The organism is Bacteroidales bacterium (assembly GCA_035299085.1).
In the GTDB taxonomy this organism is placed as follows: Bacteria; Bacteroidota; Bacteroidia; order Bacteroidales; family UBA10428; genus UBA5072.
In genome coordinates this window covers 1-57,671 of the sequence record DATGXG010000057.1, presented here as the reverse complement: position 1 = coordinate 57,671, position 57,671 = coordinate 1, and the positions used below count along the sequence as shown (strand labels likewise).

Annotated in this window: 50 protein-coding genes, 1 tRNA gene and 1 pseudogene (1 of these 52 running past the window's edge); 26 read left to right on the top strand and 26 right to left on the bottom strand. The window is 44.1% G+C overall.

Going from position 1 to position 57,671, the window contains the following annotated elements:
- The 3 genes from VK179_19145 to VK179_19135 form a co-directional block, all read right to left on the bottom strand.
- Positions 1 to 1,065, bottom strand: the 5' portion of a protein-coding gene (locus tag VK179_19145; GenBank protein ID HLO60875.1) for a substrate-binding domain-containing protein. The gene continues 12 nt to the left of window position 1, outside the view; 1,065 of the gene's 1,077 nt are visible here — the first part of the coding sequence; the start codon lies at positions 1,063 to 1,065; its stop codon lies beyond the left edge, outside the window.
- Complete coding sequence (locus tag VK179_19140) at positions 1,022 to 1,291, bottom strand: hypothetical protein (GenBank protein HLO60874.1); 270 nt, start codon at positions 1,289 to 1,291, stop codon at positions 1,022 to 1,024. The genes VK179_19145 and VK179_19140 overlap by 44 nt, the downstream gene beginning before the upstream one ends.
- 81 nt (positions 1,292 to 1,372) lie before the next feature.
- A complete protein-coding gene (locus VK179_19135; GenBank protein HLO60873.1) occupies positions 1,373 to 1,846 on the bottom strand; it encodes a glyoxalase/bleomycin resistance/extradiol dioxygenase family protein in 474 nt (157 codons plus the stop codon).
- A 125-nt stretch (positions 1,847 to 1,971) separates the two neighbouring features.
- Here VK179_19135 and VK179_19130 point away from each other — a divergent pair, with 125 nt between their 5' ends.
- The 11 genes from VK179_19130 (at position 1,972) to VK179_19080 (ending at position 19,937) form a co-directional block, all read left to right on the top strand.
- Entirely contained in the window at positions 1,972 to 3,204 is a 1,233-nt protein-coding gene (locus VK179_19130) for an MFS transporter (GenBank protein HLO60872.1), read from the top strand.
- 1 nt (position 3,205) lies between these two features.
- Positions 3,206 to 4,147 carry a nitrilase family protein gene (locus tag VK179_19125; GenBank protein HLO60871.1) on the top strand — a complete coding sequence of 314 codons (942 nt, stop codon included), beginning with the start codon at positions 3,206 to 3,208 and terminating at the stop codon, positions 4,145 to 4,147.
- A 27-nt stretch (positions 4,148 to 4,174) separates the two neighbouring features.
- A complete protein-coding gene (locus VK179_19120) occupies positions 4,175 to 5,032 on the top strand; it encodes a cation diffusion facilitator family transporter (GenBank protein ID HLO60870.1) in 858 nt (285 codons plus the stop codon).
- Positions 5,022 to 6,239, top strand: a complete 1,218-nt coding sequence (locus VK179_19115) for an MFS transporter (protein HLO60869.1) — start codon at positions 5,022 to 5,024, stop codon at positions 6,237 to 6,239. The genes VK179_19120 and VK179_19115 overlap by 11 nt, the downstream gene beginning before the upstream one ends.
- Before the next feature lie 146 nt (positions 6,240 to 6,385).
- Entirely contained in the window at positions 6,386 to 9,373 is a 2,988-nt protein-coding gene (locus VK179_19110; protein ID HLO60868.1) for a TonB-dependent receptor, read from the top strand.
- A 15-nt stretch (positions 9,374 to 9,388) separates the two neighbouring features.
- Positions 9,389 to 10,873 (top strand): RagB/SusD family nutrient uptake outer membrane protein, encoded by a 1,485-nt coding sequence (locus VK179_19105; protein HLO60867.1) that lies wholly within the window; start codon positions 9,389 to 9,391, stop codon positions 10,871 to 10,873.
- Between the two features lie 37 nt (positions 10,874 to 10,910).
- Positions 10,911 to 11,798 (top strand): LamG-like jellyroll fold domain-containing protein, encoded by an 888-nt coding sequence (locus VK179_19100; protein HLO60866.1) that lies wholly within the window; start codon positions 10,911 to 10,913, stop codon positions 11,796 to 11,798.
- A gap of 84 nt (positions 11,799 to 11,882) precedes the next feature.
- Entirely contained in the window at positions 11,883 to 13,523 is a 1,641-nt protein-coding gene (locus VK179_19095; protein ID HLO60865.1) for a glucoamylase family protein, read from the top strand.
- A gap of 1 nt (position 13,524) precedes the next feature.
- A complete protein-coding gene (locus VK179_19090; protein ID HLO60864.1) occupies positions 13,525 to 14,886 on the top strand; it encodes a glucoamylase family protein in 1,362 nt (453 codons plus the stop codon).
- A gap of 42 nt (positions 14,887 to 14,928) precedes the next feature.
- The gene (locus VK179_19085; GenBank protein HLO60863.1) at positions 14,929 to 17,727 is read left to right on the top strand and encodes a two-component regulator propeller domain-containing protein; all 2,799 of its coding nucleotides are present in this window, start codon (positions 14,929 to 14,931) and stop codon (positions 17,725 to 17,727) included.
- Positions 17,728 to 17,867: 140 nt separating this feature from the next.
- Entirely contained in the window at positions 17,868 to 19,937 is a 2,070-nt protein-coding gene (locus tag VK179_19080) for a response regulator (protein ID HLO60862.1), read from the top strand.
- 76 nt (positions 19,938 to 20,013) lie between these two features.
- Here VK179_19080 and VK179_19075 read toward each other — a convergent pair whose 3' ends face one another.
- Positions 20,014 to 20,553 carry a DUF1697 domain-containing protein gene (locus tag VK179_19075; protein HLO60861.1) on the bottom strand — a complete coding sequence of 180 codons (540 nt, stop codon included), beginning with the start codon at positions 20,551 to 20,553 and terminating at the stop codon, positions 20,014 to 20,016.
- A 10-nt stretch (positions 20,554 to 20,563) separates the two neighbouring features.
- Complete coding sequence (locus tag VK179_19070) at positions 20,564 to 21,823, bottom strand: MFS transporter (protein ID HLO60860.1); 1,260 nt, start codon at positions 21,821 to 21,823, stop codon at positions 20,564 to 20,566.
- A 140-nt stretch (positions 21,824 to 21,963) separates the two neighbouring features.
- On the opposite strand from VK179_19070, the gene VK179_19065 reads away from it, so the two are divergent.
- Complete coding sequence (locus VK179_19065) at positions 21,964 to 22,560, top strand: hypothetical protein (GenBank protein ID HLO60859.1); 597 nt, start codon at positions 21,964 to 21,966, stop codon at positions 22,558 to 22,560.
- A 52-nt stretch (positions 22,561 to 22,612) separates the two neighbouring features.
- On the opposite strand, the gene VK179_19060 is transcribed toward VK179_19065, so the two are convergent.
- From VK179_19060 to VK179_19030, 7 genes are all read right to left on the bottom strand, one after another.
- A complete protein-coding gene (locus VK179_19060) occupies positions 22,613 to 23,680 on the bottom strand; it encodes a mechanosensitive ion channel domain-containing protein (protein HLO60858.1) in 1,068 nt (355 codons plus the stop codon).
- Positions 23,681 to 23,914: 234 nt separating this feature from the next.
- Complete coding sequence (locus VK179_19055; GenBank protein HLO60857.1) at positions 23,915 to 24,442, bottom strand: pyridoxamine 5'-phosphate oxidase family protein; 528 nt, start codon at positions 24,440 to 24,442, stop codon at positions 23,915 to 23,917.
- Between the two features lie 44 nt (positions 24,443 to 24,486).
- Positions 24,487 to 24,981, bottom strand: a complete 495-nt coding sequence (locus tag VK179_19050; protein HLO60856.1) for a hypothetical protein — start codon at positions 24,979 to 24,981, stop codon at positions 24,487 to 24,489.
- Complete coding sequence (locus VK179_19045) at positions 24,978 to 26,549, bottom strand: FAD-dependent monooxygenase (GenBank protein HLO60855.1); 1,572 nt, start codon at positions 26,547 to 26,549, stop codon at positions 24,978 to 24,980. The genes VK179_19050 and VK179_19045 overlap by 4 nt, the downstream gene beginning before the upstream one ends.
- The gene (locus VK179_19040; GenBank protein HLO60854.1) at positions 26,536 to 27,237 is read right to left on the bottom strand and encodes a methyltransferase domain-containing protein; all 702 of its coding nucleotides are present in this window, start codon (positions 27,235 to 27,237) and stop codon (positions 26,536 to 26,538) included. Before VK179_19040 ends, VK179_19045 begins: the two co-directional genes overlap by 14 nt.
- A complete protein-coding gene (locus VK179_19035; GenBank protein ID HLO60853.1) occupies positions 27,230 to 28,318 on the bottom strand; it encodes a type III polyketide synthase in 1,089 nt (362 codons plus the stop codon). The genes VK179_19040 and VK179_19035 overlap by 8 nt, the downstream gene beginning before the upstream one ends.
- Positions 28,315 to 29,226 carry a UbiA family prenyltransferase gene (locus tag VK179_19030; GenBank protein ID HLO60852.1) on the bottom strand — a complete coding sequence of 304 codons (912 nt, stop codon included), beginning with the start codon at positions 29,224 to 29,226 and terminating at the stop codon, positions 28,315 to 28,317. The genes VK179_19035 and VK179_19030 overlap by 4 nt, the downstream gene beginning before the upstream one ends.
- A 118-nt stretch (positions 29,227 to 29,344) precedes the next feature.
- Between VK179_19030 and VK179_19025 the strand changes: the two genes are divergently transcribed.
- The 3 genes from VK179_19025 to VK179_19015 are packed head-to-tail and all read left to right on the top strand — an operon-like array spanning position 29,345 to position 34,317.
- Complete coding sequence (locus VK179_19025; protein ID HLO60851.1) at positions 29,345 to 31,936, top strand: PAS domain S-box protein; 2,592 nt, start codon at positions 29,345 to 29,347, stop codon at positions 31,934 to 31,936.
- A gap of 3 nt (positions 31,937 to 31,939) precedes the next feature.
- Positions 31,940 to 32,386: a response regulator gene (locus VK179_19020; GenBank protein HLO60850.1), complete on the top strand. Its 447-nt coding sequence runs from the start codon at positions 31,940 to 31,942 to the stop codon at positions 32,384 to 32,386.
- Positions 32,383 to 34,317, top strand: a complete 1,935-nt coding sequence (locus tag VK179_19015; GenBank protein HLO60849.1) for a response regulator — start codon at positions 32,383 to 32,385, stop codon at positions 34,315 to 34,317. Before VK179_19020 ends, VK179_19015 begins: the two co-directional genes overlap by 4 nt.
- A 211-nt stretch (positions 34,318 to 34,528) precedes the next feature.
- Here the strand turns inward: VK179_19015 and VK179_19010 are convergent, their stop codons facing one another.
- The 3 genes from VK179_19010 to VK179_19000 are packed head-to-tail and all read right to left on the bottom strand — an operon-like array spanning position 34,529 to position 37,466.
- Entirely contained in the window at positions 34,529 to 35,356 is an 828-nt protein-coding gene (locus tag VK179_19010; protein ID HLO60848.1) for an amidohydrolase family protein, read from the bottom strand.
- Positions 35,353 to 36,402: an alcohol dehydrogenase catalytic domain-containing protein gene (locus VK179_19005; GenBank protein HLO60847.1), complete on the bottom strand. Its 1,050-nt coding sequence runs from the start codon at positions 36,400 to 36,402 to the stop codon at positions 35,353 to 35,355. The genes VK179_19010 and VK179_19005 overlap by 4 nt, the downstream gene beginning before the upstream one ends.
- Positions 36,403 to 36,419: 17 nt before the next feature.
- Positions 36,420 to 37,466, bottom strand: a complete 1,047-nt coding sequence (locus VK179_19000) for an aldo/keto reductase (GenBank protein ID HLO60846.1) — start codon at positions 37,464 to 37,466, stop codon at positions 36,420 to 36,422.
- 79 nt (positions 37,467 to 37,545) lie between these two features.
- Between VK179_19000 and VK179_18995 the strand changes: the two genes are divergently transcribed.
- Together VK179_18995 and nth are read left to right on the top strand one after the other, a co-directional pair.
- Positions 37,546 to 38,028 (top strand): isoprenylcysteine carboxylmethyltransferase family protein, encoded by a 483-nt coding sequence (locus VK179_18995; protein HLO60845.1) that lies wholly within the window; start codon positions 37,546 to 37,548, stop codon positions 38,026 to 38,028.
- Between the two features lie 164 nt (positions 38,029 to 38,192).
- The gene (nth, locus tag VK179_18990; GenBank protein HLO60844.1) at positions 38,193 to 38,846 is read left to right on the top strand and encodes an endonuclease III; all 654 of its coding nucleotides are present in this window, start codon (positions 38,193 to 38,195) and stop codon (positions 38,844 to 38,846) included.
- A 16-nt stretch (positions 38,847 to 38,862) separates the two neighbouring features.
- On the opposite strand, the gene VK179_18985 is transcribed toward nth, so the two are convergent.
- From VK179_18985 to VK179_18975, 3 genes are all read right to left on the bottom strand, one after another.
- The gene (locus VK179_18985) at positions 38,863 to 39,477 is read right to left on the bottom strand and encodes a DUF1295 domain-containing protein (protein ID HLO60843.1); all 615 of its coding nucleotides are present in this window, start codon (positions 39,475 to 39,477) and stop codon (positions 38,863 to 38,865) included.
- 141 nt (positions 39,478 to 39,618) lie between these two features.
- The gene (locus VK179_18980) at positions 39,619 to 39,999 is read right to left on the bottom strand and encodes a DUF1634 domain-containing protein (protein HLO60842.1); all 381 of its coding nucleotides are present in this window, start codon (positions 39,997 to 39,999) and stop codon (positions 39,619 to 39,621) included.
- 3 nt (positions 40,000 to 40,002) lie between these two features.
- Entirely contained in the window at positions 40,003 to 40,848 is an 846-nt protein-coding gene (locus VK179_18975; protein HLO60841.1) for a sulfite exporter TauE/SafE family protein, read from the bottom strand.
- A gap of 79 nt (positions 40,849 to 40,927) precedes the next feature.
- Here VK179_18975 and VK179_18970 point away from each other — a divergent pair.
- The 4 genes and pseudogenes from VK179_18970 to VK179_18955 all read left to right on the top strand — a co-directional run bounded on the left by VK179_18970 (position 40,928) and on the right by VK179_18955 (position 42,915).
- Positions 40,928 to 41,290 (top strand): annotated as a pseudogene (locus VK179_18970) (hypothetical protein).
- Positions 41,291 to 41,304: 14 nt separating this feature from the next.
- Complete coding sequence (locus VK179_18965; protein ID HLO60840.1) at positions 41,305 to 41,937, top strand: hypothetical protein; 633 nt, start codon at positions 41,305 to 41,307, stop codon at positions 41,935 to 41,937.
- 176 nt (positions 41,938 to 42,113) lie between these two features.
- Complete coding sequence (locus VK179_18960) at positions 42,114 to 42,686, top strand: four helix bundle suffix domain-containing protein (protein ID HLO60839.1); 573 nt, start codon at positions 42,114 to 42,116, stop codon at positions 42,684 to 42,686.
- A 155-nt stretch (positions 42,687 to 42,841) separates the two neighbouring features.
- Positions 42,842 to 42,915 (top strand) — tRNA-Pro (locus tag VK179_18955).
- Between the two features lie 21 nt (positions 42,916 to 42,936).
- On the opposite strand, the gene VK179_18950 is transcribed toward VK179_18955, so the two are convergent.
- Together VK179_18950 and VK179_18945 are read right to left on the bottom strand one after the other, a co-directional pair.
- Positions 42,937 to 43,491, bottom strand: a complete 555-nt coding sequence (locus VK179_18950; protein ID HLO60838.1) for a dihydrofolate reductase family protein — start codon at positions 43,489 to 43,491, stop codon at positions 42,937 to 42,939.
- A gap of 63 nt (positions 43,492 to 43,554) precedes the next feature.
- Positions 43,555 to 44,340, bottom strand: a complete 786-nt coding sequence (locus tag VK179_18945; protein ID HLO60837.1) for a glycoside hydrolase family 16 protein — start codon at positions 44,338 to 44,340, stop codon at positions 43,555 to 43,557.
- A gap of 115 nt (positions 44,341 to 44,455) precedes the next feature.
- Between VK179_18945 and ligD the strand changes: the two genes are divergently transcribed.
- The gene (ligD, locus tag VK179_18940; protein ID HLO60836.1) at positions 44,456 to 47,155 is read left to right on the top strand and encodes a DNA ligase D; all 2,700 of its coding nucleotides are present in this window, start codon (positions 44,456 to 44,458) and stop codon (positions 47,153 to 47,155) included.
- A 57-nt stretch (positions 47,156 to 47,212) separates the two neighbouring features.
- Positions 47,213 to 47,770 carry a hypothetical protein gene (locus VK179_18935; GenBank protein ID HLO60835.1) on the top strand — a complete coding sequence of 186 codons (558 nt, stop codon included), beginning with the start codon at positions 47,213 to 47,215 and terminating at the stop codon, positions 47,768 to 47,770.
- Positions 47,771 to 48,195: 425 nt separating this feature from the next.
- Here the strand turns inward: VK179_18935 and VK179_18930 are convergent, their stop codons facing one another.
- From VK179_18930 to VK179_18915, 4 genes are read right to left on the bottom strand one after another with little or no spacing between them, the layout of a single operon-like run.
- Positions 48,196 to 49,113: a hypothetical protein gene (locus VK179_18930; protein ID HLO60834.1), complete on the bottom strand. Its 918-nt coding sequence runs from the start codon at positions 49,111 to 49,113 to the stop codon at positions 48,196 to 48,198.
- A gap of 9 nt (positions 49,114 to 49,122) precedes the next feature.
- On the bottom strand, positions 49,123 to 50,319 hold the full coding sequence (locus VK179_18925; protein ID HLO60833.1) for a bile acid:sodium symporter family protein: 1,197 nt from the start codon (positions 50,317 to 50,319) through the stop codon (positions 49,123 to 49,125).
- Between the two features lie 11 nt (positions 50,320 to 50,330).
- Entirely contained in the window at positions 50,331 to 51,725 is a 1,395-nt protein-coding gene (locus VK179_18920) for a mandelate racemase/muconate lactonizing enzyme family protein (GenBank protein HLO60832.1), read from the bottom strand.
- A 38-nt stretch (positions 51,726 to 51,763) separates the two neighbouring features.
- Positions 51,764 to 52,753, bottom strand: a complete 990-nt coding sequence (locus tag VK179_18915; GenBank protein ID HLO60831.1) for a bifunctional ADP-heptose synthase — start codon at positions 52,751 to 52,753, stop codon at positions 51,764 to 51,766.
- Positions 52,754 to 52,821: 68 nt separating this feature from the next.
- On the opposite strand from VK179_18915, the gene VK179_18910 reads away from it, so the two are divergent.
- From VK179_18910 to VK179_18900, 3 genes are read left to right on the top strand one after another with little or no spacing between them, the layout of a single operon-like run.
- Positions 52,822 to 53,640 (top strand): rhomboid family intramembrane serine protease, encoded by an 819-nt coding sequence (locus tag VK179_18910; protein HLO60830.1) that lies wholly within the window; start codon positions 52,822 to 52,824, stop codon positions 53,638 to 53,640.
- 33 nt (positions 53,641 to 53,673) lie between these two features.
- The gene (locus tag VK179_18905) at positions 53,674 to 54,585 is read left to right on the top strand and encodes a rhomboid family intramembrane serine protease (GenBank protein HLO60829.1); all 912 of its coding nucleotides are present in this window, start codon (positions 53,674 to 53,676) and stop codon (positions 54,583 to 54,585) included.
- A complete protein-coding gene (locus VK179_18900) occupies positions 54,582 to 55,715 on the top strand; it encodes an endonuclease/exonuclease/phosphatase family protein (GenBank protein ID HLO60828.1) in 1,134 nt (377 codons plus the stop codon). Before VK179_18905 ends, VK179_18900 begins: the two co-directional genes overlap by 4 nt.
- On the opposite strand, the gene VK179_18895 is transcribed toward VK179_18900, so the two are convergent.
- Positions 55,666 to 56,616 carry a pyridoxal-phosphate dependent enzyme gene (locus tag VK179_18895; protein HLO60827.1) on the bottom strand — a complete coding sequence of 317 codons (951 nt, stop codon included), beginning with the start codon at positions 56,614 to 56,616 and terminating at the stop codon, positions 55,666 to 55,668. The two genes, VK179_18900 and VK179_18895, sit on opposite strands and share 50 nt — an antisense overlap.
- Before the next feature lie 5 nt (positions 56,617 to 56,621).
- Positions 56,622 to 57,461, bottom strand: a complete 840-nt coding sequence (locus tag VK179_18890) for a carboxypeptidase-like regulatory domain-containing protein (GenBank protein HLO60826.1) — start codon at positions 57,459 to 57,461, stop codon at positions 56,622 to 56,624.
- Positions 57,462 to 57,671: the final 210 nt, after the last annotated feature.

Sequence of the window (57,671 nt, the reverse complement as noted above, 5' to 3'; positions counted from 1 at the left end):
TTTGTAATACTGTACATTCTCTTTCACAATGATGTCAATGGCGCTGTAATTGATCTCTTCAGCCGGCTTTTTTGAGAGAAGATAACTGAACATGGCCATGGCCGATTTGTATGCCTGTTCCTGCGGTTTCTGGCATATCAGGAAGCTTATGCTGCCTTTTTCAAGATAGCGAATGTTGTCATCCACCAGGTCATAGCCGATCAGAACAACAGGCTGATGCTTCTCCGAAACAGGGGCAACCCTGTATACCCTTGAATTGGTAACAAAAATTCCCGAAATAGACGGGTATTCCTCAAATAAGCGGTTAAGGGAATGTGCGGGTTCCTTTTTAAGTGATAGATCAATGGCAACAGACAGAATATCAATTTTCCCTGTTGATTGAAGCGTGGTGAAATAATGCCTGAAACCATCCTCACGCTTCTGCATATGCCGGGTGATGATCTTGTTGCTGGCCATATTCAGGACAATCACCATTGCATTCCCACGAAGAGCTTGATGCATGAGCTTTGCGGCCACAATACCGCTTTGAAATGCGTCCTGTCCGAAATAGGCAAGTGCCTGCCCATCCAGGTTATTGTCAATGAACATCAGGGGAATTCCCTTTTCTTTACATACCGAAATCGGTTTTAAAGCCGCATCATGAAAATGGGGTGCCATTATAAGGCCGTCAGGCGATGACGATAATATGGATGCAAATTTATCGATAAATGACTGTTCATTCCCCGGATCATAATGTGAAACAGAAATAGTGGTATTGAAGTCCTTTAGTTCGTGGGATGCCCTTGAAAATCCTTCCATCGGATTTTTCCAGTAAGGGTTGTTTTTGCCTGAATCGGGAATGAGAACGGCAATATTGAATTTCTTTTTAAGAGCAAGCGATTTTGCCAACAGGTTGGGAGTATAACCCAATTTCTGAATGAATGACATCACCCGATCATGGGTTTCCTGGTTTACTTCACCGCGATGATGCAGAACACGGTCAACGGTTCCAATTGAAACACCTGCCATTGAAGCAATATCCTTAATGGTAACCCGTTGATTTGATGTTTTCTTTATCCGGTCCATACCTGTCGTGTACGTTAACGGCAAGATAGGGAATATTTTTAAGAAACAGATGATTTTTAAGAAAAAGATGCTGGATACTGGATGGTGGATACTGGATGGTGGATAAGCGCACGTCATTGCGAACCTCCGATTCCTGCGGAGGTGAAGCAATCTGCCCGAACAGGCAGAACCTCGCCAAATCGGCAATGGTATTTTTGTATTCGGTATTCGGTTTCAGTCTTTGCAATGCCCTTCATGTGCAGGCAGATTGCTTCGTCGCATTACATTCTGCAATAAATATTGATTTTTCAGGCTCCTCGCAATGACGTTAGGATTGCATCGACCTCACCCACTCCTCCTGACCCTTTGCCACTTCTTCAGGGGTGAGCTGCCATTTGTAGGAGGCAATGGTCCAGAAGTGACTGAACGGATCGCGAATACTCCCGAGCCGGTCGCCCCAGAAGGCATCCGTCATTTCATGAACTACAGTGCAACCCGCCTTCACAGCCTGGTTGTAAACGGCATCACAGTTTTCTACATACATAAAAAGCGATGCGGTTAACTGCCCGCCATTTTCTGTATAGTCTGAAAATGTATCGGACATCATCAGGTTTGTATCCCCGATTTTGATCATGGCGTGCATAATTTTGCCGTCAGGTGCATGGGCAATATTTCCGACAACTGAAGCATTAAATGCTTTTTTATAAAATTCAATGGCTTCTTTGCAATTACCTTTATAAAAAAGTTGGACAGTAACTGTGTTCATCCCTTCGGGAACCGGTTTTGGAGCTTTAACTGGCATATGTTGTTAAGGATTTTCAATTCGTGTGTAAACAAACAACGTACCCGCATTAATTGTTTTTGGTTATCAAATGAAATTTTATGACTCATCCTTAATTATTACCTTAGCCCCATTATTTCAAAAAAATGAATTCCGCTTCTTCCCGCAAGGTGCTGAATATTGTTGTAATTGTCGCTGCACTTGGCTATTTCGTCGATATTTATGATTTAATCATTTTCGGAATAGTTAAGAATCCAAGCCTTACCGATTTAGGCCTGACAAGCAGCACAGATCTGTTCAACACCGGAAATTTCATCCTGAATATGCAGATGGCTGGTATGCTTCTCGGCGGAATAGTCTGGGGTGTACTGGGCGATAAACGGGGCCGGCTGTCGATTCTTTTCCTCACCATCCTGCTCTATTCAATGGCAAATATCGCCAACGGCTTTGTATACCACGTAAATCAATATGCATGGCTGAGATTTTTTGCGGGGTTCGGACTTTCAGGAGAATTCGGACTTGGCGTCACCCTTGTATCTGAGGTGATGTCAAAGGAAAAAAGAGGACTGGGAGCCAGTATAGTTTCAGGAATCGGAATCCTGGGGGCTGTGCTTGCTTTTGTGGTTGCCGAGCGATTCAACTGGAGGGCAGCCTATTTTACAGGAGGCGGACTCGGCCTTCTTCTGCTCGTGATGCGGATCGCCGTGTACGAGTCAGGTATGTATGAAAAGGCAAAATCACAATCAGTAAGTAAAGGTAATTTCCTTGCACTGTTCACCAATATTAAGCGTTTCCGGAAGTTTATTTTTTGCGCGCTATTAGCTCTTCCTACATGGTACACCGTGAGCATTCTTACGATAAACGCTCCTTCATTTGCAGCAGCGCTGCATATACAGGGAACAGTAAAGGGATCAACCTCTGTTATGCTTCACTACACAGGCGCAGCCATAGGCAGCTTCCTTTTCGGATATATTTCTCTTGTTTTCCGATCCCGAAAAAAAGCCATCATCGTGGCTACCTGTTGCATAGCGGTGCTGACAGCAGTCTATTTTTCACTTTTCAATGCAAGGCCGTTAGCTGTGTATATTGTCCTTCTTATATTGGGAATTCCCATGGGTGGCTTATGGGCGATATTTGTCACCGCAGCTGCCGAACAATTCGGAACGAACATACGGGCAACCGTAACCACCACGGCGCCAAACTTTGTAAGAGGCGCTACTATCCTGATGACCCTGATGCTGGGTTCACTTTCACCGGTGACCGGGTTATGGACTGCCGGTGTCGTCACCGGTATTCTTTTCATTGGTATTGCCCTGGTGTCGGTATTTTTCACCGAAGAAACCTATGGCAAGGAACTAGACTATCTTGAGCCAATCTGATATGGAAAATCTTAAAATTGCGACCGCTCAGTTTGAAAACAAAAGCGGTGATAAGAAATACAATCTTTCGGTAATTGACAGCCTTTCTAAAAAGGCCGCTTCACAAGGTGCCAGGGCTGTTGCATTTCATGAGTGTTCGGTAACCGGGTATACTTTTGCCCGCAAACTTTCACGTGAACAAATGCTGGGCCTTGCCGAACTTATCCCTGACGGGGAAAGCACAAAGGCCCTGCAGGAAATTGCATCGAAAAACAATATTGCCATTCTTGCGGGATTATTTGAGAAGGACAGCGATCATCAGTTATACAAAACCTATATCTGCGTGAATAAAACCGGACTGGTTGCTAAGTTCCGCAAGCTTCATCCTTTTATTAATCCCTTTCTTACGCCGGGTAATGAATATTGCGTTTTTGATCTTGAAGGCTGGAAATGCGGTATTCTCATATGCTACGACAACAATATCATTGAAAATGTAAGGGCTACCGCACTGCTGGGGGCCGATATCATTTTCATGCCCCACGTTACCATGTGCACCCCTTCAACACGTCCCGGTGCCGGTTTTGTGGATCCTGCCCTCTGGCAAAACAGGGAAAATGATCCTGCATCACTGCGAATCGAGTTTGACGGAATGAAAGGTCGCGACTGGCTGATGAAATGGCTTCCGGCAAGAGCTTATGATAATGGGATTTATGTTGTGTTTTCCAATCCCATTGGCATGGACGATGACCAGCTTAAAAATGGCTGTTCGATGATTATCGATCCGTTCGGAGATATCCTGGCAGAATGCAGAACCCTGGGAGACGATGTGATCTCTCATGTGATCACTCCCGAAAAATTGACGCTTTCAGGAGGTCATCGCTACCTTATGGCAAGGAGGCCTGAATTGTACCGCGACATAATAGGCATGGACCATAAGGCTGTTCAAAAAGTAATCTGGATGTAAAACCCTTATATCATTACCATTTCAACAATGTCTTCAGAAAAAGTTAAAACTGCCAGGCTTTCCATAATCTCAAACTCGCTTTTAATCACAATGAAAGTGGTGGCCGGGCTCATCAGCGGATCTGTGAGTATCCTTTCAGAGGCCATTCATTCAGGGATGGACCTTCTGGCAGCCATTATTGCCTTTTTTTCGGTCAAGTTTTCTAACACCCCTCCGGATAAGGAACATCCTTACGGACACGGTAAATTTGAAAATGTTTCAGGGGTTATTGAAGCCATGCTCATCTTTGTGGCTGCAGGCTGGATCATTTACGAAGCCATTCATAAAATATCAAATCCCACAAAAGTCGAAAATATTCAGATCGGCAGTGTTGTTATGGGCATTTCAGCTATTGTCAATTTTCTCGTTTCAAAAAAACTCTACAAAGTGGCCCGCAAAACCGATTCGATTGCCCTTGAAGCCGACGCCCTGCACCTGAAAACTGATGTTCTTACATCACTCGGAGTGGCAGTCGGACTGATCCTGATCTGGATTACCCGTTGGACAATACTCGACCCGGTCGTTGCAATTATTGTGGCCCTCATGATAATCCGTGAATCCTACCGCCTTTTGAAAAATGCCTTTTCACCCTTGCTTGATGCATCACTTTCAGATGAAGAGAACAAAATCATCCGTGAAGAGATTACAAAAAGAAATATCGGTTTCCATGATCTCAGGACCAGAAAGTCGGGCCATTACCGTTTTGCCGAACTGCACCTTGAGATGCCTGAAAACATGAGCCTGAAAGAAGTCCATTCGATCTGCGATCAGATAGAATCGGAAATTGAGAACAAAATTGCCCATATAAACATCAATATTCATGTTGAACCAGTAAATGAACCGTAAATTCAGCCACCCGAACAACAAAAGATCACGTTATTTCGGATTCGACCGCAATATCTTCTTCACCGGTATTACAAGCTTCCTTACCGACACTTCCATCAAAATGGTGTACAGTGTGATGCCACTATTCCTGTTGTCGATAGGCGCATCAAAAACAACCTTGTCGCTGATTGAAGGTATTGCTGAAAGTACGGCTTCTCTTCTAAAAGCCGTTTCGGGGTTCTGGAGTGACCGGGTGGGACGGAACAAACCATTTATGATAATCGGATACGGATTGACAGCATTGGTAACTCCTTTATATGCCGGTGTTATAAGTCCATTGCAGGTACTGTTCCTCCGTTTTGCCGAACGCATAGGTAAAGGGTTACGTACAGCTCCGAGGGACAGCCTCATCAGTGCCTCTATTCAAAAAAATGAAGCAGGGAAAAGTTTCGGATTTCACAAAGCTATGGATAACAGCGGAGCCATCATCGGACCACTGATTGCCTTCTTGTTTCTGGCTCTGTTTCCGCTGAAGTATGAGTATATTTTTATAGCCGCAGGCTTGCCGGCTTTGCTTGGTGTCATTTCAGTCATTGTTTTTATCCGTGAAGCCCGCACCGATTCAGGCAGCACCAAAGTCCGCCTGTCCTCATGGAAGCAGCTGCCACGAAACTATTTTATTGTCCTCGGAATTCTGTTTATCTTTTCTCTTGGAAATTCAACTGACGCACTTCTCCTGGTGAAGACAAGTGAAAGTGGGGTCAAATCGACGTATATTCCCTTTATCTACATGATTTTTAATTCGGTTTCCGTTCTTCTGGCCATACCTGCAGGGAAGCTATCCGACCGAATCGGTCGCGAAAAACTGATTACATGGGGATTCCTTGTATACGCGCTTGTCTATTTTCTTTTCGGTACTTTCAGTTCAATTCCCTTGCTCATCCTGGCCTTTGTTTTTTATGGCGTCTATAGTGCTTTCAGTGATGGAAGCCAGAAAGCCCTCATTTCTGATCTGACTGGAACTGCTATAAAAGGAACAGGTTTCGGAATATACCATGCCATGCTCGGCATCACGCTGTTGCCTGCAAGTCTGATTGCCGGACTTCTCTACGATCGTGTAACTCCTGCTGCAGCTTTCTATTTCGGCGGAGCAATGGCCATTCTGGCGGCTTCACTTATGGCATTATTTCAAAAAGCGCAAAAAAGAAAATTATCGGTTTCTAATTAATTGTGAGTCTTATCTTTATTCCCGGCTGTTGAGGTAAAGTGAAATACATTTCAGGTTTCCTGTTGTCCTTGTGAAAGGCAAAGAGCACACACAATTGTTAGTTCGAGGTTGACTCTTCCTAACTTGGTGTAATTAATCCTTGCCCCATGAAACCTATTTTTATTCTGATCATAGCATTTTTGTCGTTTCATCAACTTTCCGGCCAGGTAACGGTTAAGGGCCGCGTGGTTGACGACCAGCAGGTAGCCCAGCCGGGTGTGACCGTGCAGATCAAAAACACATTTAAAGGTACAATTACGGGCGCCGACGGTTCCTATTCATTAGTTGTACAACCCTCAGATACCCTCGTTTTCTCAATGGTTGGTATGGCAACACAGGTTTTCGCGGTGGGTGACAAAACCGAAATTAATGTTACCCTGGCTGTCGAAACCACAATGATGGAAGAAGTAGTAGTAGTCGGATACGGCACACAGCGTGTAAAAGATCTCACAGCACCCGTAGTTACTGTTAAAGGAGCCGAACTCTCAAAACAGGCAACTTCCAATGCCATGCAGGCCCTTCAGGGCAGAGTGCCGGGTGTGCAAATCATTAACAGCGGTGTTCCCGGCAGCGGTGCTTCTGTAAAAATCAGGGGTGTGGGTTCCATCGGTGATTATGCTAACCCTCTTTATGTTGTGGATGGGGTATTTGTGGATAATATCGATTTCCTGGGAGCCGGAGACATTGAAGATGTCACCGTGCTTAAAGATGCTTCCGCTGCAGCAATCTACGGAGTAAGGGCAGCTAACGGCGTTGTACTTATAACAACCAGGAAAGGCATCTCCATTAAGCCCACAGTAAAATATGATGGTTATTATGGTATTCAGCTACCGGTGAATATAATGAAAATGGCTACCAAAAACCAGTATGTCGAGTTAATGAACGAGGCTAATGCAGATGCAACAGGTTATATTCCCAAAGATCCGAATAACTATCCTGCCAGCACCGACTGGTATCAGAAGCTGGTAAGAACTGCCCCTATGAGCGGGCATAGTCTTGACATATCAGGCGGTGAAAATAAAACTTCCTATTCATTCGGTGGAAGTTACATATACCAGGAAGGGATCATGAATACAAGGAACGATTACAGCCGCTACAATATCCGTGGCCGCCTTGATCAGGATGTGAACCAGTATATTAAAATCGGCCTGAACGCCATTATTACCAATTACCAGCAACACAACCCCAACCAGGGTGCCTTCTTCGGAGCCTATGTGAATCCGCCGGTTTATCCTATATATAATGATCAGAATACAGAAGCATACCCTGTAAAGTTTGATTCACCACAGCGGTATGGCTTCGGTAACCAGTACGGAAACCCGGTTGCATCAGCCTATTATACCGATAATTTTGAAAAGGGGAATAAACTGGTTTTTAACGGTTATGTTGAACTTCGCCCGATCAAAGACAAACTCAGCCTTAAGATATCTTATAACCAGGATCAGGGCAATTACACGCTCAGGTCCTTCGTACCTGAATTTAATGTCGGCGGTTCACAGGGTGTGAGAAAGAGTATGCTGAACCGGACATTCGGTAACAGCCTGAAACAGATTCTTGATAATACAATAACATACAAAAACCAGGCAGGACAGCTCAGTTATTCCATTCTGCTCGGCCAGTCATCGCGACTTGAAGTATGGGATAACATGACAGGCACAGCCAAGGATGTTCCGGGGCTTGATGATCAGTCGAAATACCTTCACCTTGGTTCTACATTGGACCGATATGCCGATGATGCAGCTGAAAGACATTTCAGTATATCGTATTTTACGCGGGGCACATTGAACTATGCGGATAAATACCTGGCCACACTCACATTCAGGGCAGACGGCAGTCAGAAATTCCAGAAAAAATGGGGTTATTTTCCTTCAATCGGATTGGGATGGACGCTTACCCGTGAGAACTTTATGGAGAACCAGCAAATCTTCAGTTACCTGAAAATGCGTGCAAGCTGGGGAATGATGGGTAATGCAAACGTACCGGCAAATTCTAACCTTGTGCTGGGACAGACCGGTGCCGGAAGTTCGGGCATTTTCGGCGATAACCTGGTGCCGGGAATGGGAGCTCTCACCGTTATACCCTATTCAATGCGCTGGGAGGTTGTGGATGAATTCGACGGCGGATTCGACTTTACATTAAAAGGAGAAAAGCTGTCCGGTGCACTCGATTTTTACAGGCGTGTAACCCACGATGTAATTTTTTACACGCCGATCCCAACAGGCGGCGGCACTGTTGAGCAATTACGGAACAACGGCAAAGTGCTGAATGAAGGGATCGAACTCAGCCTGAATTATACTCAGCAGTATGCCGGGGGACTTAAAATGAACATCGGTTTCAACGTAACCGCAAACAAGAATAAAGTTCTTGAATTGCAGGGACGAGATTACATCCCGGGAGCCATGATCCGTGGTAACTACACAACCCGCACAGCAGTTGGCCATCCTATAGGTTCTTTCTATGGATACGAAATAGCAGGCGTTTACAAAACGGAAGGAGAAGCCCTGCTCGACCCGGTTAGCCAGACAATTAAAAACGCAGGTTTTTTTAAATACAAAGATCAGAATGGCGATAATGTTATAAACGAAAAGGATAAGTTATACCTTGGGAGCCCGGTACCGTGGCTGACTTCCGGACTTGACATAGGCTTTAACTACCATTTGTTCGATCTGAGCATTTCATTTATGGGGCAGCTTGGAAATAAAATTCTGAATGCCAAACGGATGAATCGTGATGTATTTACCGATGGCAATTATGACCAGGATTTCTATGAGAACCGTTGGACCCCGGATCAAAAATCGGATAAATACCCCTCCGCTGCCGCCTACAACTATTCGTTCATACAGCAGGCCAATGATTTTTTTGTGGAGAACGGATCTTTTGTCAGAATTCAGAATATACAGGCCGGATATACAACAAGTAAGATAAAGTTTATTCCATCCCTGAGAATTTACATATCGGCTCAAAGACCTTTCACGTTCTTTACCTACAAAGGTTTTACTCCCGAAATCGGAGGGAACCCGATCTCCAGTGGCATCGACAATTCGGTTTACCCGCTTCAGGCAGTTTACACAGTAGGTTTAACAGCCAGTTTCTAATTAAAAAGCAGTACTATGAAAACAACATATATTTCCGCAATTCTGGCAGCAGCATTGGTTTTCATCAGTTGTGAAGATTACCTCGATACCCGGCCTGAAGTAACCATTCCGACTACAGGAATTGATTATTCAAAATCCGAGAATATATTCCTTCCGGTAAGTGCCGCCTATGCCAGTCTGAGATCTTATGGAGCCCACGTATTCCCCTATATCGGTGCATTTGAAATAGCTTCTGACAATGCCGATAAGGGTAGTACGCCGGAAGATAACCCCCCGATGCTCGAACTGGATAACCATTCGTACGCTTCGGATAACGGTTTGATAAACGATTTATGGGTAGCTTATTACGATATTGTGAGCAGTGCCAATTATGCAATCCATCAAATGCCGCTTTTTTCCCAGGCACTGCAAAACAATGATGACAAAGCTTACGCCATGCAATGCCAGGGTGAGGCAAAAACAATCAGGGCCTATGCCTATTTTAACCTCACCCGGCTTTTTGGAAGAGTTCCCATCATTGACACCCTGCTTACCGCTGAACAATTAGCCGCTGTGAGCCAGGCCAATACGTCACAGCTGTATGATTTTATCGAAAATGACCTTGAAGAGGCCATTGCGGTTCTGCCTGCCGGTTATACCAAAGAATGGGCCGGAAGGATTACAAAGTATACGGCCATGGCCCTGAAAGCCAAGGTACACCTGTATCAGTCGGAATGGGATTCTGTAGCCTCACTTACCGACCGGATTATCGCTTCCGGCAACTATGCCCTGCTGGATAACTTCAGGGATGTGTTCAGCGTGGATGGAGAAAACAGCGAAGAATCACTGTTTGAAATACAAAGTTCCACCCTGGGAAAGACGATCGGAGATCAGACTTTTGTTGAATATGCCTACGTTCAGGGCCCGCGTGGTAATTACCCGGGTAACATGCAGGGTTGGGGGTTTTGCACACCAAGCCAGGACCTTATTGATTTTTTCAACGCGCGCGACGAAACCATCAGGCCTGCAACCACCCTTCTTTACAGGGGCACTAAAACACCGGAAGGCGACAGCATTAAAAAGGCGTGTGTAAACCCGGTATACAACGGGAAAGTATATACCCCTTCAATTTATAATATATGGAATTATAACGGCTACGGGTTTGAACATAACGTGCGCATTCTCCGTTATGCCGATGTGCTGTTAATGTATGCTGAAGCACTTGCCAGGGGTTCTTCATGGCCGGTTACGAGCGGTCTCACAGCTGATGATGCCGTAAACCAGGTAAGAACAAGGGCAGGACTCACGCCCCTGGGCGGTGCCACAGTGCAGCAGATACTGGATGAACGCAGGGCTGAACTTGCGCTCGAAGAAGACCGGTATTTTGACCTTATCCGAACCGGACAGGCTGCTGCGGTTCTTGCTTCAAAGGGCTTTGTTGCCGGTAAACATGAGGTTTACCCGATACCAGCCGTTCAAATGCAGCTTAACACCAATCTCACACAAAACAATGGTTACTAATCAGAATATAATTCATGTTTAATCAAACTAAATAATTATGAAAAACAAATTCGGTCTTTTTGAAGTAATGCTTGCTGTTCTTATGGTAAGCTTTGTATTTACATCATGTAAGAAAGATGATAATGGCAATGGTGGTGATGGGAAAACCGATCCCAGCACAATTGCCGCATCAAACCTGGTTGCCTATTTCCCGTTTGACGGAGACGGGGTAGATGAAGTTAACGGATTAACTCCCAGTGAAACTGCCGATAACGTTACCTATGCTCCCGGAAGAAGAGGAGACGCTTACCAGGGCGCAGATAATGCATATCTGCTTTATAACCTGCCTTCAGGAAATAAATTGCGTGACCTTAAGGCATTCAGTATTGCCATGTGGTTTTATGGAACACCTGCACTTGAAGGTGTAGATCCTGTTCCCGGAATTATTCAGATCGGAGGTACTTCTGATCCAGTATGGGGAAATCTTTGCCTTACACAAGACAGAATGCCTGATGCAGCAGATACCCTCAATATTAAAATTGTGTTTCACAAAGAAGGTGCTGTTTGGGCTAACCAGTTTGTGGGATTTTCAAACAGCGCTTTTGTTGAGAATATGTGGATGCATATTGTATTTGCCTATGATAACACAACATCCAAGTACATGGTTTATGTTAACGGCGAACCTCTTGCACTTGGGGCAGGTATTACCGACCGTTGGGCAGCCGGTGAAGAAGTTGACCCCAGGCCACCTTTCGGCGACTTAGCCTTCAATAACGCTACTCAAATGTCGATTGGCGGATGGATGCAAAAGGTACTCGGACTTTCATCGGATGCTTGGATGGGCTATTTCACCGGTAAAATGGACGAATTACGTATTTATGACAAGGGGCTGAATGCTACAGAAGCATCCGACCTCTTCAAAGCCGAAGTTTCTCAATTGGAATAGTCAGCCTTACTAAAAGGCCTCATTGTTAGGGTTGTCAAGGCCCGGTAAAATATTCCGGGCCTTACATTAAATTTTATTAATCCAATGTACAGGTATTGCTTGATCCCGTTACTCTGCTTCGTGCTTTCATGCAATAAGGAGCACCCGGATAATCTGAATGGTGAGATCGTTATTGACTCCGTTTTCGTCAATAACGTATATGTTGCCAATAAATCCAGTTTAAGTAATGTGGATTACAAGCGTGTCGAGATAAAAATCCATTTTCAGTCGGCCGTTGATACGCTTGATTTCATCCGGAAGAAACTGTTCATAACAGGAGGTATAGATACTAATTACCTGTACAGCTTTGATGATAACAGGCGGAATCTTAGGGCTGTTATAACAAACGGGCTTGAAGGGCTCACCACATACAGGATGCAGTTTGACCAGGGAAGTAACCTGGGAGGAAGAATCAATGAAAGCTATTCGGTTGTTTTCATTACAAACCTGGATGATACTCCGAAATTTCCTGAAATCTCTGAGGATTCCCTGCTCACCCTTACCGAGCAGCGAACTTTTGCCTATTTCTGGGATTATGGCCACCCCGTATCGGGACTTGCCCGTGACCGGCTGGGCGGAGGGGATGTGGTTACTTCAGGAGGCAGCGGCTTTGGAATATTGGCCATACTCACGGGAATCAACCGTGGCTTTATAACCCGCCAGGAAGGGTTTGAACGGATATCTAATATGGTGAATTTCCTTGCTGACCCGGAAACCGACAAATTTCACGGAGCCTTCCCTCACTGGCTCAACGGCTCAAGCGGCACCTCCATTCCTTTCAGTCAGAAAGACAACGGCGGCGACCTCGTGGAAACGGCTTTCCTGATGCAGGGATTGTTGACTGCAAAGGAATATTTTATTAACGGAAGCCAGGAAGAACAGTCGCTTTGCGATACCATACAAAAAATGTGGGAGAACGTGGAATGGGACTGGTACCGGAACAACGGGCAGGAAAAGCTATTCTGGCACTGGTCGCCCAACTACAACTGGGATATGAACATGCCTGTCACCGGATGGAATGAAGCTATGCTTGTATACATACTGGCTGCCTCATCACCCACTCATTCGATTGAGAAATCCGTGTACGTTAATGGGTGGGCCCGAAACGGCGCTATCAAAAACGGCAATTCGTATTATGGAATTGAGCTCCCTCTTGGGGAATCGTACGGCGGTCCTTTGTTTTTCGCCCATTATTCATTTCTCGGTCTTGATCCCCGTAACCTGTCGGATGAATACGCCGATTACTGGCAGCAAAATACAGCACATGCGAAAATCAACTATCAGTACTGTGTAACCAATCCCCGCAAATACCCGGGTTACAGCTCCAAATGCTGGGGACTCACGGCCAGTGATATACCTGACGGATACACAGCAAGTTCTCCGAATAACGATGTTGGCGTTATTGCTCCTACAGCGGCCCTCTCGTCATTCCCCTACACTCCTGCTGAAAGCATGGAAGCTCTTAAGTTCTTTTACTATGTGCTGGGCGATAAAATATGGGGCACCTATGGTTTCACCGATGCCTTCAGCCTTAAGGAAAAATGGTTCGCCACATCATACCTTGCCATTGACCAGGGCCCGATTATTTGCATGATAGAAAATTACCGAACCGGATTTCTCTGGGATTTATTTATGTCGAACAATGAAATAAAAGCCGGTTTGACAAAACTGGGCTTCTCTTACTGATATGAAGAAAACTGTACTGTTATTCGTTGGAATTTCTGTCCTTTTCACTGCCTGCAGCAGCAAGCAGCTTTCACAGAAAGCAAAAGATGAAAAAGGAAATCACCGCCTTTCAGATGATTCGCTGCTGAACCTGGTTGAATACAATACTTTTCAGTATTTCTGGGACGGCGCTGAACCCGTGTCGGGTATGGCAAGGGAACGGTATCACGTTGACGGCGTTTACGAAGAGAATGACATGAACGTGGTGACCTCCGGAGGCAGTGGTTTCGGAATAATGGCCATCCTGGTCGGGATTGAACGAAATTTTATCACACGAACAGAAGGCTATAACCGGTTGCTTCACATTGTGAATTTTCTTAAAAAAGCCGACCGGTTTCATGGTGCATGGCCACACTGGCTTTATGGAGAAACAGGGAAAGTTAAGCCGTTCAGTACGAAAGACAACGGCGCCGATATTGTTGAAACCGCCTATCTCATGCAGGGTCTGCTGACTGCACGGGAGTACTTCCGCACCGGGTCAGATGAAGAGCAGCAACTGGCCGCTGAGATTGATAACTTATGGAAACAGGTTGAATGGAACTGGTTTACCAAAAACGGCAAAGAGGATTTCCTTTACTGGCACTGGTCGCCAAATTACAACTGGGAAATGAATAACCCGGTCCGGGGTTATAACGAGTGCCTTATTACGTATGTGCTTGCAGCCTCCTCTCCCACTTACCCAATAAGCCCGGATGCCTATCATAAGGGCTGGGCGCGGAACGGCACTATTACATCAGGAAATGAAAAATACGGGTACAAGCTCATCATGAAATTCAATGGCGCGGAGGAATTCGGAGGCCCGCTTTTCTGGGCTCACTATTCTTACCTTGGGCTTGATCCTTCAAAAATAAAGGACCGTTACGCGGATTACTGGACACTCAACCGCAACCAGTCGCTGATAAACTGGGAATGGTGCAAGCGAAATCCATTACATTATAAGGCTTACAGTGACTCCTGCTGGGGCCTTACGGCAGGTTACTCTACGGAAGGTTATGCCGCTCATGCACCCGGGGAAAGAACTGACCTGGGTGTAATAACCCCTTCAGCTGCCCTGAGTTCCTTTCCATACACGCCTGAACAAAGTATGAAGGCACTCAAATATTTCTACTTTACAATGGGGGATAAAATATTCGGCAAATATGGTTTTTATGATGGGTTCAGCGTGAACAAGAACTGGTATCCCAAAAGGTACCTGGCCATCGACCAGGGTCCTGAAATCGTTATGATTGAAAATTACAGGAGCGGTTTGTGCTGGAAATACTTCATGCAAGCCCCTGAGGTAATAAAAGGACTTGAAAGACTGGGCTTCACTATCTCTAAATAATTTTTGTATTTTTACTCTGACCAGAGAAATACAAAAAACTACATGTTTTACCCCAGGGGAAAATTCAAACGGTTCCCTTTTCTATTGTTTTGCTTTGCGTTAACAAACGCTGCCGCGCAGTGGCAGTCGAGTCCTGATATTATTCCCGCTCTCCTGTCAAGCCGCCTGCCGGTTGACAACCAGAACTGGGAAATAAGCCAGGATCCGCTGAGCGGGTATATGTATTTTGCCAATTCAACCGGACTGGTCGCGTATAACGGTTTAAGCTCAAGAGTTTACAAATTACCTTCGCAACAGGGAATCCGCTCGGTTTATGCTTCACCTTCGGGAATCATTTATACCGGATCATTTGAAGATTTCGGCATGTGGAAACCCGATGGCAATGGCGGTTTGGTTTACAGTTCACTCACCAAAGGAATCCGGGTTCCTAAAAACGATGAAATCTGGAATATTCTTGAACTAAACGGGACCATCTATTTTCAATCGTTTACAACCATTTATGCGTTAAAGGGCCAATCAGTAAAAACCATTTCTGCTCCCGCCATCATGCTGTTCATGTTCAGGGTTGGCGACCGGTTTATCGTGCAGGCGCTCGGAAAGGGATTGTACTATTTTGACGGGAATCATTTTGTATTTATCGAAGGAAGCAATCTGTTTGCTGTACGTGAAGTGCTTGCCCTGATCCAAAGGCCATCCGGTTTTTGGGTGTGCACAGCAAAGGACGGAATCTATACGTACGACGGCAGCTCATTTGACTTTCTGCCCGGAGAATTATCGAGATTTCTCAGTGTGTATACCTGCAATGCAGGAATCAGCTCCGGCGATTCCCTTTTTGTATTCGGAACCATACTGAATGGCATTGTTCTCAGCAATGCAAATGGCGACATTCTTAAAGTATACAATTATTCAAACGGACTGAATAACAACACCGTATTATCCCTTTATAAAGACAACCGAAACAACATATGGGCAGGGCTCGATGAAGGGATTAACTGCATAAACCCCGATTCACGGTATAAACAGTTTGCAGATAAAAACGGAAGGCTTGGAACCATTTACAGCCTGCTCCGGAAAAATAACCTAATCTATTTCGGCACCAATCATGGCCTTTTTGCAGCCGACCTTTCAGAACAGGATGGCGATTTTTCATTTACAAACCTCTCTCTCGTTTCAGGAACCCAGGGACAGGTCTGGAATATCTTCGAATATGATAACCGTTTATTCTGCGGGCATAATGAAGGAACGTTTATCATCAATGACAGGTCAGTCACCAAAATGTCGAATGTAACAGGAGGATGGTGCTTTGCCGGTTACCATGATGACCTTCTTCAGGGAACATATACCGGGATTGTTGTATTCAGAAAAAATCAACCCGGTAACTGGTATTACTCCCACAGGGTCGAAGGTTTTGGCGAGCCCACAAGGTACATTGAAGTGGATTATCTCGGGTATGTGTGGGCTGTTCATCATCAGAACGGCATTTACAGGCTTGAGCTCAATGATAATACCGATTCGGTGGTGAATTCAGAGTATTTCAGCACACTTGACAACCAGTCGGGAAAGATTACCATTTCGTCCATTAATAACCAGGTGGTATTCATGAATACCCGCCATATCTTTTCGTTCGATGCGGAGAATAAAAAATTCTTCCCTGTAAAGGAACTTGAAAAAGGACTGGGAGAATATGCACGATCCACAAGGATCATTCACCAGGAAAAAAACAGGTACTGGTTTATCCTTGAAGATAAGATCGCTTTGTTTGAAATATCGAGGTCCTTCGAAGCCCGTAAAATAAGGGAACTTCTTCAACGGTATACTGATCTCCCGGGGCGAGAACAGCAGATCATAGCACTTGATCAACACAACCTGCTGATACCCACCCGGCAGGCTTTCTCAATACTGAATATGCGTGAAACCCGGGGCTACACAGAAAGAAAGCCCCCGCTCATCGCTCATACCTCATTCAGCGGCAAATCTCAAACACTTATTTTAACACCGTGGAAAGGCCGGATAACCATTCCTAACCGGGATAATAATCTTACAGTTTTTATTGCAGATCCGAATGGATACGGAACCGGGGAAAATGTGATCCTTTACCGGGTTCCTCAAATCGATCCGAAGTGGCGCACACTTGTAACCGATAATTTCTCATTTCTGAACCTTCACCATGGCAGTTATACCGTCCAGGTGAAGTCGGATGAGGGAAATGAAATCACTGAGTTTGCTTTCACTATTAAGCGCCCTTGGTACATCAGCATGGTGGCGCTCGGTGCTTATTTGATAGCCCTGGCCGGACTTACGCTTCTTATTATAAGAATTTTCAAATCGGAATTGAACAGGCAGCGACAGATTATTGAATACGAGGTAAGAAAGAACAAGCTCGAAAATGAACTCGATTACAAAAGTTTTGAGCTGATGCTTACCATGCGCTACCTCATACGCAAAACGGAGATCCTGAAAGAATTGCAGTACCAGATTGATTCCTTAAAGGAAGTTTCAGCCAAATACCCTGTAAAGTTTGTGAAGGAAATGGAAAGGATCATAAACGAAGGACTTGATTCACAAACAGAGGAATGGAAGACTGTGATGAATAACCTGAAAATGTCACAGGAAGGTTTTTTCAGAAGATTAAAAGAAAAATTCCCTAACCTCACGCCAAATGATCTCAGGTTGTGTTCCTACCTGAGAATGAATTTCTCCACAAAGGAAATTGCCCACCTGCTTAATATTTCAGGAAGAGCCGTTGAAATCGGAAGATACAGGCTCAGGACGAAGATGCATCTTGACCATAGCACAAACCTTACCGAATTTCTTATTGCCGAAGCAGAAAAAGAGGCCTGATTTGGTAATTTCTGTAAACAAAGTTCCGACACGTTGGTTATAAATAAACCTCTTCACAAGAGGCAGGATTTACTTCCGCCATTTTCAATTTTATCGGTAATTAATAAGCACCCGGCGGGTGAGCAAAAAACTGCATTACTATGAGTTCTGACGCAAATCAATCAATTCATGTCCTGATTATTGAAGATAATAAGGGCGATGCCGTATTGGAAATAGAAACTTTAAATCAGGGCGGATTCGACGTGTTGTATGAACGGGTCGATACCCCTGATGCCCTCAAAGATGCCCTAAAACATAAAGTCTGGGATTGCATACTATCTGATTATTTCCTGCCCTCCTTTACAGCACTTGAAGTTCTTGCCGTATATAAAGAAGAACACCTGGATATACCCATTATAGTGATTTCAGGCGCCATTGGTGAAGAAACAGCTGTGGAGATCATGAAAGCAGGTGTACATGATTATATTATGAAAAGTAACCTGACCCGACTGGTTCCGGTTCTTAAGCGCGAATTGCGTGAAGCGCAGAACCGAGTGCAGAAAAGACATGCTGAAGAATCACTCCGGATTGAACAGCATCTGCTCAGGATCCTTATCGACAGCATGCCTGACCTGATCAATATTAAGGATATGGAATGCAGAAGGATTGTGGCAAATGTTGCTGATGTAAAATTTGCCGGGTACAAATCGGAAGATGAAATAAAAGGGAAGACCGATCTTGAGATTTATCCCGGCGAATATGGAAAGCGGAGCCATGCGTCAGACCTCGCCGTACTGCAAAGCGGCAAAGCCCATCTGAATTATGAAGAGGAGATAATGGATACCGGTGGAAACCAGCACTGGTTCAACATGGGTAAAATACCGTTTATCGATCCGAACAATAATATCACCGGGTTGATCTGCATTGCACACGATATTACGGACAGGAAGAAAATGGAATCGGCCCTGCTTGAAAGTGAACAGAACCTGAAGAAGCAGAATCTTGAATATGAAGCTCTCAACAAGCAGTATATGCTGCTGAATGAGGATATTTCAAACAGCCTCGAAAGAATCAAACGGATGAATGATGAATTAACCCGTTCAAAGAACAAGGCTGAAGAATCCGACAGGCTGAAATCCGCATTCCTTGCCAATATGAGTCATGAAATAAGGACTCCGCTGAACGCCATACTTGGTTTTTCATCATTCCTGAAAAACAAGGAACTCTCAAAAAACCGTACCGATGAATTTGTGGATATCATTGAAGCCAGTGGTAAGCAATTGCTGACAACAATCAGTGATATCCTGGAGATATCACAGATAGTGGCGGGACAGATTGCATTGACGCAGGAAAATGTGAACATCACCAAATTGCTGAACGAACTGTTCATTCAGTTTAAAAAGGAAGCTTCATTGAAAAATCTTGAATTGATCCTCAATATCAATAATTCAGCTGAAGAAATTTATACACAGACGGATGCCGGCAGGGTAAGACAAATCCTCAGTAACCTGCTGAACAATGCCATCAAATTCACACATGAAGGTAAAATTGAATTCGCTGCACGAATTGCCAATGAACAGGTCATTTTTTATGTGAAAGATACCGGGATTGGCATTGATCCCGAATTTCAGCAAACAATTTTTGAGCCGTTCCGGCAGGTGGAGAACACCATGAGCAGGAATTACGGAGGCAACGGACTGGGGTTGTCCATTTCAAAGGCACTTGTTGAAAAGCTTGGCGGTAAGATGAGCATCAGCTCAATTCCTAATAAGGGATCTACGTTCACTTTTACGATACCTTATAACCCGGAGAAAAAAGATCTCAGCAAACATAAGGAGCCGAACATAAGCGGCAATTACGACTGGAAGAATCATGTCATCCTGGTTGTGGAAGATGAAATTTACAATTACCGGTATATTGAGGAAATTCTTATGCCCACAAGCGCCCGGATTATTCACGCGACTAACGGACGAGAGGCTGTTGATATGGTAAAGTCATACCCTGACATTTCCGTTGTGATTATGGACCTTAAACTTCCGGAAATGGACGGCTATAAAGCTACTGAAATCATTAAGGATTTACGGCCTGAGCTGCCTGTAATAGCCCAGACTGCTTTTGTTGCCTATGAAGCGGCAGACAATGAAAAGAACTCACGGTTTGACCAGTATTTATCAAAGCCAATTGAAAGAAAATCGTTTATGAAGGTCATTGATAATTACCTGGACGGATGATGCTACCAGCCTACATTCTTTCATTCTTTCATTCTTTCATTCCTTCATTCTTTCATTCTTTCATTCTTTCATTCCTTCATTCTTTCATTTTCTTAACCATTGCCGTCATTGTATTCCAATTCCTTCCGGTGGCCTTTATTTTCATTTTGCGTTCAATAAGGTTTATTGTGAATTTTGATGTCCCAGAACCATTCGGATAATACACAAACATCACATCACCTGAAACAAACCATTTTTCTTCAAATTTCTGGTTTTCTAATGCCCTGGAAAGATCCGTATCTTTAATCTTTTCCGATAACAGGAACACAATCTTCTTAGAGGCATCGGAGGCTTCATCCGGTTTAAAAGGATCTTTTTCAAGTATCTGTTCCATTTCCTGACTGGTTTTTACAAATACTTCAACGTCCGAATTAAATTGAGTTTTAATGATGCCGGCTATTTCAGATGCCGTTTGCGTGGCATTCAAAAGCTTGGTGACAATCAGATTTCCGCTGTTCAAATGGGTCTTCACGTTGGAAAATCCTTTTGATGTCAGTTCCTGTTTAAGTTGTTGCATACTGATCCGGGTATGTCCGCCTATATTAATGCCCCTGAGAAAAACAGCATATGTATTCATTGATGTAGTATTAAAATTCTGCAGGTACGGGACTGAATTCAGCAGGCTGCTCCTGCCGTGATTTCCGGTGGACATACCGGTTAATGATCCTCATCAGAAACATACTGATGAGCATGGAAGCGGACACAATATACCCAATGGTATCATAATGTTTTAAAGCACCCCTGCTGTTCTGCACAATGATTAACCCGGCAATTACCGAAGCCACGCCTCCTGCCACCTGTTGTATGGACGAATTGATTCCCATAAAAGCACCTCGTTGTTCTTTTTCAGGCACAGCTGTCATCAGCGCAGAGGATGAAATAATCCTTGAAAGAATGCCAATCATCATGATTGTATTCAAAAAGGTCACGAACCAGAGTTTTGAAGGTCCTAAATTACAATATATCAATATAATAAAAACTGATAAAATGGATCCAAACACAAACACTTTCAATTTACCGATGGCATCGGTCAACCTGCCTATTAAAGGGCCTGAAATCATTGAAAAGACACCGGTAATAAAATAAAGCAGCGGCAGATCCTTTATGGCAATGCCGAGGTTATTTACACTGAAGGCACTTCCAAAAGGCATCAGCATATAACCTCCTGTTATCAGCAGGATGTTTGTTCCAAATGCCAGCACGTAATTCGGGTGAACGGCAGTATTGATGAGGTGCCGGAAAGCGGTTGTATCTTTCTGGATTTCGAGGTGTTTGTTAACCGGCTTCATGAAGAAAATGATCACTGCCATTTCAATTACACTCACGGCCGTTATCAGGAAGAAAGGAGCATGCCATCCGACACGGTTGGCAAAATAAAGACTAACCGGCACTCCCATCACCTGGCTTGTGGCAAATGCCATTTGCACGAACCCCAGCACTCTGCCGCGTACCTCCATCCTGAAAATATCGGTAATGATAGCAAAGCTTATCGAACTGATCACCCCGCCGAACAGGCCGGTGATAATTCTTGCCATTAAGAGAAAATGATAATCAGGAGCAATGCTGCATAAGAAAGTCCCTGCTATAAAACCGCTGTAAAAGAATATCAGCAATTTACGACGGTCAAACTGGTCGGCAAATCCTGCCGCCAGGATACCGGATATGCCGGCACTGAAGGCGTAACCCGAAACAGCCATACCGAATTGGGATGTGGTCAGATGCAGTACCCTCATTAATTGGGCGCCTAAGGGAGAGAGTACAATGAAATCGAGAACTACCGTAAATTGAAGCAGAGCCAATAACGCGATGACAAAGACCTGGTATTTCGAAAAAACGGGTTTATTCACTATGCTTATGCTGCTCTATCTGCAACAGTTTAGTTTTATTATTGTCTTTACAACAACACGTATTGAGCTTTTGTTTATCTTTCATTTTAAAAGCTGGTATGATTCTTGATTATTCATTAACAAATACAAACTCCCTCTATATGAAAACAATTACTTTTCGTTCTCAATCCGGAATGATCCGGACAGCAACTCTTCTTTCCATGCTGCTTATTCTCACACAATGCGTAGGCCCGAGAGGACCTCGTGGTTTTGACGGACTGGACGGACAGGATGGACAAGATGGACAAGATGGACAAGATGGACTTTCTGCCTATTCTGCCATATATGATGTGAATGCCGATGAATGGCAGGGAGACGCCGATGGCTTCAGGGTATATCTTGATGTTCCCGAAATAACCGATGACATTTACTACAACGGTGCAGTGCTTGTTTATCGGCTTATTGAATTGGATCCCAAGAGTTTCAATCTCCTTCCCTATACTTATGTGGACAACGGATTTACAATTTATATGGATTTCGATGCCTATGTAGGCGGCCTTGACCTCCTTTACAAGGAAATTCTTGACGGTGTGAATGACACATATGCTCCGGAAAACATGATGTCATTCAAGGTGGTTATCTTTGAAGGTATTCCTCTGGCCAGGTTGAAAGATATGGTGGATATTAAAGATTATAACGCTGTTGTAAAACGTTTCAACCTTAACGTAAATAAACAGGGTTACCAGAACATCCAGTAAGAAAGAAGAAAGAGGAGAGAAGAGAGAGGAGTGAATTGACTCCTCTCACTTTTCACCTCTCCCCTCTCATTACCACCTCGTTCCTCACCTTGGGCAAACAATCAGGATAATTAACCTGTATAAATTCAAGCAGTTTCTCTCTTACAAAACACCTGAGATTCCAGGCATCTCCCCCGTTTAATGCTCCCATCAGCGCCCTTACCTCAACAGTACGGTCATTTGCATTGATCACCTGCATAACATTCGTCTTTCGGTCCCACAGCGGATTTGAATCAAGCAGTCGTGTAAGTTCCTTCCTGAGCGGTTCAACAGGCATTTTGTAATCCACAAACAGCGAAACCGTGCCAAGAATTTCAGCGGAAGTTCTTGTCCAGTTCTGAAAAGGTTTTTCAATAAAGTAATTCAGAGGAACAACAAGCCGCCGTAAATCCCAAATCTTGATGATTACATAGGTAAGCGTTATTTCTTCCACATTCCCGAATTCATTTTCTACGATCACAGCGTCATCAATTTTTATGGGCTGACTGAATGCAATCTGCAATCCTGCCAGTAAATTGCTGAGCGACCGTTGAGCCGCGAATCCTATAATAATACCTGCCACACCGGCTGAAGTGAGAATTCCGGCGCCGATTTTCCGGATTCCCTCAAAATTAAGGAGGATGATGGACACGAATAATACGATCACTACAATTACACCTATCCTTTTTAAAAACTGTATCTGCGTGTAAAGACGACGCTGGGTAAGATTATCTTTTACGTTGTAGTTGTGTTTTGCCAGCAAAGCATCGGTAAAAACATAGATCATTTTGATGACAAGCCAGGCAAATGAAATATAGAAGAGCACAATGGCGGCTTTATTAATTACCGGGTATTGGCTGTATGCTTTCAACAGGGGTGAAGTGAGAAGAATGAGAAGAAACGGGGTAAACAGGTGAATGGCGTTTTTCGTGTGCCGGATAAACAGGGTGATGAATACCGATTTTCGCCGGCGGTTGTAGTTGCTGAGTATGAAATACACGATGAAATTAATGACGGTTCCTGCAACAAAGCACACTCCTGCGAGCACCCCGGTATAGATCAGAAGCTGAAGCGCTTCATATGAAAACAGCTGCCTTAACATTTGCTTTTTAACAATAACAATTATATAGGGGCTTCGCCCCAAACTGTATGTTCTTTCTTTGTCCTGTCACAAAGAAAGAACCAAAGAAAAGACCAGACAAAACGACTCCCAGCCCGCTCCCCGTTTTGTCCCGGCCACCGCACGGTGCTTCGATTATTGTTGTGGTTATAAAAGCCGTGAGATGGTGAAAAAAGGTAAGTCCGGGCTTGGGGTGGATAGTCCCAATTATTAAAGCTATAGTTTTTTATGAGGGGCCCGGAACGTTTTGGGATCGTTGTTCAGGCCGTGCTTGTAATTTATTACTTCAATATATTGCGGCACAATCCTGATCAGCACGAAAACATCCTTCCAGTTTGTCATTCCTTCCCAGTAATCCCGCTTCATTTTAACAAGCAGTTCCTTATCATCAATAACCTCTGCAGTGCCTGTAATATTTACATACCCTTTGGCATTCACATGATCGGCATAATAAACACAAACCTTTGGATTATTCCTGATCTCCCTTACCTTGCGGCTGTCCCTGGACGTGGCGAACCAGATGATAAACTCATCCTTCAAAGGAAAGGGATTCATCGTGCGGATCTGCGGCTGACCAGTGGAGTCAATTGTTGCAAGGGCACAGTAATGGGTTTCATTTATGATCTCACGGGCGGCAACCATAAGGGTATCAATGCTGACAGGCTGCTGGGCGACTGTGTTCACAGAGAACATGGAAATCAGGGAAATGAAGAATACTGAATGGGAAAATATTAGTTTTTTCATGACAATGGGGTAAAAAGTTAATGTAAATATAAGATCGGTGATCTTCATTTTACCCCATGGTAATATTTGAATTTATCATCAAGAAATTCACTGCTCTTGAAATATTTCCATGTAAAACCGAGTGGAAGGGCTTTTTGCAGAAATGAAAGCAAATTAATGGCATATAACTGAAACCAGATACCATAATACATGCAAAATAAAGAATCAATGATGAACCAGACGCTGAAAGCACCTGCAATGGCATTGCGGGCCCAGGCATCTTTTCTTTTGAATGCATGCGATGAGATCCAGGCAAGCATAAGGTAAGCACAGATTAATGTTGCACCGAAGGGGCCCCTAAAAAAAAGCATAAAATTCATCGCAGCTTCCTGTGCATCATATGGCAATTGAAGTGATTCCGCCAAAAACCTTACATACGGTATGTATAATAAGCCCGGGAACAAAATGAAAATGAAAAGCACACCGGCAGCAATCAACAGACTGCTATAATAAAGCCATTTCTGCCAGAAATCAAATTGTTTATCTTCTTCAGTATTCATGAACCACCATTCGGAATTAAAACCCTGTAAAGATATTTTTCAAGGAATTCGGCATCAGTGCCTTTGCACGCAATATAAAAATCCGGTCGTACCAGATAAAACATGGTTCGTTTTACGCTTAGCCGATCAAATAACAATTTTGTAGCTTCTTTGTATTCTATCTCCCTCACGAAAAGTTGATTTTTAAAGCGATCAATTACCTTTCTGAACAATTCGGTATCCTGCTCTTTCTTTAACAGGAATATCTGCATCCGGGTATTTCCGATGGTTTCAGTGATCTCTTCCGATTTATGGCCTTCGGTGAATACCCCGAACGGCATCCTTTCCCCCGCGCACGGTCGACCATATGCACTTTTCCTGCTCAGCACACTGCCCTGGTATACCGCTCCGATCCCTGAAATGCTGCGAAACAGGTATTCCTTAACCTTTGTTGTTTTTATTAAAGGAAGAAATAGTTTCAGCATAAAAGGCAAAAGGCGCAACCGGAAAAATTTAAGCGCCGACCTGTCGGATGAAAGCACATTAAATACTCTGTCACTTATATGTGCTGTTTTTTCTGATACCTGTTTCCTCTCCTGTTCATAGGTATAAAGAACACAGGGCTTTGCCCATTTTTTGAGAACAAACGACATTTTCCACGCCAGATTAGCCGCGTCCTGCATACCATGATTCATGCCCTGCGCTCCGACCGGACTGTACAGATGTGCAGCATCGCCAACCAGGAAGCATCTTTCGGTATTAAAAAAAAGAGCATTTCGCTGGTGCGACTCAAATTTCGAGAACCAGGAAGGCTCATTCAATCCAAAATCCAACTTTGTTTTCCGTTTGAAATGGTCACTTATATTCCTGAATGAGATGTCGGAGTTGGCATCATGCCATAAAAAAGCCCCGTCAATCCTCCATTTACCATTACCAAGGGGAAATAAACCGGTCGTAGCCCCTGGTGATACTGCAATCAATGCTTCATTTTCCGGAAGGTTAACACTGGCTTTGCAGTCGGTCGCAAACAAAGACCTGCTGTGGGTTTTTCCCAAAAGGGGGATTTCAAGTTTCGACCTCACCAGGCTATGTCCGCCATCGGCAGCTACCAGGTACGAGGACACGATTTTTTCATCGGTAAATCCGCAGGTTATGTAATTATCAACGTGATCTGAAAATTCGCTGAAATCTGTCAACGCGGTTTCCCGTTCAATTTTTACCCGGTTCTTTTCAAGAAAACGGATAAGGATATTCTCTGTTTTATGCTGTTCAAGCAACAAGGCATACGGATACTCGCTTTGATTTTTACCGGCATGACCGATATCCAGACGCACTGCTTTCTTACCATTGAATGAAAAATGCATGGCTTTCAGAATTCTGCCCCGGGCAATTGCTTCTTCAGCCAATCCCAGCTGCCTGAAAAGCTCCAGCGTTCCTGCGTGAATGATTAATGCGCCGGAGTAAGCTGTCACACCCGGCGACTGATCAATAATCCGGAACCGCATATTGTGCTTAACCAGCTGACAGGCCATAAACAGGCCTACAGGACCGGCCCCTGTTATCAATATATCCGTTTTACCTTCCAACATAGGCAGTTATCAATATCCTGTATAGCCAAATACCCGAAAGCTCATAACGAACACCCGTTTCATTCAGCATACTTATCCATTCCATTTTGGTTAAACCTTTCAATACCGAAAGAGGACCGTCATTGCGGGCCAGGGAAGTAGCCCTGCCGAGCTTTGTCAGTATTCCTGAAGCATAATACCCAACGCGGTTGCGCATTACATCATTGATGACAAATCCGGTGGTTGCACACAATTTAAAATACTCAAGCATCTCCCGGAGTTCGAAGTCGGGCAGGTGATGACAGAATAGTGAAGAGTGAAAAATATCGGCAGTGAACCGATACTTTTTTAACTCCCTATAATCTGCTACGATGGGTGTAATTTCGGGGAAACCCGAACACTGAAGCTTTGCATAGCGGATCGCATCGCCGCTCACATCAACACCTGTAAGCTTTATTTTGATATTCGCTTTCCGGCACCACAGTGCGATTTGTTTCATTGAATCACCGCTTCCGCATCCCAGGTCCACAACATGGTATACTTTTCCATCAGGTTTCACCAGTTTTTGTATTCCCCTGATTGATGCGGAATGACCTCCGAAATGCCGGTTCAGGATGTCCAGTTCAGCCAGGTTGCGGAATAAAAGATTTTCCGGAACCGGAGAATCCATCATCTCAGGCTTTTCCGATCTTTGAGTAAAGTCAGGCATAAGTAAGCCATAAAGCATCCATCGTAATTCCCGGGCCAAAGCCCACTGCAAAAACATTGTCACCCGCCGACAGGCTTTTTTTTACAATTTCATTAAGAACAAAGAGGATTGTAGGTGATGAAATGTTACCATATTCACGCAAGACCTTGTAAGAATCCAAAAGTGAATTACCGTTGAGTCCGACAGCTTTTATCATTTCATCGAGGATCTTTTTGCCTCCCGGATGAACAGCCCAGTGGCGGATATCGGATTCAGCAATGCCAAGTTTTTCCTCTGCTGCGGAAATAAAATTCCTGATATTGGATCCCAAAAAAACCGGGACATCATGACTGAGGATCATTTCAAAATTATGTTCTCCGATATTCCAGCCCATCAGGTCATTACCCTCAGAGAAAAGACTTGAATAAAATCCTTTGATTTCAAATCCGTTCCACCTGCTTTTATCGGCTATTTTATCAGGAACAACGATCATTGCCGCAGCGCCGTCACCAAACAAGGTGTTCGAAAGAAGGTTGTCATCATTGTTATTGGCACTGAAATGAAGCGTGCATAACTCAACACAAACCACAAGCACTTTTGAACCGGGATCAGAAAACGCAATCATATCGGCCACTTTCATGGCAGGAAAGGCTGCATTGCAACCCTGAAAATTAATGGGGATCCTGCAAATGTCATCCCTCAGCTTCATTTCTTTTACAATCATCGCATCAAGACCGGGAGAGTGGAGGCCGGTGCATGTTACAGCTATCAGGTGGGTCACTGATGCCGGATCAAAACAGGGAACAAGGCGCGATGTTGCCTTTTTGATGGCCTCGAGTGCAAGAGGTAAGGCTTTGAGCCTGAATAACGACATCCGTTCATTCACCCCGGGACGACCCTGTTCATTGAAAAATTGTGATTCCTCGCTGCCAAAATCAGGAATCACAGAATATCTTGTTTCAATACGGCTTGAACGGAAGAGCGCTTTAAGCTTCCTGGATGCTAGATCGTTTTCATAAGCACTGATCATAAATTCAAGGATACGGTCCTGGCTTGTTTTGTACCCGGGAACAGCTGTGCCAATCGAAACGATGCGGCTCATCGGGTACCGAATTTATGGTTCAGAAAGAAAATAAGAATAAAAAACAGGTTCATACAAACTGCGGAAATCCTATTAATGACCATTGTGTTTTCGAAGTCTGCGCGGGCAGGATCTTTTCTGACTTCAGCAAACCAGCGCGACAGGCGCAAAACTACGGGCAGAATACATGCGATAAAAAGCAGAACAAACAAGAGCCTGCTAATACCTGCAAAATAAACGATCAGCAATGTGGTTGCCATAGCAAACAGCGCACCGGAAAAAACAAATGTTCCCTTGTAACCCAGCATATAACTGATACTTATAACACCGTCTTCTTTATCGGCCTTGTGCTGGTATATCTGGGTCAGCGGGTACATGCTGCCGATGAACAGGCTTGATACGGGGAGGCAAAGGATCTGGCCGGTATTAAAAAGACCGGCCAGCGAATGAGGCTGTATGCATTCAGCAGACATCATGTAGACAAAAGCACCCTGGAATATAAAGACGATCATGAAAGCTGTGATCGGGTACCTTTTAAGCCTGATGCCGCGATAGCTGTATAAATGCGACATGAGTAAAAAGATAAAGATCATTACGGAGAAGACAGGCGTTACAAGAAGTGCCGAAAGGATAGCAATTACTTCAAGCATCAGGGAAGCATAAAGCAGGTTCACTGAAACTTTGGGAGGATACTTGAGTCCACCGATACTGGTTTCATCCTTGTCCTGGTAACTGTTATACCCATTGGTTGCAGGAAAGACGAAAAAATGCAGGATTACAAATCCTGTAATAGCCGATGAGGGTGCGATTGAGATTGCCTGGCTCAGTGAAAAAAGATATACCGGAAGAAGATAAAAGCTGAACGGGAGGCGCAAATGCCTTATCGTGTCTTTGTCAAACCAGGATATTACCGGAATATGTCTGAACATGCAAACCGATTTATTTCAAAAACTTTATTGTGCAAAAAGGGAAAACCTGAACGGGAAATGAGTCAGATTAAAAACAATGACGGCCCGCTATTGTTTTACCCGGGTTGTACGTTACATTATGCAAGATCTGCAAACCGGCAAATACAGCGCTTTTTTCGAAGCAGCTTTTAAATCCAGTCCAAATGCATTGGTAATCAGCATAGTCGAAGACGGAACCATCCTTGAGGCCAATGATGCGTTTTTTTCGCTGTTTGAAACCAGCCGGGAAGATGTTATAGGACGATCGTCGTTATTGCTGAATATGTTTGCGAATCCAGCCAGCCGTGGCTATATGGTGGCGGAGATAAGGAAATCAGGAATGCTGAGCAATTTCGAAACTGTCATTAGCAGCAGGTCCGGAAAAAAATATACGGTGCTGATTTCATCCGAAAGGCTTATGGTTGACGGAAATCATACCATGCTGACTACTATCCAGGATGTTACCGATCGAAAAGAAACCGAATCCTCTCTGCGGTTAGAACATAGCATACTGGACGCAGTTATCAGTAATATAGGAATAGGGTTCGTAGTTTCAGATGAAAAGGGCAATATCATTTCAATGAATCATTCGGCTGCCGCTATTCACGGGTTTGAATCCGAGGCAGAAGGTTTGAACCATCTTGACAAGTATACCGAAGAATTTGTCCTCATGCACACTGACGGCTTAGTCATTGGCTTCGGCCAATGGCCACTAGCCCTGGCATTGAAAGGCGAGTTCAGGAAAAACTATAAGGTCAGACTATTGCGGCTTAAAGATAATTGTGTGAGAATCATCAGTTATAATACAGTGCCGGTGGTTAATCAGCAGGATGAATTGCAACGCATTATTATTACCATGACTGACCTCACGGAGATTGAACAACGAACCAAAATCTTATCCAATGAACGGGAATTATTTGAAAGTATTTTCAATAATATCCCGGTCATGGTAAACATCTATGATCCCGAACTGAAAAATTTCAGGTTCAATAAAGAACATAAAAATATCCTCGGTTGGGAGGAATCTGATGCTGCAGACGGTAAAATTTTGGAAAAGGTTTATCCCGACCCCTGCTGCCGCCAGGAGGTTATACATTATATGCAATCGCTTGAATCGGGGTGGAAGGAATGGAAAGCCACAGCCAAAAACGGTTCTATAGTTGACTCCATGTGGGCAAATATCCGGTTAAAGAGCGGGTTGCAGATTGGTATCGGACTGGACATCACAGCCCAGAAGATATCGGCTGAAGAATTGAGGGAAAATCAACAGCGGCTCCAGGGAATCTTTGATTTTGCAGCCATTGGAATTGCCGAAACCGATAATAATGACCGCCTGGTAAGAGTGAATAACCGTCTTTGTGAAATCCTGGGCTACACACAGGATGAACTTATCGGTAAAACAATTTATGATATTACCTGTCCTGATGACCGGAAAATGTCCGCCACCCTGAATACCCAATTGCAGGAAGGCGAAATGAAAATGTTCGATTACCAGAAGCGATATATTCGTAAAGACGGGAATCCGCTCTGGGTGCATGTATCGGTTACCTCTATAACCGATTACAATGGAAACTATGTAAAGTCGATATTCACAGTGGAAGATATTTCTGAAAGAAAGGCAGCCAATGAGGCCCTGTTGCAAAGTGAAGAGAAATTCCGCTCCCTGTTTGAGAATATTCCTGAAGCCGTAGGGCTCCACGAGGTAATTTACCATGGTAGCCGGCCTTCAGGTTATAAGCTTATTGAAACCAACTCCGCTTACGATAAATATGCAGCGCTGAAAGGCAGTGCCCTTACTGAAATAGGTCCGCAACCCGGATTGTATTCAGAGCAATATTACCAGGTAGCGGCCACAGGGGTTCCTTACCGGTTTGAAACGTATATACCGGATATTCAGAAATATTTTATTATCAATATTATTTCCCCCCGCAAAGGATATTTTGCGACGGTGTTTGAGGATATTACCGATCATAAAAAAACCGAATCCGAGATCAAGCAGAAGAACGAAGAACTCACAAGGTTCATCTATACGGTTTCACATGATCTCAAAAGTCCTCTTGTTACAATCAAATCGTTCACGGAGTATCTGAAGGAAGATATTGAAAGCAACGATAAACCGGCACAGGATAAAGACATCGGGTTTATTCAGAATGCAGCGGATAAAATGGGCGTCCTTCTGGATGAACTGCTCAACCTGTCCAGGATCGGTCGTAAAGAAGATCCGAAATCTGAATTTTTAATGCAGGACATCATCCAAACTGCTCTCGACCTGGTGGCAGGAAGCATCACAAAACGAAATGTAAAGGTTGACATTACAGGTCCTGGAGTTATGATATCCGGTCACCAGCAGCGCCTTATTCAGTTGTACCAGAATCTTATCGACAACGCGGTTAAGTTTATGGGTGATCAAAAAGAACCTTTAATTGAGCTGGGCGCGAAGATTGAGGAAAACCGGAATGAACTTATATTGTTTATTAAAGACAACGGATCGGGGATCGATCCAAGATACAGGCATAAGGTTTTCGGACTTTTTGAAAAGCTTGACACCGGAACTGAAGGATCAGGAATCGGTCTGGCTATGGTAAAAAGAATAGTTGAGGTTCATGGTGGCACTATCTGGTTTGAGTCAGAAGGAAAAGGAAAAGGCACTGCATTTTTCTTTACACTTGATAAAACACGAATAATGGATTGAATTATGGAGGGAAATCCTTTGATCATATTATTTATTGAAGATGATCCGGCGCATGCAGAGATTGCGCTTCGGAATTTCAAAAAGAACCGGATCAATAACCGGATCACACACCTGAGCGACGGGCAACAGGCGCTAGATTACTTATTCCGTCAGGGCGAATACAAAGATCCAGGTTCTTCGCCACGCCCTGATCTTATCCTGATGGATTTGAGGCTGCCGAAAGTAGATGGAATAGAAGTGCTGCAGAAAATTAAGGATGATGAATGCCTCCGGAACATTCCCACTGTTGTACTCACTACATCAGATGCCGAAACAGATATATCCAAAGCATACGAATATAATGTAAACAGCTACCTGGTAAAGCCTTTCGATTTGACTAAATTTTCAAAACTGATTGAGACTTTCGGGTTTTACTGGGTGGTTTGGAATAAATACCCGCATTGCAAATGAAAAATAAAAATAATTACCGGTTAATTCTGTTAGAGGATGAACCCGCACACGCAGAGGTTATAAAAAGAACTCTTTCGGGATCCGAAGTTAGTTATGAAATTCTGGAAGCCGGATCAATACGGGAATACAAGCAAATAATTTCCAATGGAATTCCTGATCTCATACTAGCCGATATCAACCTGCCTGATGGCAGCGCAATGGATCTGCTGAATGCGGATTCCGAAGAACAAACACTCCCTATTCTTGTGATGACTTCGTATGGTGACGAGGAAACCGCCGTAAAGGCTATGAAATCAGGTGCCATAGATTACCTTGTAAAATCTCCGGACTCATTCCGAAATATCGACCTGGTTGTCCAACGGAATATCCGTGCATGGATCAATATCAGGCAGCGCAAGGAAACGGAAAAGCAATTCAGGACATTGTTTGAAACCATGGGCCAGGGAGTGGTTTACCAGGATGCCACCGGAGCGATATTAACGGCGAACCCGGCAGCCGAACGCATTCTTGGTTTAAGTATTGAACAGTTGAAAAGCCGTACGTCGTTTAATTCCGAATGGAAATCGATTCATGAAGATGGAACTGAATTTCCCGGCGAAGAACACCCCGCTTTACAGGCACTGAATTCAGGGTTGCCTGTTAAGGATGTGATTATGGGAGTTTACAACCCCTCAAAGAACGAACAGGTTTGGATCCTTATAAGTGCAATTCCTCAGTTCAACAATTCAGATGAAAAACCGAACGGTGTTTATACAACTTTCACCGACATTACCGAATTAAAAAATACGGAATACGAACTCAAAAAAGCCAAGGAAAAAGCTGAAGAAAGCGACAGGCTTAAATCAGCTTTCATGGCCAACATGAGCCATGAGATCAGGACTCCGATGAACGGGGTGCTTGGTTTTGCCGAATTGCTCAAACGACCTGCGCTATCCGAAGAAACAAGATTAAAATATGCCCAGGTAATTGAAATGAGCGGAAAACGTATGCTGAGCATTATAAACGACCTGATTGACATTTCACGCATTGAGGCCGGACTTATCGAAGTAAAAAATGAAAAAACAAATATTCGCGGATTGCTTAACGAACTGTTGCTCCTTTTCACCCCCGAATCACAAAATAAAGGGATAACGCTTGCTTCCCAGGTAGATTTGCCCAAACAGGAGTTTATTATTGACACCGATAAAACCAAACTAGGTCAGATACTGACAAACCTTATTAAAAATGCACTTAAATTCACTGAAAGAGGCGGCCAAATTGAATTGGGATGCAGGCTGCAGAATGGCATGAACCTGCTGTTTTTTGTGAAAGATACCGGAGTTGGTATCCGCAAAGATTTGCAGGAGAAAATATTTGAACGCTTCCGCCAGGTGGAGACCACCAATCCCCAGGATGGAATCGGGCTGGGACTGGCAATATCCAAAGCATATGTTGAACTGATGGGCGGAAAAATGTATGTGGAATCCGAACCGGGTATAGGTTCCATATTTTCATTTTCGCTGCCATGCCAGATCGACGAAGAGTTTTTCCAGGGCGAAACCCATGAAACACAGGTTAATCTTATCCCGTGCCTCAATGTGTTGATTGCCGAAGATGATGAGATCAGCTACCTGTTTCTGAAGGAATCTCTGAAACAGCGTAATATTGTCACCTGCCGTGCAAAGAATGGGCTGGATGCGGTGAACATGATAAAAAACAGCGATAACATCAACCTGGTACTGATGGACATAAAAATGCCCATCATGAACGGGATTGATGCCATTAAAGAAATAAAAAAAATAAAGCCGAAAACACCCATTATAGCCCAGTCGGCCTTTGCCACAGAAAAGGAAGTCAGTTCCACAATCGAAGCCGGTAGTGATGACTACATCACCAAGCCTGTGGATATCAATAAGCTTGTAAAGAAGATTTCAACGTTTGTGAATGTCTAGTAGCCACCGTCATTGCGAACCCCGATTCCTGCGGGGTGAAGCAATCTGCCTGCACAGGCAATACTCCGCCAAAAGCAGTATTCGGTATTCGGTATCCGATATTCGGTTCAGGGACATTAGAGACTAATGGGACCTAACCAGTTACCAGTTACCAGTTACCAGTCACCAGTCACCAGTTACCAGTTACCAGTCACCAGTCACTAATCACTAATCACTTAAAATAAAACTCCCTACAATTCAATCCGATAATTTTCTCCCGAACACCTTCGGGCATTTTCTCCATATATCGTTCAACCACATTCAATACGTGAGAGTAATCACCGGCCACTTTGCATACCGGCCAGTCGCTTCCGTACATCAGGCGGTTTTCACCAAACGCATCGAAAACAATATCCAGGTAAGGAATATAGTCTTCCATCTGACGTCTTTGCCAGTCGTTCTCGGTTACCATTCCTGAAATCTTGCAGAATACATTGTCGTGTGCGGCAAGTCGCAACAGGTCTTCCTTCCAGGGGTGAATTTTCTTATGCCTGATCAGGGGCTTTGAAATATGGTCCAAAACAAAAGGCTGATCGGGGAACATGCTTACCAAACGCTCTGCCACGGGAAGATGTTTCGGGAACAGCAGTAAATCATAGGTTAATGAGTAATTCTTTAAAAGGCTGATTCCGTTCAAAAAATCGTCCCGGAGTATAAAATTATCATCCGGTTCGTCATGAACCACATGACGGACACCCACAAATTTCCGGTGTTGTGTGAATTCATCGAGCTGGCTTTTCACATCACCGGAACAAAGGTCAACCCAGCCGACAACAGCTTTTATAAAATCATTCTGAGTTGCCAGTTCAAGCAACCACCGGGTTTCTTCGGGGCACTGCCTGGCCTGGACAGCAATGCAGGAGTCCATACCGTATTTGGTAAGTTCAGTAAAAAGGTCCCCGGGTAAAAAATCCTTTTTCAGCACATTCATTTCGTTGCTGATCCAGGAATATTCCGTTGGATTATATTTCCAGAAATGTTGGTGTGAATCGATCTTCATTCACCGAATTTTAGAAGGATCTTCAAATGTTTATCAGGTTCTTCTTCCAGCATTTCGAAAGCTTCCTGGGTTTTTGAAGGATGAAGTATGTCGGTCACCAGCGCTCCGGGCTTTAATGTTCCCCGGTTCATGTTATCAATGGTCTCGGCAAATTCACCATGAGATACCCGTGAAGTGATGATGGTACCTTCCTTCCATATGAGTTCCCTCATAACGATCGGTGACGGCTCAGTGGACAGTCCAAGCACGCATACTTTGCCTGCGCCACGAATTGCCTGGATGGCGCCTCGTACAGGGTTAATCACTCCGGGCAATTCTTTTGTATGTCCGACAGCTTCAAAAGCTATATCTACTCCTTCGTTACCTGTTATCTCCTTGATTTTTGCAATGGCATCTGTTTTAGTCGCATTCACTGTGAAAATATCCGGATAGGCCTTTTTCGCCATGGCCAGTCGCTCATCCAGAATATCAACCATAATAACAGTGCCTGTTGTTTTTGTCCTTACAGCCTGCAGAATGCACTGACCAACTTTTCCCGCACCCCATATTACCACTGTGTCACCAGATTGAACTCCTGCCCGTTTACAGGCATGGAAGCCTATTGAAATGACCTCAACCAAAGCGGCATGCTGATCTGAAATGTTGTCGGTTACCTTGTACAGCATGGTTTCAGGTACCTTCATGTATTCACTGAATCCGCCGTCGAGGTCAATTCCTACCAAACGAAGAGTAGAACATGCAGGGTAATGATGCCGTTTACAGGCCGGGCAGTGACCGCACCAGATGATGGGGTCAACCGCTACGCGGTCGCCTTCGCGGAACAGTTTCACATCAGGACCGGTTTCAACAATAGTACCGGCAAATTCATGACCCTGTATTAGGGGAACGCTTGTTCGCGGGTGAAATTCACCGAGGAACACATGTTGATCGCTTCCGCATATGCAGGCATATCCAACCTTTATCAGCACTTCATTACCCGCTATTTCGGGGACGTTAACCGATTTCCATTCCACATGCCTGTATTCCGACAGGACTGCGGCATTCATTTTCCTTGTCATTGAGTTTAAAACTTTAAATAAGAATAATAATCAGTATCAATCAGTTTCCGGTCAATCATTTCTTTCCAGAAATCACCCGGTATTGTGCAATTTACCGATTGCACATTATCTTTTATACGGGCCGGGTTGGACGTGTTCAGTGATATACTTACCACACCCGGCGCAGTTAATGCAAATTGAACACAGGCATTGGCCGGAAGCACATTATGCTTTTTGCAGACAGAAAAAAACTCTTCGCGCCATTGAAACCGGCTTTTGTTCACTTCCGAGTCAGGCTTGATTTTAACATAATCAAAAAAGTCACCGCCCGTAAGAAAACCCGCATGAAAAACCGCGGAGTTGATAATGGCAACTCCTTTTTTATGCAGTTCATCCATAAAATCAAGTAACTCCTGTGGATGCCTGTAAATGGTAAGGCTGTTGGCAAACATAACCCAATCGAGGTTCACTTCATTTGCGATCATCCGGATTGTAGTCCAGTCCTTGGCTCCAACTCCGACAGCTTTTACAATGCCCTCTTTTTTTAAAGAACCTAAAGCCTTATAAGCTTCAAGAATATCAGAGAACAACTTGTTGAAATGAGCTTTGTCAGTGGCCATGGCCAGGTATTCGTCGGGGTCATGAACCGAAACAAGAGCTGGTTTATAATTGCCCAGCAAGGCATTACCCTGCTCCCAGCATTCATGAATACCTTCATAACTGATATTTTGGCGGGCATCATGCTGAATATCCATCCATACCCCTTTCTCAAAAGTAGGTTCCGGTGTAAGCAATGGCATTCTTATCCAGCCCAGTTTATTGCTGATCGCCACATCATCCGGACTGATGTTCAATTGATGAAGTATTCTACCCAGTTCCTCAAGAGCCAACCCGGCACCGTATTTACCTGCTGAATCAAAGACAACGGGTTTCGGTACATGTTTTAAACATTCGCTTACAATGGCCAGCTTGGTTTCGTAAGGTAGGGCTGTGTAAAGATTCCCCAGGGCGCTTGTGCCGAAGATTATCGGTGGTATTTTCACACCGGTATTTCCTATGGTTTTGTGCTCCACGCAGAAACATTTTTATGAGGTTTTAAAATTACTTTTTTTTATTTTGCATGGGAAAAAGAAAATTCCAAAACTTTAAATTATGTCAAAACTAAACTTTTACGGTGTGGGACCGAAGATTGGCCGCATTGCCCTGCCATGGCTTGCAGTTACAATCATTGTAAGCATTGTTTTGAAAGGTTCATTCCGGTTTTTCCCGGATGAACACAGAATTCTTTTCTTCATAGGACTGGCTCTTGTAATACTCGGTTTCATCATGTATTTCTCAACCATTCCTGCGCTGCTTAAAGGTATCAAAGAAACCCGGCTGGTAACAAAGGGTGCCTTCTATCTTTGCTGTAACCCGTTATATGCCGCCATTATTCTTTTTATGATTCCCGGCACATCATTTATGATGAATTCTTGGCTGGTTTTCAGCGCCAGTGTGGTGGCTTACATTGTTTTTAAGTTGCAGATCAAAGGTGAAGAAACCGAGATGGAGAAATTCTTTGGCGAAGAATACAAAGCTTACAGGAGCAGTACCCCGGAGTTTTTCCCGGTGCCGGTGAAGAAGTTGTTCAAATAGTTTCAAGGTTGTTTCAAACAAGTTTTAACAATTTGGAACTACTTTGGAACTAGTTATCGGGGTCGGACCAGCGTGGTCCGACCCCAAAACAAACAAAAGAAGGGTTGTGGCTGTTATCACTGAATTGAACTGTAAAACCGTTAATCGTAATTCTTATTCAGTGTATGAATGATACTGAAATCATAAAAGAAACTGACTGGGTGGAAAGCTCTGAACCGTTATTGAAGAAATACTCGGGCAGGAAACACCCCTTGGATTATAAAAACCGTTATGAGCTTCTTGTAATGGTTATCCTTGCAGCACAGGATTCGGATAAGCGTATCAATAAGATAGCACCGGATTTTTTTAAAGTTTATCCTACAATAATGGAACTGGCAAATGCACAGGTTGAAGATATTCAGAAAAATATCAGCTCAATCAGGAGTTTCAGAAAAAAGGCCATATGGTTATCTAAAATAGCAAAGGTTGTTGGAGACGACGATAAAATACCGGTCATCTTGCCGGAACTGGTAAATCTTCCGGGCATCGGAAGAAAATCAGCCAACGTAATTGCCCGTGAATCGGGAGCAGAAGCATATGGAATTATCGTTGATCTGCATGTTGTAAGAGTAGTTCCCCGTTTAGGTATTTCAGAAAGCGAAAACCCGGATAAAATCGAGAAACAGCTCATGAACATATTTCCAAAATCAACCTGGAATGAAATTGGAATGTGCTTCTCTTTCCTGGGACGTGAAATTTGCCGGCCAACAAACCCTCAATGCCCTGTTTGTGTAATGAACAGGGTATGCAGGTATTATAGATCCCGTACGGAAGGATAATCGAAATCAGGCCAGATCAAAGCTTCAGCTTCAATTTTCTTTTTAAAAACGGGATGAGCATCGGGACTTCCTTCTGATACTGCACATATGAATCCCCGAACTCAAGCACCAGCTTGCGTTCTTCGAGCAGGGTTCCGATAATAAAGTAAAGCGTAAGAACAGAATTGACAACAATATCTGAAATGCAGAATGTATTGCACCAGAGCAGTACGATAGAGGCAAAATAGAGAGGATGCCTTACTATACCAAGCAATCCGGTTTTCTTAATACCGGTTTGCATGCTTTCGCTGTGACCCTGGGAATTCATAATCTGACGGATTCCGATGAATGCCAGGATGTCATAATCAATGAACAGTGATTTCAGCGCAATGAAAAGAGATATGGCAATCAATGCTAAACGGACATAATTCCAGAATGGACTCCAGGTAAAAATTACTTCACTTCGCCATATACGAGAATAATAAAGCACCGGAACCAGCAGCACGAAAGAAATCATTACATAAACCAGCCGGTAAAAAGGAAAGAACTTTTTATAACGTGATCTCACAACGCCGATAAATCCATTGCTGATCAGGTAGCTGTGCTGAAAGCAATAGGCCGACCAGATGAGGGCTAATGCGATGTATTTCATGGAGCTAATTTAGTGATTAGTTGGTTTATATTTGTTTCATGTTGTTTCAAGTTGTTTCAAATTTGTTTCAAAGAAATAGGAACCAATTGGAACCAATTAGAACCACTTGGAACTACTTGGAACTACTTTAAAACAGAACCACTAAAACGCAAAAAGACTGTTAAGCAGAATAATCATCACGATCAACGTTATAACCACATAAATCCAATCTTTTGCAATCAAAAAACCAAGCAGGGAGAAAAACACCCTGATCACCGGGGTGGCAATGAGAACCAGTAATCCCAACTGGATGACCGCTCGTCCTTTAAAATGAATGGCATTGTCAAGGATCAGCGAAACAGAACGGAACCTGTCGGGTTCGCCAGCAAATACCGAATAATTACGGGTTTCATGCGGATGTTGAATGAAAAACAGGATGCCGCCAATAAGTACAAGAATAGCCGAGATGATTACACCAATGCGCAACAGCCATCCCATTGCATTCCTCATTTTTTCGTCATTCAGGTTATTACCCTCTCTCATTTTTCATACGTTCTTTGTGATGCCGCTGTATATCATTTCAAGTGCAAGAAGCATAATCACTATTGAAAATACAATGCGGATTTTTTTGGTTTGTGATTTCAGCAGGACTTTTGCCCCTGTAAGGGCGCCAATTAAGACGCCGATCATGATGGGCATTGACAATACCGGGTCAATATATCCGCGGCTTAAATAAATCCCGGCACTGGCGGCAGCTGTAACTCCGATCATGAAGTTACTTGTTGAAGTGGATACCTTGAATGGGATTTTCATTATCGAATCCATAGCAATTACCTTTAATGCCCCCGATCCAATGCCCAGCAATCCCGACAATACACCGGCAAGCGACATAACAGCAAATCCCCCGGGCAGGTTTTGAGCTTTATAATACCTTGTTTCAGAGGATAATTTATAGGAACCTTCGGTACGTAAAAGCTTCGAAAGACGGGATTCTTTCACTAATGAACCATTTCCTGTAATGATTGGGTCTTTTCTTTTTCTGAATGAATTTATTGCAGAATAGATAAGCACAATTCCAAAAACAATGGAAATGGCATTCACCGGGGCGAAAAGGGCAATTGCTGCACCGCCTATAGCCCCCAAGGTAGTGGCAATTTCAAGGAACATACCTATGCGGATGTTCAAAAGGCCTTCTTTGAGATAGGCTGAGGCAGCGCCGGATGAAGTGGCGATAACTGAAATCAGTGAAGTACCAATCGCATAGCGGATATCTACGCCAAAGAATACGGTAAGCAACGGAACAATAATAACGCCTCCGCCGAGTCCTGTAAGGGCCCCCAAGAGTCCCGCAGTTATTCCGCCAATGAAAAGTATGAGGGTGGTGGTCAGCATTTACCAATAAAACACCTGAGTGATCACATCGTTTATTATAAAGAGAATTTATACTATATTAGATAGAAATGTGGAAATTATGAAGCAGGTTTATCGTTGTTTCATTCTTCTTATATCGGCACTCGGTATCCGGTGTTCGACTGATAACAACTATGTCATGACAGTCAATGGCCCGGTTCCTGTGAATCAACTGGGTACTGTGCTTACGCATGAACATTTTCTTGTAGATTTTATCGGGGCTGACCTGATAACGGATTCCAGGTGGGACAGGGCAAAAGTGGCTTCTGCTGTGCTTCCTTACCTGCGGGAAGTGAAAAAATCCGGGTGCAATGCAATTATTGAATGCACCCCGGAATACCTTGGAAGGGATCCTCTTTTACTCAAAATGCTGGCTGATTCAACAGGGTTGAACCTGGTCACCAATACGGATATTATGGTGCCGGTAACAACAAGTATTTGCCGGGCTTTGTCTATGATGAAACTGCGGAACAACTATCTGAGAGATGGACTAAAGAATGGAATGAAGGAATTAAAGGCACCGGTATCAGGCCCGGTTTTATTAAAATTGGTGTGGGAGGCGACAGCCTCAGTGATTTACACAGCAAATTAGTAAAAGCTGCGGCGATGACACATCTGAAAACCGGACTGACTATCGCATCGCACACCGGACCTGCTGTTCTTGCTTTCGCGGAACTGGAGGTTCTGAAAGAGCAGGGTGTATCACCTGAAGCCTTTATCTGGGTTCATGCCCAGAATGAGAAAGATGTTCAAAATCATATCAGGGCTGCAAAAATGGGAGCCTGGGTGAGCTTTGACGGGTTGAGCGATGACAATGTGATGGAATATGTTACCCTCCTGGTAAAAATGAAAAATGAGAAGCTGCTTAGCAACGTGCTAATCTCTCATGACGCGGGATGGTATGATCCGGCAAAGCCAGATGGCGGGGAATTCAGGGGATATACAACCGTTTTTACAAAGCTGATTCCCGAATTAAAAAAGCAAGGTTTTTCAGACAAAGAAATAAACCAATTAATAGTGAAAAACCCGGCAGAGGCGTTTGGGGTTGGGGTGAAGAAAAATAAATTGTAATGGGACCTATGGGACGGATGGGACGTATACGACGGACCATCCTTGATCTGCTAGGAAAAACACATAGGTCTCATAGGTCCTATTCGTCCCAAAACTATTGCATGTTATTACTCTTTTTCCTAAATTTATTTCTCTGAAAGAAACCTTGTTAGTTGTAAATCCATTAATGACCCATCATGAAAACCAATCAAAATTCCGGTTTCATACCACCGCATGGCGGTTATGAAAAGCTTATATCTTACCAAAAGGCAGAGATCATTTATGACGGTACTCTTCATTTTATTGATCGTTTCATATCAAAGCGCGACAGAACATATGACCAAATGAAACAGGCTGCCAGAAGCGGTAAACAAAATATTGCTGAAGGCAGTATGGCCTCAGGGACTTCAAAGCAAACAGAAATTACTCTTACGAATGTTGCACGGGCATCACTGGAAGAGCTTATACTTGACTACAAAGACTTTATCAGAAAACAAAAACTGGAACTATGGGATAAGAATCATCGTCTTACAAAAAGATTCCGGGAGCTAAACAAGACCCCAAATGCTAATTATGAAACCTACAAAAAAGCAATCGAAAATCCGGACCCCGAAATATGTGCCAATTCGCTGATTTGTTTAATTTATATTACATGTTATCTTCTTGACAAGCAAATTGCAGCTTTGGAAAGAGCATTTTTGAAGGAAGGAGGAATCAGGGAAAGGATGACTAAGGCAAGGCTGGATGCAAGAAATGAGGAGAATAGTTAATGGGACGTATGAGACATATACGACGTATACGACGTATTATCAAATGGCCGGTATATCGCATAGGTCACTTAGGTCCCATTGGTCCCATTAACAAATTCTAAAAAATTATAGTTTTGTTATTGTTTTTACTATTTTTGCGCCCATAGAAATTGTATCGGGGTGTAGCGCAGTTGGCTAGCGCACTACGTTCGGGACGTAGGGGTCGGAAGTTCGAGTCTTCTCACCCCGACAATTTTAATTTCCAGGAGATTTATCCCTCCATTCCCGGCTCATAATAAAACACCACAGCTCCGCCTTTAAATGTTTTTGTCCGTAATAGTTTTAAAACCGTCCTTTCACGTATGTTTTTAAACAATGGCATACCGCCTGCAGCCAGAACGGGATGCACACACAGCTGCAGTTCATCAATCAACTGATGGTTCATCAGTGAAATGATAATACTTGGACTGCCCACAAGGATATCTTTACCGGGTTGTTGCCGAAGGTCGGTAACTTCATCTTTAAGATCCCGGCTGGCTATCCGTGTGCCTTTCCAATCAACTGATTTCAGCGTATTTGAAAAAACGACCTTCGGAATCCTGTCAATTACCAACGCAAATTCATCCATGGCTGCATTACCGGTAGGATTCTCAAGCACGGTTAACCAGTATTCCATCAGCTGGTAGGTTATCCTCCCGTATAATATGGCATCGGCATTGCTTAATAACTCACTGTAATGTTCATGCACTTCTTCATCAGGAGTGACCGCCGTATGGTCAGCATACCCGTCAATTGTCATATTAATGGCTGCAACAATTCTTCTCATAAGACATTTCGGGGGATAACACTCCGGAATGCAGGAAAGTTGCAACCGACTTTCAATACCTGCCTATTCCAGTGAATACACCCTCACATAATCAATCTGATAAGTAACGGGAAATATAGAATCGTCAATTCCTTTTGTACCTCCCCAGGCGCCGCCGATGGCCAGGTTGACCAGCAAATACTGGGGTTCGGTAAATGGCCATTCCCCCAATCCCTCATTTTTCCTTGTACAGGTGAAGTATTTTGTATTGTCAAAATAGAAATCCATGCGATTATTGTACCATTCAACGGCATAAATGTGGAAATCATCAAATGGTCTGTTATACGTAATACTCCCACCACGGCCGGTTCCCTTTGTATGATTGTAATCGCCCGTGTGTACGTTGGCATAAACCTTATCAGGCTCATAACCAACGAATTCCATAATATCAATTTCTCCGCAAACCGGCCATCCGACTTTCTCAATGTTTGTGCCCAGCGTCCAGATTGCCGGCCATGTGCCCCTGCCTTCGGGCAATTTAGCTCTTACTTCAACCCGACCTTTTGTGAATTCAAACTTACCCTTCGTATTGATACTGGCCGAAGTATAATGCGCACCATTATATTCCTCTTTACGCCCGGTGATGGTGAGCACCCCGTTTTCAACTTTTGCATTCTCCTGCCTTGCTTTGGTGTAATACTGAGCCTCATTATTCCGTATGAGTCCTTCCTCATACTGCCATTTCTTTGAATCGGGAAGTCCTGAATAATCGAACTCATCCGACCATACAAGTTTCTTTTGCGACTGTTGCCCAAAGGAAACTGCTGAAAATAATACTGTAACAACAACCAGACATAAAATTGATTTCATAGCATATTTTTTGAATCGTTACAGTAAAGTTAGTTTTTATTGCATTCCTGATCAATCATTCTGCGCTAAACATGTTGTTGAATCAACTGTTAATCCATTACTATTACGTTAGGTTATGGCACTCGAAAAATACAGGGAAAAACGGGATCCAACTATTACCCCGGAACCATTCGGTGGTAAAAGTGCTGATAAGAAATCACTTAAATTTACTGTTCAGAAACATGCGGCAACCCGCCTGCACTATGACTTCAGGCTTGAAATGGACGGGGTGCTTAAAAGCTGGGCAATACCCAAAGGGCCTACACTCGATCCTGCGGTAAAACGACTGGCCATGATGGTGGAAGACCATCCGTTTGATTACCGCGACTTTGAAGGCATTATTCCGAAAGGCGAATACGGTGCCGGAACAGTTATTGTTTGGGATGAGGGCACATATGAGCCCTCGAATTTTCAGGGAAAATCGAAAAAGGACAAGGAACGCCATTTGCTCCAAAGTCTTGAAAGCGGTCAGCTTAAAATAACCCTGTATGGTAAAAAACTGAAAGGTGAATTCGCCCTGGTCCGAACAGCCACCCGGGGTGAAAACAGCTGGCTGATGATCAAGCACCGTGATGAATTTGCCACGGATAGGGATATTACACTTGAAGATAAATCGGTTCAGTCGGGCAAAACAATTGATGAAGTCAAAGTCACCAGCACTAATATTTATGGGCAACCTAAGGACAACACCATTAAAAAGCTGGATGACCAGGTTAAAACCGGTACTATCAGCCAGAAACAGCCCCGCAATACAGGCAATGCTCTGCGAAAAGCTGAAAAGTCGAAAATGCCTTCTCTGGTCAAACCCATGCTGGCAACGCTTGTAGACGATCCGTTTGATGATCCGGAGTGGATTTTTGAGGTGAAATGGGATGGCTACCGTACTATAGCTTTTATCGAGGAAGGATCGGTGCAACTGCAATCGAGAAATAACAAATCCTTTACCGAAAAATACTACCCCATCGCTGAAGCACTGAAACAATGGAAGAATGATGCGGTAATCGACGGTGAAATCATGGTGCTCAATGAAAAAGGCGTATCCAACTTCAGCGCTTTGCAGAATTGGAGGAGCGAAGCGGACGGGCAGCTGGTTTTGTACGTTTTTGACATCCTTTGGTACAACGGGAAAAACCTGATGAACCTGCCTTTAAGCAGCCGGCTTGATATCCTCAATGATATCTTTCCGAAGAATAACGATATGATCCGGATCAGCGAGGCGTTCCCTGAACATGGCAAGCAATTTTTTGAAGCAGCGGGTAAACTGGGACTTGAAGGAATGATTGCCAAGAAAAAGGACAGCCTCTATATTCCCGATATCCGGTCAAAATACTGGCTTAAAATCAAGGTGCATAAACGGCAGGAGGTCGTTATTGGCGGCTACACTGTGAATGAAGGAACCGGCAAACTCTTCAGCTCGCTTCTGCTCGGTGTTTATGAAAAGGGCATTTTCCAGTTTGTGGGCAAAGTAGGCACCGGCTTCACCGATAAACTGCAGCGTGAGATGATGAAACAGTTTAAACCCCTTGTAGTTGAAGAAAGCCCGTTCCAGACAGTCCCTGATGTGAACCAACCCTCCCGGTTCCGGCCTAACCCGCCTCATGCAAGTGCCATATGGCTGAAGCCGCAGTTGATCTGCGAAATTACTTTTACAGAAATGACGAATGACGGCGTTTTCAGGCATCCATCTTTTAAAGGTCTGCGAACGGATAAAAAGGCTTCTGAAGTGGTCCGTGAAAAAGAAGCCGATACTGCAGAAATCGTTGAACAAGAAAAATCAGAAGTAAAACCTGAAAAAAAAACTAAATCGAAACAAACACTTGTTAATGCCCCGGCAAAAAGTGAACGAAGATCTCTGTTGAATCCCAATGAAGAAACCCAGGTAAAAACGATTAACGGGCACGAGCTGAAGTTTACCAACCTGAGCAAAGTCTATTGGCCTGAAGACGGTATCACCAAACGCGACATGTTCAACTACTACTACCAGGTGGCCGAATACATCCTGCCCTACCTGAAGGACCGCCCGCAATCACTTAACCGCTTTCCAAACGGAATTCACGGCCAGCATTTCTACCAGAAAAATGTAAAAGGTAAATCGCCTGAATGGGTAAGAACTTTTCCTTATGTTACGAGTGATGGTGAGCACAAGGAATTCCTTGTAGGGAGCGATGAGGCCACATTGCTGTGGATGGCTTCGCTGGGATGCATTGAAATGAATCCGTGGTTCAGCCGTATTCAATCTGAAGATTACCCTGATTACTGTATCATTGATCTGGATCCCGACAAAAACACATTTGACCAGGTTATTGAGGCAGCCAACCTGGTAAAAAAAGTGCTGGATCTGGCCGGAGTTCCTTCTTTTCCCAAAACATCAGGGTCTACCGGTATTCATATTTATATACCTCTTGCAGCCAAATATACATATGATCAATCGCAGCTGTTTGCCCGAATCATCGTCAATATCGTTCATCAGCAATTACCCGAATACACCACCGTTGAGCGAATGATCAGCGAACGGCAGGGTAAAATGTACCTCGACTTTCTGCAGAATCGCCCGGGTGCAACCATAGCCAGTCCCTATTCCCTGCGTCCAAAGCCGGGCGCAACAGTATCCATGCCTCTTCACTGGGATGAAGTGAAAAAGGGACTTAAAATGACTGATTTCACGATTCGGAATGCCATTGAAAGAGTGAGGTCAGAGGGCGACCTGTTTAAAGATGTCCTGGGAAAAGGAATTGAAATGGAAAAGGTGCTTGAAAAAACAGAATCGCTGTTTTGATACACCTCTTCAATCCGAACTTTTGGTTTTTTGTCTTGTTTTTAACAAAACCTTAATTTGGATTATTCACCCATCTATACGTCTGATCTGATTCTCATTGTCGGTAATAGTATTTCTTCACGACAGGAGGTCCCCTGGTCAGAAATTCGTGACAGGTTTTCAGGAAATAATCCGCCAAAACTTATTCTCATTAATCCCAGATTGACTTTCACTGCATCAAAAGTCACTGTCCATCTGACCATTCAACCAGGAAGTATTCATGTAGTAATGAAGGGCTTATTAAACCTGATTATTCAGGCAGGATACATAAATGAGAAATCCATAAAAGAGCGGATTGAAGGCTTTAACTTCCTTTCAAAAACTATTTCGGGCTTCACACCTCATAAGGTTCAGCAATTAACCGGGGTGCCAGTAAATCTTCTTATGAACGCAGCCTGTATGCTGGGTAATACGACCACTCTTTATTCAGTAGTGCTGAATGAATTTTATGATCACGCAACTGTTAAAGAAGTATATAATTTGCATCATGTAAGAGGACTTATCGATAAAAAAGGCTGCGGCATATACCTGGATTACAAATTCAAAACCCGTCAGCGGAATAGTTATTTCCGGTGACGGGTTTCCATGGGTAAACCGCAATTTATGTTAGGGTTAAACAGAGTTCCGTTATCCTCGTTCGGACAACGATGATAGAACATCAATATTGTTTTATTGTTCGAAAATATTTTGTTAAAAAAAGAACCGTCATTGCGAGTAACCAACCCTATTTTTAAGATCACCGAATGAAATGACAACAATGGCTTTTACAAATAGCTACGAAGTAGCGAGATCTGAATAACCGCGGGTGAAACCCGTGGATTATAATGCCAGCAGACAAGAACCCTGAAAGGGTTCAAAATCGTATTTCAAAATTTATCATATCGGTTCGAAATGACATTTGGCCTCTTTGTAAAGCCCTGCCAGTGCGGGCAGATTGCTTCGTCGCTTTTCTTACTGCTATAATCAGTTAATTTCAAGCTCCTCGCAACGACGGCCTTGGATTACCAATTCCTCTCCTTCATATACGCATCCAGCTCCTGGCGCGACATGGGGAGGCGGGAAGTGTTGGCATCAATCCATTTCAGAAATGAAGACTTTATTTCTTCTGTCCATGCAGCATCAATCTGGCCGGGGGTATAGGTTCCGTTCCGCAGCATTTCATGACCGAATTCATCGCGAAGCGCTGTGAACTCACCATTTAATACCACTTTCTGCAGCAGGTGGGGTGGTATGAAAATTACCCCTTCCTTTTTTGCCAGTACTACATCACCAGGCATTACTGTTGCATTCCCGATTGTAATCGGCACGTTGATCCCCATCAGCATGGTTTCCATGAGATAACTGGGATGAAAATCGCGTACGCAGGCATTGAAACCTTCAATGGCCTCAAGGCCCTCAAGGTCCCTGGCGCCTGCATCAAACACAACTCCGGTCTTTGATTTCGCAAAAATTGAATTACCCAGGTTATCGCCTATCAGCGTTCCGTCGACCACCTTGCCAAAACAATCGGCCACATACACATCTCCTTCTTTCAGCTGGTCAATGGGCCATGAGTTGCCTGCGCCTTTTTGCCCTTCATTATGTCCTTTTTCAAGTATTTTCTTTTCCACATCCGGGCGCTTCGGCATATACAACGCCGTGACAGCCCTGCCGGCGAATGGTTTGTCGGGATGAACCATTTTAAAGCCGTCGGCATACTGGTTATTGAATCCTTCATTCCGCAAGGTCTGCCAGACTTCTTCAATCGACAGGTTCATCACTCTTTTGATCAGGTCATCCGACACTTTCGGTCTGCCATCCGTAAACCGCTCTCCTTTCCACGAATCCGTATAAAACATCATCATGTCCATCTTCGGAAAGATCTGGCCCCACGCTGAAGCCGAGCATACAACAAGCAATAAAACGACTAATTTTTTCATATCCGGTATTTATGTATTTTTTTCTTTCACAGGTTTACTGCGCCACCAGTTAGCCAGAACGGATCCTGTAATATTCATCAGGGGTCCGAAAATCGCTGGCGCCAATCCCACGGTGGCAACCTTTCCCATTTGCAATGCCAGTCCCGAAGCCAGTCCCCCGTTCTGCATCCCCACTTCAAAGGCAATCGTCCTCCTGTCCTTTTCGGGCATCCTGGCCAGCCATGACAGAGAATACCCAAGCGTGTAGCCTGAAAGATTATGGAGAATACTTGTTACAACAAGGAGCGCCCCCACTTTCAACAGGCTATCGCGGCCAGCCGCCGTTATCACAGTTACAATCAATGCAATTCCAACCATTGAGACTGTTGACAGCACTTTCTCAAGCCACGTAGGCGATCCCGAACTGAACTTCCGTATGGCATACCCTGCCAGTCCGGGCAAAACACTAAACCAGGTAACTGATAAGACAAGGACTTTGGTAAATCCCGGTAATCCGGAGTTTTTTACCTTCATCGACAGGAAAGCCGTGACCACAATGATGCCCAAATAAGAAAGCAACTGCGCTGTTTTTTCTTTCCTGCCTTTGCCCGGTTTCAGGAACAGGTTAAACACAAATCCGGCAATGATGGGCAGAATGATCATATTGAAGATGTCAAGCATCATGCTCCAGAAATTGACTTCGATAAACTGGCCACCGAGCCACTTCATTAAAGCCGGTGTAATCAGGGGAGAAAGAAGCGTGGACACGGCTCCTACTGTAACCGCCAGCGCCAGGTTGGCTTTGGCAATGTAGGACATTACATTTGAAGCCAATCCGCTGGGAACACACCCGATAAGAATGATGCCTGCGGCAATTTCAGGGGGAAAATTGAAAATATGCGCAATTCCGAAGCCGACAAGTGGCATGATGATATAATGAGAAATCACACCGATGATAACCCCTTTCGGCATCCGGATCACCCCGGCAAAATCACTGAAACTCATTTGCGATCCCATGCCGAACATGATGATCTGAAGCAGCGGCACAATAAGCTTTTTGAATTCAAATTTACCGGCGTGGGTGAAATATTGGGGATAAAACATGGCAGCTGCCACAGCGGTGAATATCCACAGGGTATAAGATAATCCCTTCAGTTTCTCAGAACGTCTTACAGCAAGCGCAAGTATGCCGAATGCGGCAATAATAAGCGGTCCGGTGTATGTCATTTGAAAACAGGTTAACTCCAGGTTCTGTCCCAGCTTTTTTCATTGTCCCATTCAGGCGTCGGAGCAAAGTATGGCTCACCTTTCGGAAGCTCTTTGCGAATGGCTTCTTCATTCAGATCGAGTCCGAGACCCGGTGTTTCAGGAACCTGTATAAATCCCTTATCCACAATGGGCTTTTTCACCACACTCGCCAGGTCCTCAAATCCTTCCACATCCACATGATGGTGTTCGAGGGCAATGAAATTCTGGGTGGCTGCCGCACAATGCACATTGGCCATAAGTGACACGGGTGTTCCCGCCCAGTGCAGGGCCATGGCTATACCTTTTTCCTCGGCATAATCGCCGATCTTTTTTGTTTCCAGGATACCACCGGCTGTTACCATATCCGGATGAATCATATCTACAGCATGCACATTGCAAAGCTTAGCAAATTCCTCTTTAAGAAATATGTCTTCACCAGTCAGAGTAGGTGTTTCAATGGCTTCCGAAATCGACCTCCATTCATCGGTATATATCCAGGGAATCAGGTCTTCAAGCCATGATAACCTGTATTTATCAACTGCCTTTCCCAGCCTGATGGCCGTGTTCAGGTCAAAGTGCCCGAAATGATTAGAAGCAATGGGAATTTCATAGCCTGTGATCCTGCGAACCCTGTCGATGTATTCGTTGAGTTTTTCAAACCCGAGTTCGGTTATCTGTAAACCGGTAAACGGGTGCTTTGTCTGCCCGTAGCTCATTTCCTCATCGGTCCAGCCTTTATCCAGGTCCCACATATTCTTGCCCACCACTGTTCCGGGAATATTCCGGAGGAGATTCACGCCAAGGTCGATCTTAACCATTGTAAAACCTTTATCCATCCGGCTTTGTATCCGTTTTGCCGTAACAGCAGGATCGTCTGATGAAGGGGTATCCGCGTACATCCTGATTTTGTCGCGGTATTTGCCTCCCAGAAGCTGGTAAACAGGTACTCCATAAGCCTTTCCGGCGAGGTCCCATAAGGCAATTTCAACGCCCGATACACCGCCTCCGGCACGGCCATGACCACCGAACTGCTTAATGTTTTTGAAGATCCGCTCAACGTTGCAGGGATTTTTGCCCAGAAGCCTGCTTTTCAAAAACAGGGCGTAAGTCGCACTTGCCCCGTCGCGTACTTCACCCAGGCCATAGATATCCTGGTTGGTGTAAATTTTGATGATGGGTGTGTTTCTCCATCGGGTGACCCTCAGGTCGGTTATCTTAAGATCACTGGGGGAAGAATATCGTGAAACATTCCGGGTATATTGTTCCACATCTCTTTCAATACCGTGGTTTTCCAATATAATACCCATTCCCAGGGCGCCCAGTGATGCCTTACGTACAAAATCACGGCGGCCTGCGGAAAGTGAATTCGCAGGAAACTTTTTCATAGGAGAGAATTAACTAATCTAAAATTAGTGAAATTATCTTACCAGGAGAAGTCGGTGTTCAATAACCATTCTTTTTCGACGGGAACCACACCTACCTTTTCGCATACAAGCCCTGCCGCCAGATTGGATAACTGTGCCATCACATACGGATCGGTACCTGCAGCCAGGCATAAGCTTGCCGTGGCTATAACGGTATCGCCTGCTCCCGAAACGTCAGAAACTTCACGGGCGTGTGTAGGCACAACCCGGTATTCATCTCCTTTGCTGATGAGCATTCCGTGTTCAGAGAGGGTCACAAGAACCATCTTAAATCCTGATTTATCCTGGAGTTCTCTTGCCGCTTTATGGAGCTGGTCAAAATCGGATTTGCGCAATTCCACATTCATCCCTTCGGTAAGCTCTTTGTAATTGGGCTTGAAAAGCGTTGCATTGTGATACAGGCTGAAATTTCTCTTTTTGGGATCTATGAGAGTAGGAATATTTCTTTCATTTCCCAGTGAAATTGTTTTTTCAATCAGGTTGCGTGTAATCACTCCTTTATCGTAGTCCTGGAAAATAATGGCAGCTATATGATCCTTTTCAATCATCGACCTGACCCGGTCCCAAAGCGCGTTTTCAAGCTCCGTGCTGATATAATGCTCCACTTCGTGGTCAACCCGCAGCAACTGCTGACTGGCGGCGATAATCCGCATTTTATTGGTTGTTATCCGGTCGGATGATCCGATCAGGCCGTCTTCGGGCATGCCCGACTGTCTGACCAGTTCCCTGAAATGCCTGCTGTTTTCATCATTGCCGATGACCGAGCACATGACCGGCACAGCGCCCAGCGATTTAACATTCAGGGCTACATTCGCCGCACCTCCCAGCCTGTTCTCCGTGTTCATATGCATAACAACAGGCACCGGCGCTTCGGGCGATACCCGCGTCACTTTTCCCCACACATACGAATCAAGCATTACATCACCCAGGATAAGGATCCTGAGGCCTTCAAATTGCTTTAATAGATCAGATATCTGCTGGTTGTTCACGCTTTTACAAATTTGTTCACGTAAAGATAAAACATCCTATCTTTGCGCAATAACACTAAATCAATTCTATGAGTTTTTTTGGTTCGTCTGAAAGCAATTTCCCTCCGGTAATCAAGAATATAATCATTATCAATGTAATCCTTTTCCTGGCCACATTTTTGCCGGCAGCCACCGATTTTATGTCAACCCACCTGGCCCTTTACAGCCTGAAATCGCCCATGTTTGAGCCACACCAGGTTGTTACCCACATGTTTATGCACGCCAATTTCGGACATATCTTTTTCAATATGTTCGGGGTTTTCATGTTTGGACGTGTTCTTGAACAGGTATGGGGAAGCAAAAGGATGCTGATTTTCTATACGGTAACCGGATTGGGAGCAGCTGCCATACATCTTACTGTAAATTATTTGCAGATGAATCATATGATGAACCTGGCAAATGAATTCATTCAGAATCCGACTTACCTTGGGTTTGATCAATTTGTAGAGAAATACCTTCATGGCAGAGCCAGCGATTATGTCACCAATTTTATGCAGAATTGGTTCTATAAACCTGATGATGCTTCTTTTATTCCTGAAGCTAAAAATATTGTAAATGGAATTATTCAATATAATCTGAGCATTCCTACCGTCGGAGCATCCGGTGCTGTTTTCGGATTGCTTGTTGCTTTTGCCATGCTGTTTCCTGATGTGGAACTGATGCTTATTTTTCTCCCGATTCCGATTAAAGCTAAATACTTCATCCCGGTTTACGCCCTCCTGGAACTGTTTTTGGGTGTGGCTAATTTCAAAGGGGACAATATAGCACATTTTGCGCACCTGGGTGGTGCTCTTTTCGGCTTCCTGCTTGTGAAGTACTGGAAAAGAAACCAATTCCGAATTTATTGATAACTTTGTTAATATACAAAAGGTGCACTCCGCATGAGCATGGTGAATGAAATAAAAAGTTCGCTTCGGAAAGGCAATATTATATATCGCCTGATATTTATCAATGTGGCGGTTTTTGTGGTTCTTGGAGTCTGGTTTGTGATTTTGCGACTGTTTACGCCGGGTATTTCGCTTACCTCACTGAAGATTTCCTTTAATGAGACGGTACTGAAATACCTCATGGTGCCGAGCATTCCGGGTGAGCTTCTCACAAGGCCATGGACTGTAATTACCTATATGTTCACACATTTCAACCTGTGGCACATTGTATTTAATATGCTTGTGCTATATTGGTTTGGCCGGATCTTCATGCAATACCTTACCGGAAAACAATTGCTGAGTACATACCTGTTGGGCGGCCTGGCAGGGTCTATCCTTTACATTGCCTTCATAAACGGTTTCCCCGGTTTACGCGAGTATCTCGGGGGTTCGATGCTGGGTGCTTCCGCAGCCATAATGGCCGTTGTAGTGGCGATTTCTTTTTATGTCCCCAACTACACCCTTTACATGTTCTTCATTGGTCCTGTAAGATTGAAATATATTGCCATTGCCTTCGTTATTATTGATATACTCATGATTGCCTCGGATAATGCCGGTGGCAATATTGCCCATCTGGGCGGAGCTCTTTATGGCTATTGGTTTATGAGCGGCCTTAAAAAAGGGCGGGATATCGGGGGATGGCTGAATATTTTTCTTGATAAGGCAGTTGATCTTTTCAAACCTCGTCCCAAGCTGAATGTGGCATACCGGAAATCAAAGCAGGTAACCGACGAAGATTATAACCGACGGAAAATCAGCCAGCAAAAAGAAGTCGACCGTATACTTGATAAAATTGCAAAAGGCGGTTATGAAAGTCTCTCAAAAAGTGAAAAAGAAACGCTGTTCAAGATGAGTAATAAAAATTGAAAACCTTTGTAAAAAAAATACTGCTCATTGTCAATATTCTGCTGGCTTTATTCTTGTCGATCAGCTACCTTTCAGTAAATGTCAGCCCGGCCAATTCATGGATATTCGCATTTCTTGCCCTTGCATACCCCGTTATTCTTATTTTGAATATTTTGTTTGTCCTCTGGTGGCTTATTTTTCGCAAATGGTATTTCCTTATTTCTGTTTTAAGCATTTTGCTTGGCTGGCATGCCCTTCAGTCCACATTCCAGTTTCATTTCAGTAAACCCGCTACCGGCCCTTCAGGCCAGAAAATAACTGTGCTTACATATAATGTGAGGTTGTTTAATTATTACCATTGGAATAAGGACACCTCGGCATGGCAGCGGATTACAAGTTACATCCGCACCGAAAAGCCCGACATTGTCTGCTTCCAGGAATTTATCACCCTTCCTGGTACAAGCCATGATCTTGAAAACCTGAAACGCCGTTTGAAACCTCTTTCATACAGCCATGTATATTACACCGATCACGTTAAAGGGAAACTTAATTTCGGTATGGCTACTTTCAGCAAGTACCCGATCATCAATAAGAAAATGATCGATTTTGAAGAATCACTGAATGGAAGCATGTATTCCGACATTGTTGCCGGGCACGACACTATAAGGCTTTTCAATTGCCATCTTCAGTCGATCCGGCTCAGAAAGGAATACAACGACCTTCTGGACAGTCTTATTTTTAATTATAGCGACAAACACCTTCATGACCTGAAGGATATTTCAGTCAGAATGCGGCAGGCATATATCATGAGAGCGGGACAGGTTAATAAGATCAGGCGCGAGATCGATGCTTCGCCTTACCCGGTGATTGTTTGCGGTGATTTCAATGACACCCCCGTTTCGTATGCATACAAAACCATGTCGAAAGGGTTAAAGGACGTGTTTATTCACACCGGTTCGGGTATCGGTACCACTTTTAGGGGCAACTTCCCCTATGTCCGGATTGATTATGTGTTCTGCAGCCCTGAACTTACCCCGGTTAATCATAAAATAGGCAAGATAAAACTATCGGACCATTACCCGGTAAAGGCCGGCTTTGTTATTAATGAAAAGGCAGGTTCCGCAGATCCACATTCCCGCCCGACAAAATAATGCCCGCCCTTTTACCCTTGAATCTTTCCCTGTTATCGAGCAGTGCAGCAAGAGCAACAGCCGATGAGGCTTCAGTAATGATTTTCATTCGCCTCCAGATAAGCTCCATGGCATTGATAATAGAGTCCTCCGAAACAGTGAAAATGTCTTTGACATTGTTCCTGATGATTCCGAAAGTCCGATTACTGAGCGATGTAAGCAATCCATCGGCAATAGTTTTCGGATTCACTGAAGGTTGCAGAATACCCGAATAAAACGATCGGTGTGCGTCATCAGCATTAGCCGGTTCACAGCCATATACGTCCATTTCCGGCTTCATGGCTTTTGCAGAAATGGAACTGCCGGATAACAAACCGCCACCACCAACAGGGACAAAAAGGATATCCACATCAGGGACCTCTTCAAGTAATTCCTTTGCTGCTGTACCCTGTCCGCAGATTACATTGAAATTGTCGTATGGATGGACTACGGCAGCACCGGTTTTATCGGTTATAATCTTTAATGTATCTTCCCTGCTCTGGAGTGTAGGCTCACAGAAAGTTATTTCGGCACCGTAATGCATCACCGCTTCGATTTTTGGCTGGGGTGCCGTCCGTGGCATCACTACATAACATCTGATACCTCTTTTCCTTGCTGCCAGGGCCAATGCGGCTGCATGATTTCCCGATGAATGCGTAGCTACTCCCCTAGCGGCTTCCGAATCAGTAAGCGATAAAACCGCGTTGGTGGCACCCCTGTATTTAAAGGCACCCACTTTCTGGAAATTCTCGCATTTGAAATAAACTGTCAGACCGGCTGTTTCATTAATGCCTTCGGATGTAAGCACCGGTGTGCGGTGAATAAAAGGGGAAATTCGATTGTGGGCTTGTTGGATATCGTTGAATGATGGAACTGTTGTCATATTGATCAGGCCTGTATATACATGAGATTGTCAAGATAATTAACCGGGTTTTCCATCGATTTCTGGTCTTCCTTATATTTTTTAAACATTTCAAATTTCAACGCAATACGGGCAGACAAATCGTATTCGCTCACTTCAATGATATAGGCATCCGTGAATTTGCAGTACACCATGAATTCAATGATTTCATCATCGTCGGTTAAACCGGTTATTTGTTTAACCATCATGGGGTTGAACTTATGGTATACCTGGTCTTTTACTTTCTCCTTCTCAATGATTTTTGCCAGTTTCATTCTTTCGATCTCTTCCGGGGTATAAATATTGGCCCGCATCAGGGTGACACCATTTTCCGCACTCTGCTTTGTCATGGCTTCACTGTAGGCCTGAATGGCTACCTGCTGCGATACCTGGGCAATATCTTTATTCAATTGTTCCGTTTGGGTAACCGGTCTTTCGAGGTTGACAAACTTTTCACGGAAATCATAATATGAGCCGAAACCAAGGATTCGGGCTTCATTAAGATCGTACGACTGGTGATTGAGTTTCACTACAGATGTTTCCCCTCCAATCATTTCCTCATCAACTACCACTTTCTTATAATCGTAACCAAGGGCATATAAAACAAGGGTGTCACCGGCTTCAGCGTTAATGCGGAATTCCCCTTTGCTGTTGCAGTAGATCTGCTGCTGACGGCTGAAGTTGAGTATATATGCGTATTCGACCGGAACCTGTGTTTCAGAATCTGTTACCTTACCATGAATTTGCTTAACCTGTGCCTCAGCGACCGCTGCCGGAACAACCAGCAGAACCGGTACAAGGATTCGCAGCAGATTATGTGTTTTCATGTGTGTCGGGCTTTATAACAAAGGTACCGAATCCGGAATAAAAGCAAAATAGAGGGGGTTAAAAAATGTTAAGGCGAAATAGTCACTTTCTTCTACACCTCACCCCCTGCCCCTCTCCTTGCAGTCGCACTCTTCTACACCTCACCCCCTGCCCCCTCTCCTTGCAGTCACTTTCTTCTACACCTCACCCCCTGCCCCCTCTCCTTGCAG

What these genes read in the sequence shown, in the direction of transcription:
- VK179_18920 (HLO60832.1), bottom strand. Translation starts at nt 51,725, where the DNA reads ATGAAAAAGTTTCCTGCGAATTCACTTTCCGCAGGCCGCCGTGATTTT.
- VK179_18960 (HLO60839.1), top strand. Translation starts at nt 42,114, where the DNA reads ATGAAAACCAATCAAAATTCCGGTTTCATACCACCGCATGGCGGTTAT.
- VK179_18975 (HLO60841.1), bottom strand. Translation starts at nt 40,848, where the DNA reads ATGCTGACCACCACCCTCATACTTTTCATTGGCGGAATAACTGCGGGA.
- VK179_18980 (HLO60842.1), bottom strand. Translation starts at nt 39,999, where the DNA reads ATGAGAGAGGGTAATAACCTGAATGACGAAAAAATGAGGAATGCAATG.
- VK179_18950 (HLO60838.1), bottom strand. Translation starts at nt 43,491, where the DNA reads ATGAGAAGAATTGTTGCAGCCATTAATATGACAATTGACGGGTATGCT.
- VK179_18995 (HLO60845.1), top strand. Translation starts at nt 37,546, where the DNA reads ATGTCAAAACTAAACTTTTACGGTGTGGGACCGAAGATTGGCCGCATT.
- VK179_19135 (HLO60873.1), bottom strand. Translation starts at nt 1,846, where the DNA reads ATGCCAGTTAAAGCTCCAAAACCGGTTCCCGAAGGGATGAACACAGTT.
- VK179_19095 (HLO60865.1), top strand. Translation starts at nt 11,883, where the DNA reads ATGTACAGGTATTGCTTGATCCCGTTACTCTGCTTCGTGCTTTCATGC.
- VK179_19020 (HLO60850.1), top strand. Translation starts at nt 31,940, where the DNA reads ATGGAGGGAAATCCTTTGATCATATTATTTATTGAAGATGATCCGGCG.
- VK179_18890 (HLO60826.1), bottom strand. Translation starts at nt 57,461, where the DNA reads ATGAAAACACATAATCTGCTGCGAATCCTTGTACCGGTTCTGCTGGTT.
- VK179_19040 (HLO60854.1), bottom strand. Translation starts at nt 27,237, where the DNA reads ATGCCTGACTTTACTCAAAGATCGGAAAAGCCTGAGATGATGGATTCT.
- VK179_19060 (HLO60858.1), bottom strand. Translation starts at nt 23,680, where the DNA reads ATGTTAAGGCAGCTGTTTTCATATGAAGCGCTTCAGCTTCTGATCTAT.
- VK179_19090 (HLO60864.1), top strand. Translation starts at nt 13,525, where the DNA reads ATGAAGAAAACTGTACTGTTATTCGTTGGAATTTCTGTCCTTTTCACT.
- ligD (HLO60836.1), top strand. Translation starts at nt 44,456, where the DNA reads ATGGCACTCGAAAAATACAGGGAAAAACGGGATCCAACTATTACCCCG.
- VK179_19105 (HLO60867.1), top strand. Translation starts at nt 9,389, where the DNA reads ATGAAAACAACATATATTTCCGCAATTCTGGCAGCAGCATTGGTTTTC.
- VK179_19100 (HLO60866.1), top strand. Translation starts at nt 10,911, where the DNA reads ATGAAAAACAAATTCGGTCTTTTTGAAGTAATGCTTGCTGTTCTTATG.
- VK179_18910 (HLO60830.1), top strand. Translation starts at nt 52,822, where the DNA reads ATGAGTTTTTTTGGTTCGTCTGAAAGCAATTTCCCTCCGGTAATCAAG.
- VK179_19025 (HLO60851.1), top strand. Translation starts at nt 29,345, where the DNA reads ATGCAAGATCTGCAAACCGGCAAATACAGCGCTTTTTTCGAAGCAGCT.
- VK179_19080 (HLO60862.1), top strand. Translation starts at nt 17,868, where the DNA reads ATGAGTTCTGACGCAAATCAATCAATTCATGTCCTGATTATTGAAGAT.
- VK179_18945 (HLO60837.1), bottom strand. Translation starts at nt 44,340, where the DNA reads ATGAAATCAATTTTATGTCTGGTTGTTGTTACAGTATTATTTTCAGCA.
- VK179_19065 (HLO60859.1), top strand. Translation starts at nt 21,964, where the DNA reads ATGAAAACAATTACTTTTCGTTCTCAATCCGGAATGATCCGGACAGCA.
- VK179_18930 (HLO60834.1), bottom strand. Translation starts at nt 49,113, where the DNA reads ATGAAAAAATTAGTCGTTTTATTGCTTGTTGTATGCTCGGCTTCAGCG.
- VK179_19015 (HLO60849.1), top strand. Translation starts at nt 32,383, where the DNA reads ATGAAAAATAAAAATAATTACCGGTTAATTCTGTTAGAGGATGAACCC.
- VK179_19035 (HLO60853.1), bottom strand. Translation starts at nt 28,318, where the DNA reads ATGAGCCGCATCGTTTCGATTGGCACAGCTGTTCCCGGGTACAAAACA.
- VK179_19045 (HLO60855.1), bottom strand. Translation starts at nt 26,549, where the DNA reads ATGTTGGAAGGTAAAACGGATATATTGATAACAGGGGCCGGTCCTGTA.
- VK179_18925 (HLO60833.1), bottom strand. Translation starts at nt 50,319, where the DNA reads ATGACATACACCGGACCGCTTATTATTGCCGCATTCGGCATACTTGCG.
- VK179_19030 (HLO60852.1), bottom strand. Translation starts at nt 29,226, where the DNA reads ATGTTCAGACATATTCCGGTAATATCCTGGTTTGACAAAGACACGATA.
- VK179_19050 (HLO60856.1), bottom strand. Translation starts at nt 24,981, where the DNA reads ATGAATACTGAAGAAGATAAACAATTTGATTTCTGGCAGAAATGGCTT.
- VK179_19115 (HLO60869.1), top strand. Translation starts at nt 5,022, where the DNA reads ATGAACCGTAAATTCAGCCACCCGAACAACAAAAGATCACGTTATTTC.
- VK179_19120 (HLO60870.1), top strand. Translation starts at nt 4,175, where the DNA reads ATGTCTTCAGAAAAAGTTAAAACTGCCAGGCTTTCCATAATCTCAAAC.
- VK179_19010 (HLO60848.1), bottom strand. Translation starts at nt 35,356, where the DNA reads ATGAAGATCGATTCACACCAACATTTCTGGAAATATAATCCAACGGAA.
- VK179_19125 (HLO60871.1), top strand. Translation starts at nt 3,206, where the DNA reads ATGGAAAATCTTAAAATTGCGACCGCTCAGTTTGAAAACAAAAGCGGT.
- VK179_19075 (HLO60861.1), bottom strand. Translation starts at nt 20,553, where the DNA reads ATGAATACATATGCTGTTTTTCTCAGGGGCATTAATATAGGCGGACAT.
- VK179_19085 (HLO60863.1), top strand. Translation starts at nt 14,929, where the DNA reads ATGTTTTACCCCAGGGGAAAATTCAAACGGTTCCCTTTTCTATTGTTT.
- VK179_19055 (HLO60857.1), bottom strand. Translation starts at nt 24,442, where the DNA reads ATGAAAAAACTAATATTTTCCCATTCAGTATTCTTCATTTCCCTGATT.
- VK179_19130 (HLO60872.1), top strand. Translation starts at nt 1,972, where the DNA reads ATGAATTCCGCTTCTTCCCGCAAGGTGCTGAATATTGTTGTAATTGTC.
- VK179_19110 (HLO60868.1), top strand. Translation starts at nt 6,386, where the DNA reads ATGAAACCTATTTTTATTCTGATCATAGCATTTTTGTCGTTTCATCAA.
- VK179_18985 (HLO60843.1), bottom strand. Translation starts at nt 39,477, where the DNA reads ATGAAATACATCGCATTAGCCCTCATCTGGTCGGCCTATTGCTTTCAG.
- nth (HLO60844.1), top strand. Translation starts at nt 38,193, where the DNA reads ATGAATGATACTGAAATCATAAAAGAAACTGACTGGGTGGAAAGCTCT.
- VK179_18895 (HLO60827.1), bottom strand. Translation starts at nt 56,616, where the DNA reads ATGACAACAGTTCCATCATTCAACGATATCCAACAAGCCCACAATCGA.
- VK179_18905 (HLO60829.1), top strand. Translation starts at nt 53,674, where the DNA reads ATGAGCATGGTGAATGAAATAAAAAGTTCGCTTCGGAAAGGCAATATT.
- VK179_19005 (HLO60847.1), bottom strand. Translation starts at nt 36,402, where the DNA reads ATGAATGCCGCAGTCCTGTCGGAATACAGGCATGTGGAATGGAAATCG.